The 56,488-nt window shown below is 67.5% G+C and carries 53 protein-coding genes (2 of these 53 only partly in view); 20 read left to right on the plus strand and 33 right to left on the minus strand.

All coding sequences use genetic code 11. From position 1 onward, the window contains the following. The 7 genes from CDO44_RS00695 to CDO44_RS00725 form a co-directional block, all read right to left on the minus strand. Positions 1-130, minus strand: the start of a protein-coding gene (locus CDO44_RS00695; protein ID WP_087778212.1) for a hypothetical protein. It extends 302 nt beyond the left edge of the window; only the first 130 of its 432 coding nucleotides appear in the window; its start codon is at positions 128-130; the stop codon falls past the left edge of the window. A 65-nt stretch (positions 131-195) separates the two neighbouring features. Further along, positions 196-867 (minus strand): orotate phosphoribosyltransferase, encoded by a 672-nt coding sequence (gene pyrE / locus CDO44_RS00700; RefSeq protein ID WP_087778412.1) that lies wholly within the window; start codon positions 865-867, stop codon positions 196-198. Between the two features lie 269 nt (positions 868-1,136). Beyond that, positions 1,137-1,943, minus strand: coding sequence for a CoxG family protein (locus tag CDO44_RS00705; RefSeq protein ID WP_087778213.1), 807 nt, complete (start codon positions 1,941-1,943; stop codon positions 1,137-1,139). Then, positions 1,933-2,409 (minus strand): (2Fe-2S)-binding protein, encoded by a 477-nt coding sequence (locus tag CDO44_RS00710; protein WP_087778214.1) that lies wholly within the window; start codon positions 2,407-2,409, stop codon positions 1,933-1,935. The genes CDO44_RS00705 and CDO44_RS00710 overlap by 11 nt, the downstream gene beginning before the upstream one ends. Positions 2,410-2,418: 9 nt before the next feature. Continuing rightward, the gene (locus tag CDO44_RS00715) at positions 2,419-3,285 is read right to left on the minus strand and encodes a xanthine dehydrogenase family protein subunit M (protein WP_087778215.1); all 867 of its coding nucleotides are present in this window, start codon (positions 3,283-3,285) and stop codon (positions 2,419-2,421) included. Next, positions 3,278-5,587 carry a xanthine dehydrogenase family protein molybdopterin-binding subunit gene (locus tag CDO44_RS00720; protein ID WP_233145980.1) on the minus strand — a complete coding sequence of 770 codons (2,310 nt, stop codon included), beginning with the start codon at positions 5,585-5,587 and terminating at the stop codon, positions 3,278-3,280. The genes CDO44_RS00715 and CDO44_RS00720 overlap by 8 nt, the downstream gene beginning before the upstream one ends. Positions 5,588-5,621: 34 nt before the next feature. Next, complete coding sequence (locus CDO44_RS00725) at positions 5,622-6,608, minus strand: tripartite tricarboxylate transporter substrate binding protein (protein WP_087778217.1); 987 nt, start codon at positions 6,606-6,608, stop codon at positions 5,622-5,624. 283 nt (positions 6,609-6,891) lie between these two features. On the opposite strand from CDO44_RS00725, the gene CDO44_RS00730 reads away from it, so the two are divergent. The 4 genes from CDO44_RS00730 (at position 6,892) to CDO44_RS00750 (ending at position 9,627) form a co-directional block, all read left to right on the plus strand. Beyond that, positions 6,892-7,428, plus strand: coding sequence for a MarR family winged helix-turn-helix transcriptional regulator (locus CDO44_RS00730; protein WP_087778218.1), 537 nt, complete (start codon positions 6,892-6,894; stop codon positions 7,426-7,428). A 69-nt stretch (positions 7,429-7,497) separates the two neighbouring features. Beyond that, positions 7,498-8,295: an exodeoxyribonuclease III gene (locus CDO44_RS00735; RefSeq protein ID WP_087778219.1), complete on the plus strand. Its 798-nt coding sequence runs from the start codon at positions 7,498-7,500 to the stop codon at positions 8,293-8,295. A gap of 19 nt (positions 8,296-8,314) precedes the next feature. Continuing rightward, positions 8,315-8,893, plus strand: coding sequence for a LysR family transcriptional regulator (locus CDO44_RS27325; RefSeq protein ID WP_144389443.1), 579 nt, complete (start codon positions 8,315-8,317; stop codon positions 8,891-8,893). After that, positions 8,866-9,627 (plus strand): LysR substrate-binding domain-containing protein, encoded by a 762-nt coding sequence (locus CDO44_RS00750; protein ID WP_158213179.1) that lies wholly within the window; start codon positions 8,866-8,868, stop codon positions 9,625-9,627. The genes CDO44_RS27325 and CDO44_RS00750 overlap by 28 nt, the downstream gene beginning before the upstream one ends. A 23-nt stretch (positions 9,628-9,650) precedes the next feature. On the opposite strand, the gene CDO44_RS00755 is transcribed toward CDO44_RS00750, so the two are convergent. The 4 genes from CDO44_RS00755 to CDO44_RS00770 form a co-directional block, all read right to left on the minus strand. Next, positions 9,651-10,931 carry a hydantoinase/carbamoylase family amidase gene (locus tag CDO44_RS00755; RefSeq protein ID WP_087778221.1) on the minus strand — a complete coding sequence of 427 codons (1,281 nt, stop codon included), beginning with the start codon at positions 10,929-10,931 and terminating at the stop codon, positions 9,651-9,653. 7 nt (positions 10,932-10,938) lie between these two features. Continuing rightward, positions 10,939-11,874 carry a dihydroorotate dehydrogenase gene (locus CDO44_RS00760; RefSeq protein ID WP_087778222.1) on the minus strand — a complete coding sequence of 312 codons (936 nt, stop codon included), beginning with the start codon at positions 11,872-11,874 and terminating at the stop codon, positions 10,939-10,941. Then, a complete protein-coding gene (locus CDO44_RS00765; RefSeq protein WP_087778223.1) occupies positions 11,874-12,710 on the minus strand; it encodes a dihydroorotate dehydrogenase electron transfer subunit in 837 nt (278 codons plus the stop codon). The genes CDO44_RS00760 and CDO44_RS00765 overlap by 1 nt, the downstream gene beginning before the upstream one ends. Positions 12,711-12,889: 179 nt before the next feature. Continuing rightward, positions 12,890-14,140, minus strand: coding sequence for an MFS transporter (locus CDO44_RS00770; protein WP_087778224.1), 1,251 nt, complete (start codon positions 14,138-14,140; stop codon positions 12,890-12,892). Between the two features lie 393 nt (positions 14,141-14,533). Between CDO44_RS00770 and CDO44_RS00775 the strand changes: the two genes are divergently transcribed. The 4 genes from CDO44_RS00775 (at position 14,534) to CDO44_RS00790 (ending at position 17,919) form a co-directional block, all read left to right on the plus strand. Continuing rightward, complete coding sequence (locus CDO44_RS00775; protein ID WP_087778225.1) at positions 14,534-15,418, plus strand: helix-turn-helix domain-containing protein; 885 nt, start codon at positions 14,534-14,536, stop codon at positions 15,416-15,418. A 218-nt stretch (positions 15,419-15,636) separates the two neighbouring features. After that, on the plus strand, positions 15,637-16,311 hold the full coding sequence (locus CDO44_RS00780) for an orotate phosphoribosyltransferase (RefSeq protein WP_087778226.1): 675 nt from the start codon (positions 15,637-15,639) through the stop codon (positions 16,309-16,311). A gap of 22 nt (positions 16,312-16,333) precedes the next feature. Continuing rightward, positions 16,334-16,663, plus strand: a complete 330-nt coding sequence (locus tag CDO44_RS00785) for a hypothetical protein (RefSeq protein ID WP_087778227.1) — start codon at positions 16,334-16,336, stop codon at positions 16,661-16,663. Beyond that, a complete protein-coding gene (locus tag CDO44_RS00790) occupies positions 16,660-17,919 on the plus strand; it encodes a muropeptide transporter (protein ID WP_198951262.1) in 1,260 nt (419 codons plus the stop codon). The genes CDO44_RS00785 and CDO44_RS00790 overlap by 4 nt, the downstream gene beginning before the upstream one ends. A 43-nt stretch (positions 17,920-17,962) precedes the next feature. Here the strand turns inward: CDO44_RS00790 and CDO44_RS00795 are convergent, their stop codons facing one another. Together CDO44_RS00795 and CDO44_RS00800 are read right to left on the minus strand one after the other, a co-directional pair. Beyond that, positions 17,963-18,664 carry a DUF2076 domain-containing protein gene (locus CDO44_RS00795; protein ID WP_158213180.1) on the minus strand — a complete coding sequence of 234 codons (702 nt, stop codon included), beginning with the start codon at positions 18,662-18,664 and terminating at the stop codon, positions 17,963-17,965. A gap of 97 nt (positions 18,665-18,761) precedes the next feature. Next, complete coding sequence (locus CDO44_RS00800) at positions 18,762-19,199, minus strand: multidrug/biocide efflux PACE transporter (RefSeq protein WP_233145981.1); 438 nt, start codon at positions 19,197-19,199, stop codon at positions 18,762-18,764. A gap of 103 nt (positions 19,200-19,302) precedes the next feature. On the opposite strand from CDO44_RS00800, the gene CDO44_RS00805 reads away from it, so the two are divergent. Beyond that, entirely contained in the window at positions 19,303-20,163 is an 861-nt protein-coding gene (locus CDO44_RS00805; RefSeq protein WP_087778230.1) for a LysR family transcriptional regulator, read from the plus strand. 116 nt (positions 20,164-20,279) lie between these two features. Here the strand turns inward: CDO44_RS00805 and CDO44_RS00810 are convergent, their stop codons facing one another. Beyond that, entirely contained in the window at positions 20,280-21,956 is a 1,677-nt protein-coding gene (locus CDO44_RS00810) for a SulP family inorganic anion transporter (protein WP_087778231.1), read from the minus strand. 31 nt (positions 21,957-21,987) lie between these two features. After that, positions 21,988-22,740, minus strand: coding sequence for an SDR family oxidoreductase (locus CDO44_RS00815; protein ID WP_087778232.1), 753 nt, complete (start codon positions 22,738-22,740; stop codon positions 21,988-21,990). A gap of 142 nt (positions 22,741-22,882) precedes the next feature. Between CDO44_RS00815 and CDO44_RS00820 the strand changes: the two genes are divergently transcribed. Continuing rightward, positions 22,883-24,322 carry an FAD-binding oxidoreductase gene (locus tag CDO44_RS00820; protein WP_233145982.1) on the plus strand — a complete coding sequence of 480 codons (1,440 nt, stop codon included), beginning with the start codon at positions 22,883-22,885 and terminating at the stop codon, positions 24,320-24,322. A 121-nt stretch (positions 24,323-24,443) separates the two neighbouring features. On the opposite strand, the gene CDO44_RS00825 is transcribed toward CDO44_RS00820, so the two are convergent. The 5 genes from CDO44_RS00825 to CDO44_RS00845 form a co-directional block, all read right to left on the minus strand. Beyond that, entirely contained in the window at positions 24,444-25,103 is a 660-nt protein-coding gene (locus CDO44_RS00825) for a thiol:disulfide interchange protein DsbA/DsbL (RefSeq protein WP_087778233.1), read from the minus strand. 91 nt (positions 25,104-25,194) lie between these two features. Next, a complete protein-coding gene (locus CDO44_RS00830; RefSeq protein ID WP_087778234.1) occupies positions 25,195-25,773 on the minus strand; it encodes an SPOR domain-containing protein in 579 nt (192 codons plus the stop codon). A gap of 105 nt (positions 25,774-25,878) precedes the next feature. Next, positions 25,879-27,564, minus strand: a complete 1,686-nt coding sequence (gene argS, locus CDO44_RS00835) for an arginine--tRNA ligase (protein WP_087778235.1) — start codon at positions 27,562-27,564, stop codon at positions 25,879-25,881. 109 nt (positions 27,565-27,673) lie between these two features. After that, complete coding sequence (locus tag CDO44_RS00840) at positions 27,674-28,429, minus strand: hypothetical protein (RefSeq protein ID WP_087778236.1); 756 nt, start codon at positions 28,427-28,429, stop codon at positions 27,674-27,676. A gap of 184 nt (positions 28,430-28,613) precedes the next feature. Beyond that, positions 28,614-29,366, minus strand: a complete 753-nt coding sequence (locus CDO44_RS00845) for a hypothetical protein (RefSeq protein WP_144389444.1) — start codon at positions 29,364-29,366, stop codon at positions 28,614-28,616. A gap of 189 nt (positions 29,367-29,555) precedes the next feature. Here CDO44_RS00845 and CDO44_RS00850 point away from each other — a divergent pair, with 189 nt between their 5' ends. Together CDO44_RS00850 and CDO44_RS00855 are read left to right on the plus strand one after the other, a co-directional pair. Beyond that, entirely contained in the window at positions 29,556-29,879 is a 324-nt protein-coding gene (locus tag CDO44_RS00850; protein WP_087778238.1) for a DUF1840 domain-containing protein, read from the plus strand. Between the two features lie 11 nt (positions 29,880-29,890). Then, positions 29,891-30,475 (plus strand): DUF924 family protein, encoded by a 585-nt coding sequence (locus tag CDO44_RS00855; RefSeq protein ID WP_087778239.1) that lies wholly within the window; start codon positions 29,891-29,893, stop codon positions 30,473-30,475. A gap of 30 nt (positions 30,476-30,505) precedes the next feature. On the opposite strand, the gene leuA is transcribed toward CDO44_RS00855, so the two are convergent. After that, positions 30,506-32,206 (minus strand): 2-isopropylmalate synthase, encoded by a 1,701-nt coding sequence (gene leuA, locus CDO44_RS00860; RefSeq protein ID WP_087778240.1) that lies wholly within the window; start codon positions 32,204-32,206, stop codon positions 30,506-30,508. A gap of 85 nt (positions 32,207-32,291) precedes the next feature. Then, positions 32,292-32,414, minus strand: coding sequence for a hypothetical protein (locus CDO44_RS28225; protein WP_255407746.1), 123 nt, complete (start codon positions 32,412-32,414; stop codon positions 32,292-32,294). Between the two features lie 194 nt (positions 32,415-32,608). Between CDO44_RS28225 and prpE the strand changes: the two genes are divergently transcribed. Then, positions 32,609-34,528 (plus strand): propionate--CoA ligase, encoded by a 1,920-nt coding sequence (gene prpE / locus CDO44_RS00865; RefSeq protein WP_087778416.1) that lies wholly within the window; start codon positions 32,609-32,611, stop codon positions 34,526-34,528. Between the two features lie 25 nt (positions 34,529-34,553). Here prpE and CDO44_RS00870 read toward each other — a convergent pair whose 3' ends face one another. Beyond that, entirely contained in the window at positions 34,554-35,252 is a 699-nt protein-coding gene (locus CDO44_RS00870) for a glutathione S-transferase family protein (RefSeq protein WP_087778241.1), read from the minus strand. A gap of 118 nt (positions 35,253-35,370) precedes the next feature. Here CDO44_RS00870 and CDO44_RS00875 point away from each other — a divergent pair, with 118 nt between their 5' ends. After that, complete coding sequence (locus tag CDO44_RS00875; RefSeq protein WP_087778242.1) at positions 35,371-36,252, plus strand: LysR family transcriptional regulator; 882 nt, start codon at positions 35,371-35,373, stop codon at positions 36,250-36,252. A gap of 38 nt (positions 36,253-36,290) precedes the next feature. Here CDO44_RS00875 and CDO44_RS00880 read toward each other — a convergent pair whose 3' ends face one another. Further along, a complete protein-coding gene (locus tag CDO44_RS00880) occupies positions 36,291-37,193 on the minus strand; it encodes a LysR family transcriptional regulator (protein WP_087778243.1) in 903 nt (300 codons plus the stop codon). Positions 37,194-37,332: 139 nt separating this feature from the next. Between CDO44_RS00880 and CDO44_RS00885 the strand changes: the two genes are divergently transcribed. Both CDO44_RS00885 and CDO44_RS00890 read left to right on the plus strand, forming a co-directional pair. Then, positions 37,333-38,583, plus strand: a complete 1,251-nt coding sequence (locus CDO44_RS00885) for an MFS transporter (RefSeq protein WP_087778417.1) — start codon at positions 37,333-37,335, stop codon at positions 38,581-38,583. An 89-nt stretch (positions 38,584-38,672) separates the two neighbouring features. After that, positions 38,673-39,143, plus strand: coding sequence for an Hsp20 family protein (locus CDO44_RS00890; RefSeq protein ID WP_087778244.1), 471 nt, complete (start codon positions 38,673-38,675; stop codon positions 39,141-39,143). A gap of 154 nt (positions 39,144-39,297) precedes the next feature. Here CDO44_RS00890 and CDO44_RS00895 read toward each other — a convergent pair whose 3' ends face one another. Continuing rightward, positions 39,298-39,933 carry a flavodoxin family protein gene (locus tag CDO44_RS00895; protein WP_087778245.1) on the minus strand — a complete coding sequence of 212 codons (636 nt, stop codon included), beginning with the start codon at positions 39,931-39,933 and terminating at the stop codon, positions 39,298-39,300. Between the two features lie 128 nt (positions 39,934-40,061). Between CDO44_RS00895 and CDO44_RS00900 the strand changes: the two genes are divergently transcribed. Further along, positions 40,062-40,997 carry a LysR substrate-binding domain-containing protein gene (locus CDO44_RS00900; RefSeq protein ID WP_087778246.1) on the plus strand — a complete coding sequence of 312 codons (936 nt, stop codon included), beginning with the start codon at positions 40,062-40,064 and terminating at the stop codon, positions 40,995-40,997. Here CDO44_RS00900 and CDO44_RS00905 read toward each other — a convergent pair. After that, positions 40,954-41,277 carry a multidrug efflux SMR transporter gene (locus tag CDO44_RS00905; protein ID WP_087778247.1) on the minus strand — a complete coding sequence of 108 codons (324 nt, stop codon included), beginning with the start codon at positions 41,275-41,277 and terminating at the stop codon, positions 40,954-40,956. The genes CDO44_RS00900 and CDO44_RS00905 overlap by 44 nt on opposite strands. Positions 41,278-41,281: 4 nt before the next feature. Continuing rightward, positions 41,282-41,953 carry a glutathione S-transferase family protein gene (locus CDO44_RS00910; RefSeq protein WP_087778248.1) on the minus strand — a complete coding sequence of 224 codons (672 nt, stop codon included), beginning with the start codon at positions 41,951-41,953 and terminating at the stop codon, positions 41,282-41,284. 66 nt (positions 41,954-42,019) lie between these two features. On the opposite strand from CDO44_RS00910, the gene CDO44_RS00915 reads away from it, so the two are divergent. Further along, positions 42,020-43,159 (plus strand): pyruvate dehydrogenase, encoded by a 1,140-nt coding sequence (locus tag CDO44_RS00915; RefSeq protein WP_087778249.1) that lies wholly within the window; start codon positions 42,020-42,022, stop codon positions 43,157-43,159. Positions 43,160-43,169: 10 nt separating this feature from the next. Here CDO44_RS00915 and CDO44_RS00920 read toward each other — a convergent pair whose 3' ends face one another. Then, positions 43,170-43,616 (minus strand): MarR family winged helix-turn-helix transcriptional regulator, encoded by a 447-nt coding sequence (locus tag CDO44_RS00920; protein WP_087778250.1) that lies wholly within the window; start codon positions 43,614-43,616, stop codon positions 43,170-43,172. Between the two features lie 156 nt (positions 43,617-43,772). Between CDO44_RS00920 and aceE the strand changes: the two genes are divergently transcribed. Both aceE and CDO44_RS00930 read left to right on the plus strand, forming a co-directional pair. Then, complete coding sequence (gene aceE, locus CDO44_RS00925) at positions 43,773-46,442, plus strand: pyruvate dehydrogenase (acetyl-transferring), homodimeric type (protein WP_087778418.1); 2,670 nt, start codon at positions 43,773-43,775, stop codon at positions 46,440-46,442. Positions 46,443-46,534: 92 nt separating this feature from the next. Next, a complete protein-coding gene (locus tag CDO44_RS00930; protein ID WP_087778251.1) occupies positions 46,535-46,852 on the plus strand; it encodes a YnfA family protein in 318 nt (105 codons plus the stop codon). Between the two features lie 129 nt (positions 46,853-46,981). Here the strand turns inward: CDO44_RS00930 and metH are convergent, their stop codons facing one another. The 5 genes from metH to purB form a co-directional block, all read right to left on the minus strand. Next, entirely contained in the window at positions 46,982-50,752 is a 3,771-nt protein-coding gene (metH, locus tag CDO44_RS00935) for a methionine synthase (RefSeq protein ID WP_087778252.1), read from the minus strand. Positions 50,753-50,877: 125 nt separating this feature from the next. Beyond that, a complete protein-coding gene (locus tag CDO44_RS00940) occupies positions 50,878-53,202 on the minus strand; it encodes a molybdopterin-dependent oxidoreductase (protein WP_087778253.1) in 2,325 nt (774 codons plus the stop codon). Between the two features lie 8 nt (positions 53,203-53,210). Further along, entirely contained in the window at positions 53,211-54,074 is an 864-nt protein-coding gene (locus CDO44_RS00945; RefSeq protein WP_087778254.1) for a sulfurtransferase, read from the minus strand. A 25-nt stretch (positions 54,075-54,099) separates the two neighbouring features. Then, positions 54,100-55,098, minus strand: coding sequence for a tripartite tricarboxylate transporter substrate binding protein (locus CDO44_RS00950; RefSeq protein ID WP_087778255.1), 999 nt, complete (start codon positions 55,096-55,098; stop codon positions 54,100-54,102). 102 nt (positions 55,099-55,200) lie between these two features. Further along, a protein-coding gene (gene purB / locus CDO44_RS00955; protein ID WP_087778256.1) for an adenylosuccinate lyase crosses the window boundary here: on the minus strand, positions 55,201-56,488 show its 3' portion. Its footprint extends 77 nt past the window's final position; only the last 1,288 of its 1,365 coding nucleotides appear in the window; its start codon lies beyond the right edge, outside the window; it ends in the stop codon at positions 55,201-55,203.

Raw genomic sequence — 56,488 nt, forward strand, 5'->3', positions numbered from 1 at the left:
CCGCGGGCGAAGCGGCGATGAACTCCCCGGCATAAAACGATGCAGCTTCGTCCATGTCGGCCTCGTCACCGAGGGCCTGGCGGAAAAAACGCTCGTATCTCTCGAAGAATTTTCTTACGGTGGTTTCCATCACTTCCCCAGAGCACATTGACGTCCTTCGACGCGCAGCGTCCTGGCGGAAGCCGCGCGGACGGCTCAGGTCACCCCGTATCGCGCCCGGTAGGCCAGCACCGCCTCTCGGTGCTGTTCGAACTCGCCGTCACCGCCGCCCTGCTGGATCATGTCGAGGATGTCGTCCAGCGACGCGATGCTGACCACCGGACAACCGTTCGTGTTCTCCACGTCCTGCACGGCGGAATGTTCCGACAGGGCATCGTCCGGGCCGACCCGCTCCATGCGGTCCAGCGCGATCAGGACGGCTGCCGGCCGGGCCTTGGCGGCCTGGATGAGGCGTACCGATTCGCGCACCGAGGTGCCGGCCGAGATCACGTCGTCGATGATGACCACGCGTCCCTGCAGCGGCGCGCCGACCAGCGAGCCGCCCTCGCCGTGGTCCTTCGCTTCCTTGCGGTTGAATGCGAAGGGCACGTCGCGGCCGCGCGCCGCCAGCGCCACCGCGGTGGCGGTGACCAGCGGAATGCCCTTGTAGGCGGGGCCGTACAGCATGTCGAACTCCACGCCCGAGGCCAGCAGGGCCTGGGCGTAGAACTCGGCCAGCCGGCCCACGGCCGCGCCGCTGTTGAACAGCCCGGCATTGAAGAAGTAGGGGCTCAGCCGGCCCGCCTTGGTGGTGAACGCGCCGAATCGCAGCACGCCCAGTTCGGTGGCGAAGCGGACGAAATCGGTCCGGAAACGGCCCTCGTCGATCGAGGGGTCGGTATCGGCGGGGCGGGGGGCGGTAGCGGTCTGGGGCACGGCGGTCACGGTACGAAGTCACAACGGCACGAAGGAAGGCCTTCCTCCGGCGGCGCGATGGGCCGGTGTGATTGTAAAACGGGTGGGGCCCGGGTTGCGAACGGAACCTGGGCCGAGGGCAGGCCCGCTTACAAATTCGCCGGACGGGACGTGCTCCGTGCCTGTCGGTGACGCCGTGTGTCGCCCGGCGCGGCCGTGGCGGGCTTCCCGCGAAACGCGCCCTACTTCAGGACCTCCCGCATCCAGGCCGCGCATTCGCTCGCGCCCTCGACCGGCCAGTCCACGGTCAGCACCGTATCGCCCCGGCGCAGCTCGATGTGGATATTCCGGCCTGGCGACGCCGCGCGGCCGCCGAACAGGCGCGACCACCAGCCGCGGTCGGACACCGACACGCGCGTCGCTTCCGTGCCGTTCACGGTGACGCGTTCAGGCAATGGCGCCGTGGAGGCTGCGGTCGGTTGTCCCGATGGCGCGGATGCCGGCGTGGGCGCCGCAGGGCGGGACGAGGCGGTGCCGGCTGCGGGAACGGCCGCCGGCGCGCCGGCCCTGGTCACGGTGACGCCCGCTGCGCCCGGCACCTCGCCCCCGGCCAGCCGCGTGGCCAGGTTCTGGCTGAACTCCTCCCACATCCGGTCGGCCTTGGTCTTCATGACGCTCAGGCCGAACGTGCCCAGGCGGCCCAGCACGTCGACCCTGACCTTGGTGCGCAGCTCGGTCTGCCCGCCGGGCAGCTCAGTCAGGAAGATCTCGCTCTGTTGCTTGAGCGAGCTGGCCACCGAGGCGTCCTCGCCCGTGCCCTCGGCGCGCAGGTACTCCGGCGCACGCTGCTCGACGATCCGGGTCTTGAGTTTGAACTTGGCGCTGATGAAGCTGATCTTGACGTGGATGACGGCGTTGTACTCGACGTCGCTGATCACTTCGATGGACTTCATGCCCGGCACGCAACTGGCCATGACCGTCGGGTCCAGCAGCATGTCCCAGACCCTGGCGGCCGGCGCGGCCACCGTCAAGACTTTTTCAATTTCCACGCATTTTCTCCGAAGCGTCGAGGATGGACTCGACGATCTGGGCATAGCCCGTGCAGCGGCACAGGTTGCCGTTCAGTCCTTCGCGCACCTCGTCGGCCGTGGGCCGGGGGTTGCGCTCGAGCAGATGGCAGGCCGTCATCAGCATGCCCGGCGTGCAGTAGCCGCATTGCAGGCCGCCGCATTCCATGAAGCTCTGCTGCAGGGGATGCAGTTCGTCGCCCTTGGCCAGGCCCTCCACCGTCGTGATGCTGCGCCCGTCGGCCTGGACCGCCAGCGACAGGCAGGACTTGACCACCTCGCCGTCCACCAGCACCGAGCAGGCGCCGCAGATGCCGGTCTCGCAACCGCGCTTGGTGCCGGTCAGGTTCAGGTCGTCCCGCAGGAAATCCGACAGCATGCGGCGCGCGGGCACTTCGACGCTGTGCCGTTCGCCGTTGACGGTGACTTCGATCAGGTGCTTGCTCATGATTCTTCCTCAGTCCGTGGCCAGCCCATACAGCGCGGCGATGGTGCGCCTGGCGACCACCCGCACCATGTCGCGGCGGAATTCGTCCGAACCCCGCGCGTCGGAAACGGGCTGGATGTCGGCCGCGACGATGTCCGCGGCCTCGGCGGCCACTTCGGGCGTGATGGTCTTGCCGGCCAGGAAATGCTCGGCGCGCGGCACGCGGCAGGGAATGGGCGTGGACGCGCCCACCGCCAGGACGGCCTCGCGGCAGGTGCCGCCGCTGCGGCGCGTGGCCAGCGACAGGCCGATCAGCGGCCGATGCTCGGCGGCGGTGCGCAGGAAGCGGGTGTACCGGCCGGAGAAGTCGGCCGGCGGCGCCGGCACGCGGATCTCGACCACGATCTCGTCGGGTTCGATGGCGGTCACGTAGTAATCCACCAGGAATTCCTCGATGGACAGCTCCCGCTGGCCGCGCACGCTGCCCAGGACAACGCGCGCACCCAGCGACATCAGGCAGGTGGGCGGATCGGTGGACGGATCGGCATAGCAGAGGTTGCCGCCCACCGTGCCCTGGTTGCGCACCTGGGGATTGGCGACCTGGGCCGCCATGGCCGCCAGCATGGGATAGTGCTGCTTCACGACGGCCGAATCGGCCACGTCCGTGTGGCGCGCCAGCGCGCCTATGCGCAGGCCGTCGACGGGATCGAAGCGGATCCCGCGCAAGGCCTCGATGCGCGCGACCGAGACGATGTGCGAGGGCACCAGCATGCGCTGGCGCATGGCCAGCATCAGCGCCGTGCCCCCGGCCATGACCCGGCAGTCCTCGCCCAGGTCCGCCAGCATGCGGCTGGCCTCGGCCACCGATGCCGGCTCGAGGAAATCGAAATCACGCATGGCGGATACCTCCTTGTTCCTGTTCCTGCGCCTGCCGCTGGGCGCGCAGACCCGCCAGCACCTTCTCGGGCGTGATGGGCAGGTCCGTGATGCGCACGCCGATGGCGTCGTAGACCGCGTTGGCGATGGCCGGCGCGCCGGGCAGGATCGCCGTCTCGCTCGCACCCTTGGCGCCGTAGGGGCCGTTGGGATCGTTCGATTCCACGATGCCCGAGCGCAGCAGCGGAATGGAATCGGCGGTGGGCATGGTGTAGTCGGCGAAGTTGCCGTTGGCCAGCCGGCCGTTCTCCAGCTGCAATTGCTCGTACAGCGCCCAGCCCATGGCCTGCGCGGCGGCGCCGTTGCTCTGGCCGTGGACGGCCAGCGGGTTGAAGGCCTTGCCGCAGTCGTCCGACACGTAGGAATCCAGCACCGTGACCTGGCCGGTCTCGGTGTCGACCTCGACCTCGACCGCCTGGGCCGCATACGAATGCGCGGGAGCGATGTTGCCGTGGACGTTGCCGTGCATGACGGTCTTGGCGTCCCAGGTGGCGCTGACCTGGATGCCCTCGCCGTCATGGCGCCAGATGTGCAGCTTGGCGATCTCGGCAAGCGTGACGCGCCGGTCCGGCGCGCTCCGGACGCGGATGAAGCCGTCCGCGATCTCGAGCTCGCCGGCGCTGGCCTCCAGCTTCGGGGCGGCCACGTCGAACAGTGCCTGGCGCGCCTTGCGGCCCGCCAGGATGGCGGCATTGCCGGCGGCGATGGTCACGCGCGAGGCCAGCGTGCCGATGGCGTAGGGCGACACGTCGGTGTCGGGCGGCGACACGTGCACGTGGTCCAGCGGAATGTTCAATTCGTGGGCAACGACCTGGGCCAGCATGGTCATGGCGCCCTGCCCCATGTCGCATTCGCCGCTGTGGACCACCACCCGGCCGTCTTCGTTGATCTTGACGACCACCGTCGAGCCGTCCCAGTTGCCGATGGTGCGGTTGCCGCTCACGTGCATGGCGGCCGCCATGCCGACGCCGCGGCGCCTGGTCCCCTGGCCCCGCGCCTTGCCGGCGCGCCTGGCGCGCCACTGGATGGCCTCGACGCACTGGTCTATGCATTCGCGCAGGCCGGTGCTGCCTATCTTCCATCCGTGGACGGAGGTCTCGCCCGCCTCGTGCGCGTTGCGCTTGTGGACGTCCACGGGGTCCAGGCCGAGCTTCTCGGCCATCATGTGGATGTGGCTGTTCAAGGCGAACTGCATCTGCGCGCCGCCGAAGCCCCGGAAAGCGCCGTGCGGCGGATTGTTGGTGTAGACCAGCGTCGCGTGCGAGCGCACGTTCTTCAGGCGATGCATGTTGTCGCTGCGCATCGCGGTCACGTGCATGACCTCGGCCGACAGCCCGCTGTAGGCGCCGCATTCCGCGATGATGCGCACGTCCTTGGCGACGATGATGCCGTCCCTGGTCATGCCCAGCTTCAGCGTGACCCGTTCGGGGACGCTGGAGCAGCAGGCCAGGAAATCCTCCAGCCGGTTGTTGACCAGCCGCACGGGCTTGCCGGTCTTGACCGCCAGCAGGCCGGCGATCAGGCTGTTCGCGTCTTCGACGATCTTGCCGCCGAAACCGCCCCCGGTGGTCGCCTGCATCACGCGGACGCGCGACACCGGCATCTCCAGCGCCGCCGCCAGGCGCAGGCGCGCCTGGTACACGGACTGGGTGGACGTCCAGACCTGCAGGCGGCCCTCGGGATCGATGGTCGCCACGGTGGCCATGGGCTCCAGGTAGCCGGGATACTGCGAATGGCAGCCGTACGTGGCCTCGTAGACGAGATCGGCCTGCGCGAAGCCGGCGTCCACGTTGCCGATATGGAACTGGATCTCGTGCGAGATGTTGTTGCGCCCCGGATGCACGCCGGGGGCTTCCTCGTCCAGCGCTTCCTCGGTCGTCAGGATGGCCGGCAGTTCCTCGTACTCGACCTCGATGAGATCCAGCGCGTCGCGCGCGATCTCTTCCGTGACCGCCGCCACGGCGGCGACCTCCTCGCCCGCGAAACGCACCACGCCCTCGGCCAGGATGCGGCGTTCCTTGTGATGCACGCCCCACATCGTGCGGGGCGCATCGGCCCCCGTCAGCACCGCCTTGACGCCTGGCAGCGCGCGCGCCGCCGAAACATCGATGCGGACGATGCGCGCATGCGGATAGGGGCTGCGCAGCACCTTGCCGTGCAGCATGCCGGCGATCTTGACGTCGCCGGCGTACTGCGCGCGTCCGAGCACCTTGGCGCGCGCATTGACCTGGGGCGTGTCCTTGCCCAGCGTGGATGCGTTCATCCCGACCTCCTGTTTCCGGCCCTGCATGCCCGGCTTACTGCGCCTTGATGCCCAGGGACTTGATGATGCCGCCGACCACCTCGTATTCGCGCGCGTTGGTGCGGCCCAGTTCGGCCGGTTCGCCGCCGTGCGGGAACGCGCCGTAGGTGGCCAGCTTCTGGATCACGTCCTGCTGCTTCAGAATCTCGTTCAGGTGGCCGTTCAGCAGCTTGACGACGTCGGCGGGCGTGCCCTTGGGCGCGAAGAAGCCGTTCCACGCCCCGACCACGATGTCCTTGTAGCCGGACTCGACCAGCGTCGGGATGCCGGGCGCGAGCGGCGAGCGCTTGGCGTCGCCGATGGCCAGCGGGACCAGGCGGCCGGCGGCGAAGTACTGCGTCACGGGTCCCAGCGTGACCCACGCGGTGTCGACGTGGCCGGCGACCACGTCGGTCACCGACGGGCCCACGCCGCGATAGGGCACGTGCTGGATGGAGACCTTGGCCTCGCGGTTCAGCCATTCGGCGATCACGTGCATGGGCGAGCCCGCGCCCGGGCTGGCGTAGGACACCGTCCTGCCGGACCTCGCGGCGTCGATCATGTCCTTCACGCTCTTGAAGCCGGTCCTGGGGTTGGCCACGAGCACCAGCGGTTGCACGGCGGTCTGGTTGATGGGTTCGAAACCGTTCAGCACGTCGTAGCTCTGGGCGGGCGACAGGCCCAGCACCATGGGCGCCGTGGTGAAGGGATTGGGAGTGAACAACAGGGTATAGCCGTCGGGCGCGGCGCGGCCCACGTAGCCGTTGCCCACGGTGCCTCCCGCGCCGCCCTTGTTCTCGACGATGACCGACTGCTTCAGGCGCTCGCCCAGCTTTTCGGCGAACAGGCGGGCGATGGCGTCGGTGTCGCCGCCCGGCGGATACGACACGACGACGGTGATCGGCTTGGAGGGGTAGTTGGCCGCGGCATGCGCCACGCCCACCCCGGCACAACAAGTCAGCGCCGTGGCGACGGCAAGGATCTGGCGGCGATTGAATTTCATCACTGGCTCCCAAGAGGACGACCACTCGCCCGGGCGACGTTCCCGCGGGGCGAGGGCTTGATACGGTTCCGGCAAAACCATCCCACAGGTGAAACATCTATTCACCATGGAAACGCGATCTTCCTCTTTTATTGTTGATGCATCAACAATCAGATTGTACCGATTGACAAACCGAGGTCGAGTTTTCCAGGATTTTCGAAATATTCCTTCATGCATAACGATTCGGGCACTATGGAATAATCCTTCGTCCCGCGTCCCGGAATCACTCTCGCCGAAGCTCACCATGCCCCTGAAGAAGAAGGCCTCTTTCAACCCGGCGTCCGCCGACGATTGCCCCTGGGTGGATCTCGACGAGCAGGGCACCGGACTGTCCGTGGACGATTTCATCACCACCCTCGTCGTGCGTACCGGCAATTCCCTGCGGCGCGTCGTGACGCTGCCCTACTCCGACCAGTTCGGATTGACCATGGCCGAATGGCGCATGCTGTCGGTGGTGGCCGAGGCGCAATCGCTGCCTTTTTCCGAACTGGTCAAGCGTTCGGAAACCGACAAGTCGCTGGTGAGCCGCGCCCTGCGGCTGCTCGAGACACGCGGGCTGGTGATCCTGGAGCCGGTGGATGGCTCGCCCCGGCGAGGCCTGACCTGCCGCCTGTCGCAGGAAGGCCAGGCGCTCTATACGCGCGCCATGCCCGTGGCGCAGCGGGCGCAGGCAGCCATGATCCGCGTATTGAACGATGAAGAGCGCCGCGTGCTCTACAAGACCCTCCACAAGCTGCGCCGCGCCTGCCGCGACGAGGAAGGCGGCCCGGACGACGAATAGGCCCTTGCGGCGCCCGCCAGACGCACCGCGTAGAATTCGGCCAGTCATTCCGTCTTCCAGGAGCCGATTTTGCTGCGTATCGTATCCATCAACCTGAACGGCATCCGTTCGGCCGCCCGCAAGGGCTTCTATCCCTGGCTGGCCACGACCGGCGCAGACGTCGTCTGCCTGCAGGAACTCAAGGCCCAGGACGCCGACATTACCGACGAGATGCGCCACCCGCCCGGTTATGAAGGCCACTTCTTCCCCGCGGAGAAAAAGGGGTACAGCGGCGTCGGCGCCTACGTGAAACGCGCCTGCGAATCGGTCATCTGGGGATTCGACAAGGAAGAATTCGACGCCGAGGGCCGCATCCTGCGCATCGACTGGCCCGGCCTGACCGTGGTCAGCGCCTACCTGCCCTCGGGGAGCAGCGGCGACGAGCGCCAGCAGGCCAAGTACCGCTTCCTCGATCGTTTCGCGCCCTGGCTCACAGGCCTGATGGACGAACATCGCCGCACCGGACGCGAGTTCGTGATCTGCGGCGACTGGAACATCGCGCACAAGGAAATCGATCTGAAGAACTGGAAGAGCAACCAGAAGAACAGCGGCTTCCTGCCCGAGGAACGCGCCTGGCTGAGCAAGGTGTTCGACGAGATCGGCTGGGTGGACGTCTACCGCCGGCTGCACCCGGAGACGACCGGAGAGGCCTACACCTGGTGGAGCAACCGGGGCCAGGCCTGGGCCAAGAACGTGGGGTGGCGCATCGACTACCAGATCGCCACGCCGGGCATCGCCGGCAAGGCCAAGGCGGCGGCCATCTACAAGGAGGAACGGTTCTCGGACCACGCGCCGCTGACGGTGGACTACGACTGGAAGCTGGACTGAACGGCGGCGAGCGGCGCGCATGGACATCCGCCACCTGCGCTATTTCATGGCCATGGTCGAAGGCGGCAGCCTGTCCGAGGCTTCGCGCCGGCTGCACGTGGCCCAGCCGGCGCTGAGCCAGCGCCTGGCCGATCTGGAAGAAGAGCTGGGCGTGCAACTGTTCGTGCGCGGCCCCGGCGGCATCGCGGTCACCGAGGCCGGCACGGAACTCTACGCGCGGGCCGCGGCCATCGTGAAGCAGATGGAGTCGGCCCGCGCGGCGGTGCGCGAAAAGGCGGGCCATGCCCAAGGCCCGGTCGCCATCGGCATCCTCAAATCCGTGGCGCCCATCGTCGCGGCGCCGCTGTACCTGGCCATCAAGCGGGAGCTTCCCGCAGTCACGCCGGAAATCGTCGTCGGCTACTCCGACGAGCTGCGGCAGCGGCTGCGCGCCTCGCAGCTGGACATCGCGATGCAGGTCCACGCCGCCCACGAAAAATACGCGCCCGCGACGGTGCTCTATCGCGAGCGCCTGTGCCTCATCGGCCCCGCGCCCCTGGTCGGCGACCGCGCCGCGCCGCTGAAGTGCTGGTGGAACGCGGCCGCACGATACGCCTGACCGCCGCGGGCAAGACCTTGTGCGAGACGGCCAATCGCGTGCTGGCCGATATCCACCGTACCCTTGCCGGCCTGCGCAGCGGCGGCCAACTGCAGGGCGGGCGCATCCGGGTGGCCGTGGGGCCGCTGACTGCGGCCACTTTTTTCCCACGGGCGCTGGCGCTGTTCCGCGCGCGGCATCCGCTGGTCGCGGTTGAGGTGCTGGACGTACCGGTCGAACAGGCTTCGCAGCGGCTGGCCGCCGACGAGGTGGACGTTGCCATCGGCTCGCCCGGCACCAGTCCGGCCGTGGCTACGGTGCTGCGCACCGAACTGCTGCTGCGCGACCGGCTCTATGCGGTCTATGCGCGCGGCAAGGCGCCGCCCGCGCCGGCCGGCGGCCGCAAGATGAAATGGGAGGCATTGCAGCACGCCGAAGTGATACTGACCGACCGCGTCAGCGGACAGTGGCGCGAGGTCTTTCTTCAGTTGTCGCGGGCGGGCGTGGTGCTGAATGCCGTGCAGGAGGTCAAGCTCTATTCGACCGCGCTCGAAATGGTCCGCTGCGGCCTGGGCATGACCTTGCTGCCAGCGTTCGCAGCCCGCCACCTGGACTCCGCGCACTACGACGTGCGCGGCATCTCGCACGGCGACACGCGCTGGGAAGTGCACTGGATGACGCGCGCCGCTGCGGCGCCGACGGCCGCCGTGCAGGCGCTGCGCGCGGCCACCGCCGAAGCGCTGGTTTCGGTTTGAAGCGCCGCGGGGCGCGGTGCCGGCTATCCCAGCCTGGGCAGCGAACGGTACAGCACGTCCACGCCCGCCATGAAGTCGTCGATGTCCATGGCTTCGGCCGGATTGTGCGATCCGTTCTCGTTGCGGATGAAAATCATGGCCGACGGGATCCCGGCATTGGCGAACAAGGCGGCATCGTGGCCGGCGCCGCTGGGAATGCGCTCGGCGGGCAGGCCCAGTTCGGCGGAAGTGTCCAACAGCACCTGGACCAGTTTCGGATCCATGGTCGCCGGCGCCGATTCGATGCGCCGGTCGAACTCGAAGCGCACGCCGCGCTGGCGGGCCACCGCGTCGCATTCGGCGCGCATCACGCGGTAGAACTCCTCCAGCGTTTCCGTGCTTTCGCTGCGGACTTCGAAACTGAAGTCCACGCGACCGGGGATGCGCGATACCGCATGTTCGGCAGGATCGGTGCCCATCACGCCCGAGGTCACGACCAGGTCGTTTCCGCGCTCGAGCAGCACGCGCCAGTGCTCGTCCAGGCGCATCAGCAGGTCGGACACGGCAAATACCGCATCGCTGCGCAGCCAGCGCGGCACGGCGCCCGAATGACCCGGCTCGCCGACGCAGCGCACCAGGTTGTGGCGGATGTTGCCGCGTATGCCCGACACGACGGCAGTGGGCCATTTGCGGGCCACCATTAACGGCCCCTGCTCGATGTGCAGTTCCAGATAGGCTTTCACGCCCGACACCCAGGGCACGGGCTTGCCGGCGGCGATACGATCCACGTCGGCGCCCACGCTGGCCATGGCTTCGGCCAGCGTGCGCCCGCTGCGCTTGTTGCGCAAGGCAAGGTCGTCAGGCTTGAGCTTGCCGAGGATGGCGCTCGAACCCATGTAGGCCTTGCCGAACCACGCGCTTTCCTCGCCGCGCATGCCGGCCACCCACAGCGGATGCGGCAGCCGCACGCCTTCGTCCTTCAACCGCTTCAGGCACAGCAGGCCGGCGATCACGCCCGCCAGCCCGTCGTAGTTGCCGCCCTGGGGCACGGAATCGACGTGCGATCCGCACACCACCGGCGCCTCCTCGCCGCCACCGGGCAGCGAGAACACGACGTTGGCCGCGGGATCGGTCCGGGCATCGATGCCATGCTGCCGCGCCCATTCGACCAGCGCCTCCAGGCATGCGCTCTCGGTCGGTCCGTAGCTCTCGCGCGAGACGCCGACGCCATCGGAACTGAGGGCGCGGATGCGCTCGAACAGGTCGATCGCTTCCTGTCGTCCGGGAATGGCCTTGCCGCCGGCCGCCGTGGTTGCTGCTGTCATGTCGCCCTCAAGCCATGGCCTCGAAAGGCACGAAGCCGGTATCTTCCACGGCGCCCACCAGCCCCTGCAGGTTGGGCATGCCCTTGCGCCGGCAATACTGGACCAGGCCGTCGATGACCTCGATCATCGCGGTGGGATGCACGAAGGTCGCGGTACCCACTTGCACGGCGGCCGCGCCGGCCAGCATGTATTCGATGGCGTCATCGGCGGTGGAGATGCCGCCGCAGCCGATGATGGGAATCGACACGGCGCGATGGCATTGGTAGACCATGCGCACGACAATGGGCTTGATCGCGGGACCGGACATGCCGCCCATGACGTTGCCCAGCTTGGGCCGGCGCGTGTCGATGTCGATCGCCATGCCCAGGATGGTGTTGGCGACCACGATGGCGTCCGCGCCTTCCTCTTGCGCCGCGCGCGCCACGTTGGCGATCTCGCCGGTATTGGGCGTGAGCTTGACCCACAGCGGCAGCGAGGTCGAGGCGCGCAGCGCCTTCACCACCGCGGCGGTGGAACGGGCATGCATCGCGAAGGCCTTGCCGTCTTCCTCGATGTTGGGACACGAGATGTTGGCCTCGATGGCGGCCACGCCCTCGACCCGCGACAGCTCGGCCGCCAGCCGCGCGAAGCCGTCGTTGGACGGCGCCGAGATGCTGACCACCAGCGGCGGCGAGAACTTCCGGTAGAACGGAATGCTCTCGCGGATGAAGTAGTCGGAGCCCTTGCTGGGAATGCCGATGGCATTGAGCATGCCGCTGTGCACTTCCGCCACGCGCGGCACCGGGTTGCCGGTGCGCTTCTCGTGCGTGATGGTCTTGGTGACGAAGGCGCCCAGCCGGTTGAAGTCGATGGTGTTGGCCAGGCCGTCGGCGAACGTGCCCGAGGCCGGCATCACGGGATTGGAGAGACGCAGTCCGCCTACGTCTACGGACAAGTCGATCATCACGCCACCTCCGCCAGGGGAAACACGGGACCGTCCCAGCAGACGCGCTTGCTGACCAGCTTGTCGCCTTCGCGGAAGGCGCGCACGCAGCAATAGCACATGCCGATGCCGCAGGCCATCTGCTGCTCCATCGCCACTTCGCCAGGCACGGACAATTCGGCGCCCAGCCGCTGCATCAGCAGGGTCAGGCGCGACGAACCACAGGTATAGAACGCATCGGCGCGGCCGGCGGCATGCAGCTCGCGCAGCAGCCGCTCGACGTTCTCGACGGAACTCGTGCCCGCCTCGTCGGTAACTTCGATGAGGGTAGCGCCGATGGCCGCGAAGCGGTCCTGCGACATCAGGCTGGCCGCATCGCGCGCGCTGAGGATGGCCGTCACGCCCACGCCCGCGGCAGCCGCCAGCTCGGCCAGGGGCGCCAGCGTCGCGAGCCCGACGCCGCGACCCAGCACGACGATGTTGCGTGCGCCCGCCGGCAGCGTGAACCCCACGCCCAGCGGCCCCAGCATGGGCAGCTTGTCGCCGGGCTCGAGCGTGGCCAGCCCGCGCGTGCCCGCGCCGGTGACCTTGTACAGGAACTCCACCCGCCCCGTGGCCGGATCGGCCCGGTACGTGCTCATGGGCCGGCGAAAGAACGGCGAATCCTGCTCGGTGGAAGGACACAGCAGATGAAAGAACTGCCCCGCCTTCGCCCCGGCCGCCGGCAACCCGGCATCGAGCACGAGATGCTTGTAGTCCCGGTTGACCCACTCATTGCTGATGACCACGCCGTGCGTATCCGGCGCAGGCAGTCCGGCGCAGCTGACAACGCGCGATTCGGACGATACGACTTTCATTCTGCTTCCTCTGCCCCGGGGCAAACCACCCCAGCGCTCGACACTTCTCAATCAAGGCACCGAGGATCGGGCAGGCCGATCCGCGGTGCCTCCCCAGAGACCCAGGATGCGGTGGATCCGGCTCCGCCGGTCCACTCGCATCGCCCCCTGGGGGGCGCCCGTCAGGGCGTAGGGGGGACCTACTCCAACGCCGCGCCCTTGCGCTCCGGGATCAGGAACAGCGTGGCGATGATGTCCAGCACGTAGATCGACGCCAGCAGCGCGATCGCATAGCTGAACGAATACTTCGCTGCCACCGCCCCGACCGCCAGCGGCCCGAATCCGCCTACCGCCCGGCCGATGTTGAACAGCACGTTCTGTGCCGTGGCGCGCGCCTGGGTCGGGTAGAGCTCCGAGATCAACGCGCCATAGCCGCCCAGCATGCCGTTCACGAACATGCCCATGATGGCGCCGCCGATCAGCAGCGCGTATTGCGAGCTCAGCTGCGAATAGGCGAGCACCGAGATGACCGCGCCGACCTGGTAGAGCAGGAAGATGGGGCGGCGGCCGACGCGATCGGCCAGTTGGCCGAACAGCCAGATGCCGAACGCCATGCCGATGATGGTGATGGCGGTCCAGCCGGCCGACTTGGTCAGCGAATAGCCGAACTGGTTGCTCAGGTACGAAGGCATCCAGATCATCACGCCGTAGTAGCCGAAGTTCTGCACCGAGGTCAGGATCACCACGCCCAGGCTGGCGCGGGTCGTCTTGGCGTCCGCCACCAGGAGCTTGAAGGAGTTCTCCTTCGGCGCCGTGGACTTCTGGCTCTCGATGAAGATCTTGGGTTCGCCGATGAAGTGGCGGATGACGAAAGCCACGACCGCGGGCAGCACGCCGATGGCGAACATGCCGCGCCAGCCGACGATAGGCAGCAGGATGGGCGTGACCAGGGCCGCGGCCAGCACACCGGCCTGCCAGCCGAGGCCGACGTACGAGCTCATGCGCGCCCGCTGCTCGGGGCGACACGCTTCGGCGGCCAGGGCCATGCCGATGCCGAATTCACCGCCCAGCCCCAGGCCGGCGATGGTACGGTAGGCCAGCAGGTCCCAATAGCCTTGCGCCAGGGCGCACAAGCCGGTGAAGATGGCGAACAGCAGGATGGTCCAGTTGAGCACGCGGACACGGCCGTACTTGTCGCTCAGCCAGCCGAACACGATGCCGCCCACGACGGCGCCGACCAGCGTCCAGGTCACGAGCGATCCGGCCTGGGTGCTGGTCAGCCCGAGGTCGGACGAGATCGCGGCCAGGATGAAGCCCAGTATCAAGAGGTCGAAACCGTCGAGCGCATAGCCCACGGTCGAGGCGATGACCGCCTTGCGGGCGTAGTCTTCGCCCTCGTTCGCCTTGCCGACGGGAATGTCCCCGGGACTCGCGGCGTACTTGTCTGCCATTTCCTATCTCCGAAAGGAAGATGTGTATATCGATGAAAAAATGCCCACGCTTGCCGCTACGCGGCGACGCTGCCCCCGACGGGCGTTTTCATCTTGGGGCGGCCCGGTGATGAAAAATGCCTACGCTTTCCTTCGCGCGCCGGACATGCTCGTGACACGGGGGCGCGCGAAGCCATTTACGCCGAAAGTCTTTTTTTTTAGACTAAGACACTTTTTCTTACCTTTCAAGGAAAATTTCACTAAGCTGATAAGGTAAATCCCGATGTTGCCCCGCACGCACAATATTAGTGCAAACCCGCACTAACGCTGGGCAATAAACGATTCAGCCGCCCCGCTCAGGGGCAGCACCAGGCATGGCCCAGCAAACCGGTATTCTCATTTTTTAGACTTTCGATGAACACGAACCCATCCAAGCCGCGCGCCGTCGATTTCCACGCCATAGGAGAAAGGCTGCGCGCCTACCGGATGGGCGCCTCGCTGCGGGCCGAGGAAGTGGCGGCGCAGCTGGGCGTGTCGCGCGCCGCGGTATACCGCATGGAAAAGGGCGACATCGTCAAGATCGAGACGCTGGAGCGGCTGGCCCACATACTGGATACCACGCTGGCCTCGCTGCTGGGCGTGGGGGCCGAGTACTACACCTCGCCCGTGGCCTACATCGAACGCATGCGCCAGCTCGAGACCGACGCCACGCGCATCATGGCGCACTTCGAGCCCATCTCGTTCCTGCTGACATCCGACGAGTACGGCGGCTACCTGGAACAGATGCTGCGTGAGGCGCACCCCGATCTCGATCCGGAACGGACGCAGTCCCTGATGAAAATCCTGGGTGAGCGCAAGCGCGCCTTCGCCCGGCGCCGTCCTCCGATCATCAGCCTGATCGGACTGCGCGAAATCGAACGCTTCGTGCACTTCGGGCTGGTGGGCCGCATCGACCTGCCGCCGTCGGTGCGGATGGAGCGCTCCCTCGCCGCACGGCGCGAGGTCGAGCGCATCATCCGGCTGCTGCGCGAACATCCCATGGACATGCAGATCGGCATCGTGGACGACAGCATGCCCAACGCCACGTTCCAGGTGTTCGAACGTCCGAGCGCGTCGTTCGTGGCAGTGAGTCCATTCCGGTTCGGCGAGCTGCCCAACGTGGCGACCGGCATCGCCCAGGTCACCTCGGCGCCGGAAGCGGTCCAGCTTTATACGAAAATGGTGGAGAACCTCTGGCAGCGGGCCTACAAGGGCCAGCAGGCGGCGGAACTTCTGAGTAGCATGCTGAAAGTAGTATGACCCCCCCTACGCGCTTGCGCGCGCCCCCCAGGGGGCACTGGCGGACCGGCGGAGCCGGATCCGCTGTGCCCTGGGGGACCAATGGGCTGGCGGGAGAAGGGCGTTCTTTACGGTATCCGATCAAGTTGGATGGACCGCAAGAAGGCTGGGAACCTTGGAAATTTCAGAGGGATGCGCGTGAGCGCATGGGGAAATCGACGGGAAGGGATATCGGAAAAATGGAAGAAAGTTCTATCGGGCCGACGGTGGCGCGGCTGTTGCTGGAATCGGGGGCGGTGCATGTGACGGCGGGCAAGCCGTTCATCTTGCGGTCGGGCTGGGCGAGTCCCGTGTACGTGGACGTGCGGCGGCTGATTTCGTCGGTGGCGGGTCGCAATGTGCTGGTGGAAGCGGCGCTGTCGGTGGTGCGCAATCGCATCGGCGTGCAGAACATCGACGCGATCGCCGGAGCCGAGACCGCGGGGGTGCCGTACGCGGCATGGCTGGCCGACCGGTTGTCGCTGCCGCTGCTGATCGTGCGCAAGAAACCGCTGGGTTTTGGCCGCAACGCCCAGATCGAAGGCGCCGCCGAACCCGGGTCGCGCGTGCTGCTGGTGGACGACCTCACCACGGACGGCCAGAGCAAGCGCAACTTCTGCAAGGCGGTGCGTGACTCGGGGCTCGAACTGGAACACGTGCTGAGCATCTTCTATTACGATACGTTTGTCGAAAGCCGGCGTACCATGGAGGAAATCGGCGTTGCGATGCATGCGCTGGCCACCTGGCAGGACATCATCGCGCAGGCCAGAACGGGCACCGCCCTGTCCGCCGCCGATATAGAAAAAGTAGAAGGGTTCCTGCTCCACACATCCGAATGGTCCAAGGCCCATGGCGGCATTGCCCGCCTCCCCTGACTTTTATCGTTACCCTTGTGTTATGAACTTCACCGATCTGATCCAACGTTTCGCCGCCCAGGCTCCCGGTACCGACAGTTTCCTCAAGGTCAAGGAAGGCTCGCTGGCGCTGGTTTCCAGCGATTCGGAACACGCCGCCGCGTATTTCCTGATCTACGGCTTCGCCCGCTCGTACGTGCTGCTCTATGAAGACCAGGGCATCGACCCGGCCTTCGCCGAAACCGCCAAGACCCAGTTGCTTTCCTACATGAAGCGCCTGGACGAGGCTTTCAAATCCGGGGCTGCCGGCGATCTGGTCGCCGCGATGAACTGGATCGTGCTCGACTACGGCCGCAGCGGAAAGATATTTTGAACGCGCGCCCGCAGGCGCCGGCCGCCGCTTCGTCGCTGTACACGAACCGGCGCGTGGCGCCGCTGCTGGCGCTCGGCTTTGCCAGCGGCCTGCCGCTGGCGTTGACCACCGGCACCCTGCAGGCCTGGGCCACCGTCGACGGCGTGTCGCTGCAAGCCATCGGCTTCCTGACCCTGGTGGGATCCGCCTACACGCTCAAGTTCCTGTGGGCGCCGCTGATGGACCGCTACACCCCGCCCCTGCTGGGCCGGCGGCGCGGCTGGATGGTGGTGACGCAATTGCTGCTCGCGCTGTCCATCATGGCGATGGGCCTGCTTTCGCCCAGTGCGGCGCTGCTGCCGCTGGCACTGATCGCGGTCTTCGTGGCCTTCTGCTCCGCCTCGCAGGACATCGCTTTCGACGCCTACCGGACCGACGTGCTGCGCAAAGAGGAACGAGGCGCGGGCGCGGCGGTGTCGGTACTGGGATACCGCCTGGCGATGCTGGTGTCCGGAGGGCTCGCGCTCGTCATCGCCGACAGCTGGCTGGGCTGGGGCAACATGTACGTGCTCATGGGCGCACTGATGGGCCTGGCGATCCTCGCCACGCTCTGGGCGCCCGAACCGGAGACCCCGGCAACCGCTCCGCGCACGCTGGCCGAAGCGGTAGCCGGACCGCTGCTGGAATTTTTCCGCCGTCCCGGCGCCATCGTGCTGCTGGTGCTGATCGTGCTGTACAAGCTGGGCGACGCTTTCGCGGGCAGCCTGTCGACCGCCTTCCTGATACGAGGCGCGGGTTTTTCCGCGACCGAAGTCGGCACCATCAACAAGGTACTCGGCCTGGGAGCCACCATCATCGGCGCGCTGGCGGGCGGCTCGCTGCTCGCGCGGCTGGGGCTGTTTCGTTCGCTGATGCTGTTCGGGCTGCTGCAGGCCGTCTCCAACCTGGGGTTCTGGCTGATCGCCATCAGCCCCAAGAGCATCCTGCTGATGGCCGCCGCCGTGGGCATCGAGAACCTGTGCGGCGGCATGGGTACGGCGGCCTTCGTGGCGCTGCTGATGGGCCTGTGCGACCACCGCTTCTCGGCCACCCAGTTCGCGCTGCTGTCGGCCCTGTCGGCCGTGGGGCGCACCTACCTGGCGGGGCCGCTGGCGCCTCCCATGGTGGAGACCTACGGCTGGCCGGCCTTCTTCCTGATGACGGCCATCATCGCCCTGCCCGGCATGGCGCTGCTGTGGTGGCGACGGGCCGACGTGCGGGCGCTGGACCAGGCCTGAGGCGGCTCGCGCGGCGGCGCTCGCCGCGCGAGCCGCGCCGGCTTCAGACGAAATCGTCGTCGCCGAAGGAGTCCCCCTCGTCCAGCCAGCCGTCGCCGTCCTGCGACGCATCCGCCTGCAGGTCCCCGGTCCCATCCTGGCCGGCGTCGGTGCCGTAGTTGTTGGTGATGTTTTCGGTGATCGTTTCGGACACGGGCGCATTCCCCGCCGCCTGGGCCGCCGCGTTCGCCCCGCCGCCCAGCAGATGCTCGATGCCGTTGAAGAGGAACATGCCGCCCGCCACACCGGCCGCGGTGGCGGCGGCGTTGCCCAGGAAGCTGCCCATGCCGCCCGCCGCCGGGGACTGCGCATAGGACTGCGGGGCTCCGGGATTGCCGACGGGCAAGCCGGCGCGCTGGCCGAGCCTGCTGCCGATCAGCGGGCCGGAAGACGCCTCCTCGCGCCTGGACGACCGGCCCCAGGCATCCCCGCCCAGCAGGCCTCCCAGGAAACTGCCCGAAGACTTGGCGGGCGGACGGGCCTCGAGATCGTCGATCTTCTGCTGCAGCTCCGCGATGCGGGCCTTTGCGTCTGCCAGCGCATGCTCGAGCAGCAGCGCGCGCTGGATGGTGAGGTACAGCGCATCCGGCTGACGCGCGGCTTGCTGGCGGATCAGCGCGTCGGCTTCGGCATCCTTGTCTACGCCCTGGACGCCGGCGAGCTTGTTCAGGAAGTCCTCGAGCAGGGTTCGTTCATGCGGTGTCATGGCATCCTCCGCGAATGTCGGCCATGGATTGGGCTGCCGCATGGTGGCAGCCGGTTCTTAAACCAATCTTAAGACCGGCGTGCCGGCGGGACATTCCCTAGCAGGTTTGTCCGTTTGTTCCCGCCCAATGATCCCGCGCCCGGTCGTACACGAGGTTGTACAGGTAGGTATAAGGCAGAAAGAACAGCAACAGCCCGATATCCAGGACCAGCGCCTCCCACAGCGAGATGCCCAGCCACCAGGCGGCCAGGGGCACCACGATCACGATCAGCCCGCCCTCGAAGCCCAGTGCGTGGCCCACGCGCACGCGGGTGTCGCGCACCCATCCCAGGCGCCGTTCCACGCGTTCGAAGCCGGCGTTGTAGACCATGTTCCATAGCATGGCGACCAGGGAAATCGCGGCCGTGAGCGCGCCCATGTGCAGCAGCGGCTTGCCCATGATCCATGCCAGGGCCGGCGCGCACAGCGCCACAGCGATGATTTCGAAGAGCAGGGCATGGGCCAGCCGTTCGCCCAGGGTTTTCTTGGGTACCACGTCAAACCTCTCGTTCAACACTTCTTGCTTGCCATTTTCTTCGACAAACCCGTTTAATAAAATGTGATAACTATCGGATTTTCCGATTGATTGGAGCCCCGCCATGGCCTATTCCCTCGACGCCCTCGCCGCCTTCACGCAGGCCGCGGCGCTGGGCTCGTTCTCGGCCGCCGCCCGCAAGCTGGGCAAGCGGCAATCGAGCATCAGCGAGAGCATTGCCAACCTGGAGATCGACCTGGGCGTGCGATTGTTCGACCGGGCCACGCGCCAGCCGACCCTGACGCCAGCCGGCCAGGCGCTGCTGGTGGAAGCCGCCCAGGTACTCGCCAGCGCCGAGCGCCTGGGCCGGGCCGCCGGCCGGTTCGCGGCGGGACACGAGGCCCGGTTGACGCTGGCGCTGTCGGATACCTATCAGTCCGAACGCTTCGAAACCATCCTGGGCGCGCTCGACCGCCAATATCCCGAGCTGGAATTCGAATGCATGATCTCGGAAGACTGGGACACCGTCGCCACCGTACAGCGCGGCCGCGCCGACCTGGGCCTGGTGCGCGCCCAGGAGAGCTATCCACCCGACATCGAACACAGGACCTTGCCCGAACAGTCGGAGATGGTGCTGGTGGCTGGCAAGGGGCATCCCCTGGCGAAGCGCCAATGCGTGAACGAGGCCGACCTGCGGGGCGAGCGCGAGCTGCGCATCGCGCCCTATGAAGAAGACGGCCGCCGCGTCGCGCGGGGACGCACCTGGTCGGCACCCTATTACCTGCTGTTGCTGGAAATGGCGATCATGAATTTCGGCTGGGCCCGCCTGCCGCGCTGGCTGGTGTCCCGCTTCGCCCCGGGCGAACTGGTGGAACTGCACGTGCCCGGACAGGAACGCCTGCTGCCGGTGGACGTCTTGTGGTCCAACCAGCGCCCGCTGGGGCCGGCCGGGGCCTGGATGCTGGCTGAATTGCTGAAAGCCTGAGCCCTTCGGGCGGCCGCGCGGGCGCGCGCACTGGACTACCCTCCTGTCGCTGCGCGACATCCTCCCCGAGGGAGGGAGCGCGCCCTTCGGGCGGCCGGGCGGGCGCGCGGGCGCGCTCAGGCCGCCGCCAGCCGGTCTATCGCCTCGCGCTCGGTGCGGAAGACATGCTCGGGGGGCAGGAGCCGGGTGACGCCGGCGGTTTCCAGCACGTCTTCCACCTGTTTTTTCACGCCCGCCAGATAGACCTCTACGCCCTGGTCGCGCAGGGTACCGATGAGATAGGTGAGCGTGTCGACACCGGTCACGTCGATGCTGTTGATGGGGCCCGCATAGATCAGCACCCGCCGGATGCCGGGGTCGGCCCGGCAGCGCTCGGTAATGAAATGCTCGAGCGGGTTGGCGGTGACGAAGCTCAGGGCTGCGTCCATCCGCACCGCCAGGAGGTCGGGCGCCAGCGGCGGCAAGCCGAAACGCTGGCGGTCGCGCAGCGTGCCGTCGGCGTGCACGCCGACTTCGACGATGCGCGGATGCGAGCGCTGGTACAGGAAATAACCCAGCGACAGGATGAAACCCGCGAGTATCCCCCACTGCAATTGCGGCGCGGCGATCAGGGTGGCGACCGCGGTGGCCGCGGCAATGCACGCTTCCGCGCGCGACGTGTGCCACAGCCTGGCGAAGAAGCGCGGCGAGATCAGGTTCGTGACGGGCACGATGATGACCGCTGCCAGGAACGCGCGTGGCAAATGCGCGATGGCGGGCGTCAGGAACAGCAGGCTTGCCAGCACGCAGACGAAAGCGAACAGCGCCGACCAGCCGGTGCGGGCGCCGACGAACAGGTTCAGCGCCGACCGCGAGAATGAAGCGCTGACGGGGAATGCGCCGCTCAGGCCGCTGGCCACCTTGGCCAACCCCTGGCCGATGAACTCCTGGTCTTCGTTCCAGCGCTGGCGTGTGCTGCGCGAGATGGTCTTGGCGCTGGACAGGGCTTCGACGAAGCTCACGAGCGCGATCACCGCCGCCGCGGGCAGAAGGCTCCGGTAGTCTTCCCAGTCCAACGGCTTGGGAATGGAAAACGCCGGCAGGCCGGCGGGCAAGGCCCCCACGACCGCGCCGCCGCGCGCGCCATAGTCGATGGCCCAGCTGATTACGCCGGTGACGAGCGCCGCCGCCAGCACGGTGGGCAGCCGCTTGCTGTGCTTCTTCAAGGCGAAGAGGAACACCAGCGTTCCCATGCCGAAAGCAAAGGCCGTCCAGTCGACGCCGCCGACCAGACCGGCGGCATCGCCGGCGGCGAGGGCGGCGCGCGATGCGCTCCAGTGCAGCCCCAGCATCGCGGGCAATTGCGACAGCATGATCAGCAGCGCCGCGGCCTGGGTGAAGGCGCCTACCACCGATCCGGGCAGGAAGTTCACCACCATGCCGAGCCGGGTCGCGCCGATCAGGATCTGGATGGCACCCGCCATCAACGCCAGCCAGATCGCCAGCTCCACCCAGCGTGCCGATTCCGCCGCGGCCATGCCCGCCAGCGAACCGGCCACCAGCATGCTGGTGAGCGCCACCGGACCGGCGCCGAGCAGTTGGCACGATCCCCAAAGCACACTGATCACCGGCGGCACCAGGGCGGCGTACAGGCCGGTGATGGGAGGCATGCCTGCCAGCATCGCATAGGCCACGGCCTGCGGAACCAGGATCAGGCCCAGCGTGAAGCCGGCCCGGGCATCGGATGCGAGATCGGCGGCCGTGGGGCGAGGCCAGTTCAGGAAAGGGAAGTAGCGGCGGAGCGGAGCGGGCATGGAACGGCGTGGCCTCGTGGAAAGCGGGCGGTCAGCGGTGTCTGGGTTTGCGGGGAGCCCGCACGGCCAGGCGGTCGTAGACCGCGTCCGGCAGCAGGCGCAGCAGCTTGGCGACGATGGCCATCTGCCACGGAATGACGGCATAGCGCACACCCCGGTCGAGAGCGCGCGCCGCCTTGGCGGCGAACACGTCCGCGTCCATCAGGAACGGCATGGGATAGGGATTGCGGGCGGTCATGGGTGTGCGAATATAGCCCGGCGCAATGGTCGACACACGGATACCGTAAGGGGACAGCTCGTTGCGCAGGCTTTCGCAATAGGCGATGACCGCCGCCTTGGACGCGCTGTACGCCCCCGCGCCAGGCAGCCCGCGTATGCCGGCCACGCTCGCGATGCCGGCCAGCTGGCCGCGGCCGGCCTGCTTCATGGCCGCGACGAAGGGCTCGAAGGTGGCCACCATGGCCACGAGATTGGTATCGACCACGGCGCGAAAGGCATCGAAATCATCCATTTCCTCGGTCAGCGTACCGGTGCTGATGCCGGCGTTGGCGATTACCAGGTCGACCGCGCCGCCGGCCAGGAAATCGCGCGCCGCCGCATGCAGCGCGGCCCGGTCGCGCACGTCGAGCGGATAGCAGCGGTGGCTGCCCGGCAGCGAGCCCGCAAGCTCGCGCAACGCCGGTTCGCGCCGGCCGACGAGGCCGAGACTGGCGCCGCGCGCGGCGTAATGGGCGGCCAGGGCCCTGCCGATTCCGCTGCTTGCGCCGGTAATGAAGATTCTCATACCCCCCTTTCGGGTCGAGGCGTTGTGCCATGGGTGATTCAAGGTCATGAAGGCGGATCCACCTCATCGGGATCGTGAGATAGTATCTTGGCTTGGAATACTGTGCCGGTTCATCGGGGCGCGGCGCATCACAGAGACTGCGATGACTTCTTCTTCCATTTCCGATTTGCACGGCGCGCTCGCCGCCCTGGTGGGCGAGGCCAACGTCTACATCGACCCGGCCGACAAGGCCCGCTATGAGACGGGCGCCCGCTACGGCAACGGCAAGGCCGCGCTGGTCGTGCGTCCCGGCTCGACCGGCGAGGTCGCCGCCGTGGTCCGCCATTGCGTGGAGACGGGCACGCCGCTGATCGCGCAGGGCGCCAATACCGGCCTCGTGGCCGCGAGCACGCCGGACGAAAGCGGCAACCAGGTGGTGTTGAGCCTGGAGCGACTGCGCGGCGAGATCCTCGTGGACCGCGCCAACCGCACCGCCACCGTGGGCGCGGGCGTGACCTTGCAGGAACTGAACGACAAGCTGGCCGAACACGGCCTGTGCTTTCCGATCGACCTGGGCGCCAATCCATCGCTGGGCGGCATGATCGCCACCAATACCGGCGGCTCGCGCCTGATCCGCTATGGCGACGTGCGCCACAACCTGCTGGGCATCGAGGTCGTGCTGGCCGATCCGCCCGGCCAGGTGCTCGACCTGATGAGCGGCCTGCGCAAGAACAACACCGGCTACGACCTGAAGCAGCTGTTCGTGGGCGTGAGCGGCGCGGGCGGCGTGATCACCCGCGCCGTGGTGCAGGTCCATCCCTTGCCCCGCCAGACCGCCACCGCCCTGATCGTGCCGACGAGCCAGGAGGCGGTGCTGGAGCTGCTGATCGCGCTGGAGGGTGAATTCGGCGATTTCCTGACGGCCTATGAAGGCATGTCGAGCTCGACCGTGCAGTCGGTCATCGATCACGTGCCGGGGGTGGCCAATCCGTTCGCGCCGGAACCCATTCCCGACTACTGCCTGCTGGTGGAACTGGCCGCCACCTCGTCGCGGGAAGTGCTGGGCGTGGACCTGCAGTCGGCGTTGAATGACTTCCTGGAACGCCAATTCGACGTGCTGGTGGCCAATGCGGTGCTCGATGGCGGACCGGATCTCTGGAAAATCCGCCATTCGATCAGCGAATCCATTCGCCACCAGGGCAAGCTGATCGCGTTCGATATCGCGGTGCCGCGGTCGTCGATGGTGGAATTCCAGACGACGGCGCGACAATTGCTGGAGCGCGATTTTCCGTGGCTGCGGCTGTTCGATTTCGGCCATTGGGCCGACGGCGGAACGCACTTCAACATCGTCTGGCCGCACGATGCCACGCCGGCGTACGACGCGGATACGGTGGAACGACTGCGGATCGCGATCTACGACCTGGTCGTGCGCCGGTTCGGTGGCAGCTTCAGCGCCGAGCACGGGGTAGGGCCGTACAACGAGCGCTTCTATCACCGGTATGCGGCGGCCGAAGCGCAGGCCCTGGCGGGCCGGGTGCAAAAAGCCGTGGATCCGGCGGGAGCGCTAGGCCAGGTCGATTTCGGCTCTTCTGGCCGGACTTAGCGACCTGGGAACTGCCCCGGGATCGCCCCAGGGCGCCGCGGATCCGGCTTTGCCGGTCCGCCAGCGCCGCCCCTTGAGGGGTGCGGCGTAAGCCGCGCGGGGTGGGCTTACCTTGCGCGCGTCAGCGCGTAGGGGGGGTCCTTTCTTTCCCGATCAGGAAGTCGGCGACCTGCAAGGCGCCGACGTTGCTGCCCGTCAGCGACGGCGAGGTCAGGTAGCGGCCGTTGATGGCCAGAGTGGGAACGCCGTCGATCTTGTAGGCCTCGGCGAGCCGGGTGGCGCGCTGGACCTTGGATTGCACGCCGAACGAGTTGTAGGCGTCCATGAACTGCTTGCGGTCCAGGCCGGCCTTCTCGGCCCAGTCGAAGATGCGGTTGGCGGTGTTGAGAGGCTGGCGCTGCTCGTGGATGGCAGTGAACACGAGGCGGTGGAATTGTTCGACCTTGCCCAGGGCTTCGAGCGTGTAGTAGAGGCGCTGCTGCGGCTCCATGCCGGCATTGAAGCGGACGGGCACGCGACGCACCACGACGTCGGCCGGCAGCTTCTTGACCCAGGCCTCCAGGCTCGGCTCGAGCGCGTTGCAGTGCGGGCAGCTGTACCAGAAGAACTCGGTGACTTCGATCTTGCCCGGTGCGTCGGTGGCCTGGGGTTGCTGCAGGCGGATGTAGTCGGTGCCTTCGCGCGGCTGTTGCGCCTGGGCGATGCCGGGCAAGGCGGCGACGAGGCCGGCGGCGAGCGCCAGGCCGGTGAACATGCGGCGAAGGTGGAAGCGACCGATCATAGGATTCCTCTAGTAACGAGGCCCGGGGCCGCCTGGGCGCCGGGCACGGTGCAAACTCGGACCGCGGATAACTCGGCGAAGTTCCGCCGGCTCATTTCTTCACGACGGCGGCCTCGATGCCGTTTTCGGCCAGGCGCGCGCGCGTGCGGTTCATGTCGTCGAGCCGGGTGAACGGCCCCACGCGTACACGATGGACGGTGCCCGCCGCCACGTCGGCGGTCTCCAGGCGCGCCTCGAAGCCCATGAAAGCAAGCTTGGCCTTGAGCGCTTCGGCGTCTTCGATGACCCGGTAGGCGCCGACCTGCAGGAAATACGTCCCGCTACCGCCGGGGGCGGCCGGAGCGCCTGGCGCGGAAGCCGGCGGTTGCGCGTTCTTGTTCACGCCCTGGCTGGCGAGGAATTCGCCGAGCGGGTCGCGGGTAGCCTGCGGCACCGGCGCGGGGGCTGGCTGGGTGGCCGACGGCGCCGAACCGGAGGGGGGGCCGGCCGGACCGTCCTTGCCGTATAGGCTGCGATTGGGATCGGGCGCGTTGGCAGGGTCGGGCGGCTGGGCCGGCGCGGCGGGGCGCGTGCCGCGGCTGACGAAGGGCACCGGCGCCTTGGTGATGTAGAAGGCCACGAGCACGGCCACCAGCAGGCCGACGAGCAGTCCGGCCATCAGGCCGAACATCGTGCCGCCCCGTTGCGCCCCGGGTGCCGCGATAGGGCCATGCGGGGCGTTTACCTGTCTGCCTTCCCCGGAGGGAATCGTCTTCGCTGTGGGCACCATGAATCGTTACATCCGTTGCGGAGCGGAAACGCCCAGCAACGCCAGTCCGTTGGCCAGTACCTGGCGGGTTGCGGCGAGCAGCGCCAAGCGCGCCAGCTTCAATTCGGCATCGTCCACCAGCACGCGCTCGGCATTGTAGTAGGCGTGGAAATCGGCGGCGCAGTCCTTCAGCCAGAAAGCGACATGGTGGGGCGACAAATCGTTCGCGGCGAGTCCGACCATTGAAGGGAATTCGGCCAGCCGCTGCAGCAGCAGGAACTCGCGTTCGGCCGTGAGCAGCGAGGTATTGGCGCGAGCGAGCTCGGCCTCGTCGCCGCCCCATTGCGCCAGCACCGAGCAGATGCGCGCGTGCGCGTACTGGATGTAGTAGACCGGGTTCTCGTCGGTCTGCTTGAGCGCCAGGTCGACGTCGAACACGAATTCGGTATCGGCGCGCCGCTGTATCAGGAAGTAGCGCACGGCATCGCGCCCCACCCAGTCGATGAGGTCGCGCATGGTCACGTAGCTGCCCGCGCGCTTGGAGATCTTGACCTCTTCGCCGCCGCGCATGACCTTGACCATCTTGTGCAGCACGTAGTCGGGATAGCCCTTGGGGATGCCGACGTCCAGCGCCTGCAGGCCCGAGCGCACGCGCGCCACGGTGCCGTGGTGGTCCGAGCCCTGGATGTTGATGGCCTTGGTGTAGCCGCGCTCCCACTTGGTGACGTGATAGGCGACATCCGGCACGAAGTACGTGTAGCCGCCGTCGGACTTGCGCATCACGCGGTCCTTGTCGTCGCCTTCGCCCAGCTCGGTAGTGCGCAGCCACAGCGCGCCTTCCTGCTCGTAAGTGTGGCCGCTGGCGATGAGGCGCTGCACGGTCTGGTCGACCCGTCCCGAGGTATAGAGCGAGCTTTCGAGGTAGTAGTTGTCGAACTTCAGGTCGAAGGCCTGCAGGTCGAGATCCTGTTCCCGGCGCAGGTAGGCGACGGCGAACTTGCGGATGTCTTCGAGGTTCTCGGGGTCGCCCGCGGCGGTGACCGGCTCGGCGTCGGCCGCCTGCACCGTCTTCCCGGCGAGATAGTCGGCCGCGATGTCGGAGATGTATTCGCCGCGATAGCCGTCGGCAGGAAAATCGGGATGCTCGGGACCGTAGCCGCGCGCGCGCGCCTGCACACTGATAGCGAGGTTGTTGATCTGGTTGCCCGCGTCGTTGTAGTAGAACTCGCGCGTGACGTTCCAGCCGCTGGCGTCGAACAGACGGCAGATGGCATCGCCCAGCGCGGCCTGGCGGGCGTGGCCCACGTGCAGCGGCCCGGTGGGGTTGGCCGATACGAATTCGACCATCACCTTGCGGCCGTTGGACGGCGCGCGGCCGAACTCGGCGCCGCGCACGCGGATGGCGTCGATCACGGCCTGCTTGGCCGCGGGCGCGATGCGCAGGTTGATGAAACCCGGCCCGGCCACCTCGGCGCTCTGCAGGAGCTCGGCGGCGCCCGGCTGCGCCAGCAGGGCATCGACGATGGCCTGCGCCAGCTCGCGCGGATTGCGTTTCAAGGGCTTGGCGATCTGCATCGCCACGTTGGTGGCGGCATCGCCGTGGGACGCCACCTTGGGCCGCTCCAGCAGCAAAGTGGGCGTGGCCTCGGGGGCTACGGCCTTGACGGCGGCGCCCAGGAGGCCGAGAAGTTGTTCCTGTTGCTCGGGGAGCATGGCTGGGAATATTGCGGTAAATGAAAGGCCAAGAGCGGAATGTTAACAGCCGCCGGCCCTGGGGAGGGAAAAGCGCCGGTTGCCCCGACCCGGCGCTTTCCGTGGCGCCTCAACCGCCGCTGCTGCGCACTCCGGCCAGCGGGAACAGGAACGAGCCATTCTCCGAAACCGAGGCCCCCAGCATGGCTGCCGGTTGGCCGGCGCTCGCCGGCGTGATGAGCGCGATGCCCGAGGTGGATGTGCCGGCGTAGGGCGACGCGCAGTTGTTGGCGAACTTGACGGTGATACGGAAATAGTTCTTGCTGGCGTGCGGCGCCACCGAACCGGAGAAATCGCATCGCCCGCCGCTGGCGGCGACATGGCCGGTCAATGCCCCCGATTCGGAAATCGTCGTGGAATATGCCGCCCCGCCCGACTCGGCGCTCCAGTTGCCCTTCACGTCGTCCAGGCTGGCCTTCTGCTCATAGACGGCGTCATAAGTGGTCTTGAAGCTGAACGCCTGGCTGCCGGACACATTGCCCTGCAGCGTTTTCTTTTCTTCCACCGTGGCACTGAGCGAAATGGCGTTGCCCGCCCCCACCGACGAGAAGGCCTTGCCGCTGGCGGTATAGTTTTTCCCCTGGCTGGACCCGCTGCCCTGCAAGATGGAAAGACCGTTGCGGGAAGACAAATGGAATCCCCACAGCTTGCCGTCGTCGGTCACCATGAGAGCCAGCGGATCGCCCGCCCCGGTCTCGCCTTCCCAGAAGCCTTCCGCATTGGCATTGTCGACCGGCGGGCCGTCGTTGTTGCCCGAGTCTCCCCCACCGCAGGCGGCGACCAGGCTCAATGCGGCGATGGCCGCGGCGGTTTTCGTTGTCATCATTGCCATTCCCCTTTGTTGGAATTCATTGTTGCGAAACGGCATCCATCCGCCCGTTGCATGAAGCAGGACGGGATCAGGCAGGCCCGGCCTGCCGTTGCGGCGATGTCCCCCCGGACGCTGTTCTGTCGCAAAAGGTAACACAAAGTTCACGAAGAACCGCCCGGCGCCTTCCGCGCTTGCGGCCTCAGGTGAAACGGCGCATCCCCACCGCGATGAGCGCCCGCGACTTGTCCGCGGTCAGGAGCGCCCCGACCAGCAAGCCCTGGCCATTGACCAGTTCGTGGATGGCCACGCCCTGGATGGCCTGGTTGCGCAGCAGGCATTCCGGGCTGTCGGCGAACTTGATCGTGATGTTGAAGTAATGGCGGCCCGGCTGCGGCGCGACGCTGCCGGTCAACGCGCAGGTACCGCCCTGGAGGCCGGCTGCCGAACCCGTGACCGAGCCATCGGCGGCCACCGAGATGACAGACGATCCGCCCGAATTGTCGGCCAGCAGCCAGGGATCGCCCTTCAGGTCGTCCAGCTTGGCGGGCTGTTCGTACGAGCTGTCGTAGTCGGCCGCGAAACCGATTTCGCCGCCCGAGGCGATCTTGCCCTTCAAGCGCTTCTTCTCGGCGACCTCCGCCGTGAGCGAACCCTCGGCCACCTGGCCGTTGCTGCGGTAGTCCCTTCCCTTGGCGGTGAGCGTGGTGCCCCGGACCGAACTGGTGCCGTGGATGAGGCCGTAGTCCTGCGGCGCGCGATCGCTGCCCGCATCGGTATAGAAGCCCCAGACCTCGCCGTTTTCGGCCACCAGCATGGCGAGCAGCGTGTCGCTACCCGCGCTGCCGTTCCAGAAGCCGGCGGCACTGGCGTCGGGCGTGGAATCGGAGCCATCGCCGCCTCCGCAAGCGGCGAGCAGCGCCAGCGCGGCGCCGGCGATCATGGTACGTATCAAGTTTTCCCCCTGGTCATCATTGTGGTGGCGTGCGTCGGGTCGACACATTCCGTTACATGACTTTAACAAACGTATCGCATCATCGACAAATGAAGGGCGTTCCGGCCGAGGGGAGAAGTCCTCGCACGGAGCAAGCCGCCGCTTCCGCCATAATGTGGTGAACGTCATCGACACGGAGCGCGGAGAACCATGATCGTCACCTTCAGATCCAAGGCCGCCGGCGAAGTCATCATGCTTGGCGAACATGCCAAGCCGTTGCTGGAACTGGCCGGCAAGATGCCGGAAATCGCCGCCGGCACCCAGGGGGTCTTCACGCCCGAACAGTTGCCCGAGGCCATCCGCCGCATCGAGGCGGCGATAGGCGGCGAACGCGAGCCCCGCTTCGACGAAGACAATCCGGAGGAGAAAGAAAAGGCCGCCCGCTACGTGGGCTTGCGGCAGCGCGCTTTCCCGCTGCTGGACATGCTGCGCAAGGCCCAGGCCAAGAACGTCAACGTCACCTGGGAAAGCTGAGGAGGCGCCGCATGACGCGACACCCATGGCAAGACGTGCTGGACTTCTGGTTCCTGCCCGTTGACGATCCCGGTTACCTGAAGCCGCGCCACGTCTGGTTCCAGAAGAATCCGGAGTTCGATGCCGAGATACGCGCGCGCTTCCTGCCGCGGGTCGAACAGGCCGTGGGCGGCGGCCTGCGGGAGTGGAAACGCGAACTGGGCGGCGCCTTGGCGCGCATCGTGCTGCTGGACCAGTTCACCCGCAATATCTGGCGTGACACGCCGCGGGCCTTTGCGGGCGATCCCGAGGCGCTGGGCGATGCCCTGGAGCTGATCGACAGCGGCCGCTACCTGCGGCTGCCGCCGGTGCAGCGCGAGTTCGTCTATCTTCCGCTGATGCACAGCGAGAGTGCCGGCATTCAGGAACGGTGCGTGGCGTTGTACACCACGCTGGCGCAAGAGCATCCGGCATCCCAGGGTTCGCTGGACTATGCCATCCGCCATCGCGACATCGTTGCGCGGTTCGGGCGGTTTCCTCACCGCAACGCCATTCTCGGCCGAGCCAGCACGGCTCAGGAGCTGGAGTTCCTGAAACAGCCCGGATCCGGATTCTAGGAAAGCCCGCCACCAGGGGCGGGCTCGGCCTCAAACGCTGACTTCGGCCAGCTTGGTGCCCGCCGTGGCGGCGGGCTGGCCGCTGTCGCGGATGTGGCGGTTGACGGCACTCAGCACGGCCTTGAAGGAGGCCGTGACGATGTCGCTGTCCACGCCCACGCCGAAGCCGGTGGGCGCGTCGCCCACGCGCACTTCCACGTAGCAGGCGGCCGAAGCGTCGGCGCCCACCCCGATGGAGTGCTCGTGGTAATCCATCATCCGCATCGGCAACTCCAGCGCCTGCACGAAGGCGTCGATCGGACCGTTGCCGGTGCCGACCAGCGTACGTGCCTGACCGTCGACCAGCACATCGACCTCGACCCGCACGCCCTGGTCGATGCTGGCCATGCGATGCCGGACGAAGCGATAGGGCTCATGCTGTTCGAGGTACTCGCGGCTGAAGATCGAGTAGACGTCGGACGCCGTCACTTCGCGGCCGGTTTCGTCGGTCACGCGCTGGATGGCGCGGCTGAACTCGATCTGGAGGCGGCGCGGCAGGTCGAGCCCGTACTCCTGCTGCAACAGGTAGGAGACCCCGCCCTTGCCCGACTGGCTGTTGACGCGGATGACGGCGTCGTAGCTGCGGCCTACGTCGGCCGGGTCGATGGGCAGGTAGGGCACGTCCCAGATGGTATCCGGCTGGCGCTGCGCGAAGCCCTTCTTGATCGCGTCCTGGTGCGAACCGGAGAAGGCGGTGAAGACGAGGTCGCCCACATACGGATGGCGCGGGTGCACCGGCAATTGCGTGCAGTATTCGACGCAGCGGCGCACCTCGTCGATGTCGGAGAAATCCAGCCCGGGCGAGACGCCCTGGCTGTACAGGTTCAGCGCGAGCGTGACGAGGTCCACGTTGCCGGTGCGCTCGCCATGGCCGAACAGGCAGCCCTCGATGCGCTCGGCGCCGGCCAGCACGGCCAACTCGGCGGCCGCCACGGCGGTGCCGCGGTCATTGTGCGGGTGGACGCTGAGGATGATGCTGTCGCGGTTGGCCAGGTTGCGGTGCATCCATTCGATCTGGTCGGCATAGACGTTGGGCATCGCGCATTCGACCGTGGCCGGGAGGTTCAGGATGATCTTGCGGTTGGGCGTCGCGCCCCAGGCCTCGACCACCGCGTCGCAGACTTCCTTCGCGAAATCGAGCTCCGACGAACTGAACACCTCGGGCGAGTACTGGTAGACCCATTCGGTGTCGGGACGCGCGTCGGTCAACTCCTTGATGAGGCGAGTGCCGTCGAGCGCGATCTGCTTGACCTCTTCGCGCGACATGCCGAACACGATGCGGCGGAAGGCCGGTGCGATGGCGTTGTACATGTGCACGATCACGCGGCGTCCGCCCTCGACCGACTCGATCGTGCGGCGGATGAGGTCTTCGCGCGACTGCGTCAACACTTCGATGGTGACGTCCTCGGGCACCCGGTTCTGGTCGATCAGCCCGCGGATGAAGTCGAAGTCCGTCTGCGAGGCGGCGGGGAAGCCGACCTCAATTTCCTTGAAGCCGATCTCGACGAGCTTCTCGAACAGGCGGGTCTTGCGCTCGCCGTTCATGGGCTCGATCAGCGCCTGGTTGCCGTCGCGCAGGTCGGTGCTCATCCAGATCGGCGGCTTGGTCATGCGGCGATTGGGCCAGGTACGCTCGGAAAAATCGTACGCGGGGAAGGGGCGGTATTTCGCCTCGGGATTCTTCAACATCATGGAATGCTCCTGCTACTGCTGACTCGGAAATGACGGATGGACCGTGTGAGTGGCCGAGTGAGGCTGCCGAACTGCCACGAGGACGCTAGGCCCGGCAACCGATCGGTAGTAGTAGCGAGGAGGCGATGATGGCGACGATCGCGCGCACGTCGGCACCCAGCGCGGCTTGGCGCTGAATGGCGATGGTGCGGATGGCGGTAGGGGCCATGGTTGCGATCGTGCGGTCTGAAGGGACGCGGAATGTGCGTGAAGCGTTAGTCAACCATAAATCGGGTCGGCTGGCAAGTCGCCTTGGGAACAGCCTTTTCTTGGCAGGCTTCGATCCGCACACCGCCCGAGAGGGCGAACCACCGCGTTTCAGGGGTAAACCCGGGATACCGCGGCGCTTGCCGCCGGTTCACCATCCTTCAAAAAGAGAAGGAGACAGCCGTGGCAAGCTACCAGGCCTTCTATGCGCGTTCGGTCGACGAGCCGGAGCAGTTCTGGAACGAACAGGCGCAGCTCGTCGCCTGGCACACGCCGTCCTTCGAGACGCTGGATCTCTCCAACCCGCCCTTCTCGCGCTGGTTCGTCGGCGGGCTGACCAATCTGTGCCATAACGCGGTGGACCGACACCTGGCCCAACGGGGCGACCAGCCGGCGCTGGTCCATGTCTCCACGGAAACCGGCAGCGAATCGACCTACACCTATGCGCAGTTGCACGACGAGGTCAACCGCATGGCCGCCGTCATGCAGTCCCTGGGCGTGCGGCGCGGCGATCGCGTGCTGATCTACATGCCCATGATTCCCGAGGCGGCCTTCGCCATGCTCGCCTGCGTGCGCATCGGCGCGATCCACTCCGTGGTGTTCGGCGGCTTTGCCTCGGCCAGCCTGGCCACGCGCATCGACGATGCCCGGCCGGCGCTGGTGGTGTCGGCCGACGCCGGTTCGCGGGCCGGCAAGGTGATCCCGTACAAGCCGCTGCTGGACGAGGCGCTGCGCCTGGCTTCCCATGCCCCCGCCAACGTGCTGCTGGTGGACCGGGGCCTGGCGCCCATGCCGCTGCAGGAAGGAAGGGACCATGCCTATGCCCCGCTGCGCGAGCGCCATGCCCATGCGCGCATTCCCTGCGTGTGGCTGGAATCGAACGAGCCGTCGTACATCCTCTACACCTCCGGCACCACCGGCAAGCCCAAGGGCGTGCAGCGCGACACCGGCGGCTACGCAGTCGCGCTGGCGGCGTCGATGCGCCACATCTTCTGCGCCCGGCCGGGTGACGTGATGTTCACCACCTCCGACGTCGGCTGGGTGGTGGGCCACAGCTACATCGTCTACGGGCCGCTGATCGCCGGCATGACCACGCTCATGTACGAAGGCACGCCGGTGCGGCCCGACGGCGCCATCTGGTGGAAGCTGGTGGAGCAGTACCGCGTCACCCACATGTTCAGCGCGCCCACGGCGATACGCGTCTTGAAGAAGCAGGATCCCGAGACCTTGAGCCGGCATGACCTTTCCACGCTGCGCACACTGTTCCTGGCCGGCGAGCCGCTGGACGAGCCGACCGCCCGCTGGATACACGACGCCATCGGCAAGCCGGTCATCGACAACTACTGGCAGACCGAGACCGGCTGGCCCATGCTGGCGCTGCCGCGCGGCGTGGAAGGGCTGCCCACCAAGTTCGGCTCGCCCGGACTGCCGGTCTACGGCTACAAGCTGAAGATCGTCGACGAATCGACCGGCGAGCCATGCGCCCCGGGCCGCAAGGGCGTGGTGGCCTTGGAAGCGCCGCTGCCGCCCGGCTGCATGAGCACGGTGTGGGGCGACGACGAACGCTACGTCTCGACCTACTGGTCGGGATTTCCCGGCAAGCTGCTGTACTCGAGCTTCGACTGGGGCATCCAGGACGAAGACGGCTACGTGACCATCCTCGGCCGCACCGACGACGTCATCAACGTCGCCGGCCACCGGTTGGGCACGCGGGAAATCGAAGAAGCCGTTTCCAGCCACCCGGACATCGCCGAGGTCGCCGTAGTGGGCGTGCAAGACGCGCTCAAGGGCCAGGTGGCGATGGCCTTCGCCATCGCTCGCAATGCCGAACGCGCCGCCAGCGCCGAAGGGCGCATGCAGCTGGAAGGCGAAGTCATGCAGACGGTCGAGCGCAGGCTGGGGGCCGTGGCCCGGCCCGCGCGGGTGTTCTTCGTCGGCGCCCTGCCCAAGACGCGATCGGGCAAATTGCTGCGCCGGGCCATCCAGGCGATGGCCGAAGGACGGGACCCGGGCGACCTGACGACCATCGAGGATGCCGGCGCGCTGCAGCAGTTGAAGGAGGCGATGGCCGCTTAGGCGCCCTGGCTGAGTCGCGAGAAGACTACCCCAGCAGCGCCAGCGCCTCGCCCAGCCCGATCTCGCCCTTGAAGCCACCCGCGCTCGAGGCCGGCTCGCCGGCCTCCACCGCGTGCGCGAACCGCACCGCGGGATCCGCCTCGAGTTTCTCGTACAGCCGCTGCAGTCCGGGATAGTCGCGCCGGTCGACCACGGCGTGATAGTCGGTCCAGCGGGCAATGCCGATGAAATAGGCATCGGCCAGCGTGCGGTGTTCGCCCAGCAGCCAATCCTGCCCGCCCAGCTGCGCTTCCAGCTCGGCATGCGCGCGGCGCACTTTCTCCCGGCCGTAATCCACCAGCGCTGCCTTGCCCGGACCATCGTCCCCGTGCTCCAAGGCGTGCCAGAGCGGGCTGAAGGCGTTGAAAAAGCTGGTGTTGAGATAGGCCAGCATCTGATTGAGACGGTCGAAGTCCCGGCTGCCCTGGCGGAAGGCGAGCCGGTGTGCGACGCCATGCGGCGCGAGGTGGTTCAGGATGGCCAGGCTCTCGCTGATGAGATCCCCTTCGGCGGTCATGAGGGCGGGCGTCTCTCCGACCGGGTTGATGCGCCGATACGCCTCCGTAAGCGTGACTTCGGGCATCTCGATGCGGCAAAGGCGGTACGGCACGCCCAGCCATTCGAGCGCGACGATGGAGCCGAACGAGCAGCCCGAAGGCACGCCGTAGAAAAGAATGGGTTCCATGAATGTTCTCCTGTTCGATGATCGATGCCGCCAGGGCTCAGAGGGAACTGTAGATTCATGGACTTTGGATGAGTAGTCGGCAAAAATCGAACTTATCGTCTACACATATGGACTTTGCATGCTCAATCTCAATGACGTGCGGCTCTTCGTGGCGGCGGTGGAGCACGGAGGGTTCGCGGCCGCCGCCAGGGCGCTTCGCGCGCCGAAGTCGACGCTGAGCAAGCGCGTGGCCGAATTGGAAGCCGCCTTGGGTGCGCGCCTGGTCCACCGCACTTCGCGCAGCTTCACCCTGACCGATGCGGGGCGCGCGTTCCACGAGCACGCCCGCGCGGCGCTGATCGAGGCCGAGGCGGCCGAGGACGCGGTGCGCAAGCGCGCGGCCGAGCCGTCCGGCACGGTGCGGATGACTGCCTCGATACCGGCGTCGCAGCTTTTCCTGGCCCGTGTATTGCCCGATTTCGCGCGGGCATTTCCGAAGGTGCACGTGGTCGTGGACGTGTCGGACCGCTTCGTCGACGTCGTGCAGGAAGGCTTCGACATCGCGCTGCGCAGCCATTTCTCGCCGCTCCCCGATTCGGGCCTGGTGCAGCGCCCGCTGCGCGCGGAAGACATCCTCCTGGTCGCCGCGCCGGCCTACCTGAAAAAACACAGGGTGCCGCGCACGCCTGAGGACCTGCGAAACCACCATGGCTTGCTTGCCGATCCATCGGTGCAGACATGGCGCCTGAACGGTCCGCAGCACCGGTCGGTCGAGGTCGCGCCAGTGCCTCGCATGGCGGCGAACGAATCGATGGTGCTGCTGCACGCGGCGGTGGCGGGCCTCGGCGTGGTCTGCCTGCCCGCGGGGATGTGCGCCGAGGCCCTGGCGTCCGGCAGCCTCAAGCGAGTCTTGCCGGACTGGACCGCCGGCAAGGTGATGGAAACGCTCGTCATGCCGCATCGGCGCGGCCAACTGCCCGCGGTGCGCGCGCTGGTCGAGTTCCTGGTCGAACGCGCCTGACCCATCACGAGCGGCCGCGCCCGCTCCTGGCCGCAGCCTCAGCCGCGCACGAGCCCGGCCAGCGCCCGGCAGAAGGCCCGGGCGGCGGGGCCCGGCGGCGCGTCCATGCGATGGGCCAGATAGGCTTCGGAGGCCGCCTGGCTGTCCCGGCCCAGCGAAGGCGTATCGAGCCGGGCCAGCCGGCCCTCCGCCAGATCGCGTTCCACCTGCCATGCCGGCAGGCGGCCCCACCCCACGCCCGCGAGAATGAGCTGGTGCTTGGTGTCCTGCGTACTGACGCGGCAAGTCTGCGGGGACAGCACGCCGAAATCCCGCCCCACCGTCATGGTGCTCGGATCGGAAAGGACGATTTGCAGATGACCGGCCAGCTCCGCCGCGCCGAGCGGCCGGCCGGCTCCGGCCAGGGGATGGGCCGGGCTGGCCACCGCGACGACGTCGACCGTGCACAGCGCTTCCATGGCGATCTGCGGACTGCGGAAATGCTCGCCCACGGTAATGCCGAGGCCGTGGCGCCGTTCCAGCAAGCCCGCCAGCGGCCCGCCGAGCGGTTCGACGGCCAGCCGGATGGCGACCGTCGGATAGCCGGCCCGCATGGCATTCAAGGCCTCCGCCACGGCGGCGATCGGGAACAGCGTGTCGACCACCAGCGACAGTTCCAGCTCCACGCCTTCGCCCATGCCCTGCGCACGCGCCCGCATGGCGTCCACGCGCAGCAGTATGTCGCGCGCATCGGCCAGCAGAGCCCGGCCCTCATCCGTCAGCACAGGCCGATGGCCTCCCCGGTCGAACAGCGCGACGCCGAGTTCCGCTTCCATTCTCGCAATGGCGTGACTGACGGCCGATTGCGCGCGCAGCAGCCGGCCTGCGCCCGCGCGGAAACTGCCGGCGTCCGCCACGGCGACGAACACGCGCATCTGGTCGAAAGTAAGGCCATCGATCATGATCGATTAATTGGATAAAAGACATCTAAATAATGTCACTTTTGCGGGATGCCGGCCAACCCTATTCTGCAAGCGAAGGCACGACGGCGTACGAGACGCGGCAGCCCGCCGCCCGCGCCGGCAAGACAGGGACTTGGCCATGCTCGCAATCCGTTCCGTTGAATCCACCAGAGAGAGGCGCCGCTGGACGCCGGTCTGGATCGTCGTCGGCAGCGGCGTGGTCCTCGCGCTGCAAGTCGGCAAGGCATCGATCGCCGGACCGCTGCTGCGCGGCGACCTGGGACTGGACCTGGCCGCCATTGGATGGCTGACCGCAGTCATTGCCGTACTCGGCATGCTGGGTGGAATGCCGGCCGGCTCCCTGGTGGCCGCCTGGGGCGACCGGCGCGTCTTTCTCGCGGGCATCGGCGCAAGCGCGGTGGGCGCCGCCCTGGGCGCGCTGGCGCCAGGCTATGGCTGGCTGCTTGCGGCGCGCCTGGCCGAAGGGCTCGGTTTCCTCCTGGTCGTCGTGGCCGGGCCGGCGCTGTTGCAGCGCGTGGCCGTGCCGGGGCAGCGCAACCTGTCGTTTGCGCTCTGGAGCTGCTTCATGCCCACCGGCATGGCGCTGGCCATGCTGGCCGGCCCGCTGTTCTCCTCCTGGCGGGCGATGTGGTGGGCAAGCGCGGCGCTGTCGGCGATCGCCCTGGCGGCGGCCGTGTCGCTGCCGGCTTCCGCGCGCGGCACATGGACAGGATGGCGCAACACCGGCCGCGACAGCCTGGCGACGCTGCGCGGGCGCGGACCGCTGTTGCTCGCGGCCGGTTTCGGGCTGTATAGCCTGCAGTTCTTCGCCCTGTTCAGCTTCCTGCCCATCCTGCTGACCGAACGGATGAGCATGCCGTTGCAGACCGCCGGGCTGTTCGCCGCGGCCGCCACGGCGGCCAACATCGCGGGCAACCTGTGCGCCGGCTTCCTGATCGAGCGTGGCGTGGCGCGCTGGACGCTGGTGGCCGGCGCAAGCGTCGTCATGGGGCTGGCCGGCTGCGGCATTTTCCTGCCGCTGCTGCCCGATACGGGCGCGTTCCTGCTTTGCGTCCTGTTTTCGGCGGCCGGCGGCCTGGTGCCGGCCACATTGCTGGCGACCGCCCCCATGGCGGCGCCGCAGGCGCATCTCGTGCCGCTTGTCATCGGGTTGATGATGCAGGGCAACAACGTGGGCCAGGTCGCCGGACCGGCGGCGGTCGGCGGCGCCATCCAGGCCTTCGGCTGGCCCGCGGCCGCGGTCATCGTCGCGGTGGCCGGCTTGCTGGCGGTCGGCGTGGCGCTGGGACTGCGCCGACTGGGACGGCCCGGTCCCGATGCCGCGCAGCGGGGAAACGACAGCGGAAAAACCGCCGTCCGGGGGTCTTGAAAAGCGGCGGACCGTCCAGAAATTGGGCTTAGGGGATGCCGTAGTCGGGTCCCCGGTGAAACTTGCTGACTAATCAGGAGATTCGAGCCATGAACGCTGCTTTTTCTCTGGCACCCTTGTTCCGCCATTCCGTCGGTTTCGACCGCTTCAACGACTTGTTCGAATTCGCGCTGCGTAACGACACGGGCAGCACCTATCCGCCCTACAACGTCGAGAAGCGTGGCGACGACGACTACCGCATCGTGATCGCGGCGGCCGGCCTGCGCGATGAGGACCTGGACGTCCAGGTCGAGCGCGGCGTGCTGACCGTGACCGGTGGCCGGCGCGAGAAGGACGAAGACAAGGTCACCTACCTGTATCAGGGCATCGCGCAACGCGCCTTCAAGCTGTCGTTCCGCCTTGCCGACCACATCGAAGTGCGCGGCGCCCATCTCGAGAACGGCCTGCTGCACATCGACCTGGTAAGGCAAGTGCCTGAAGAAGCCAAGCCCAAGCGCATCGCGATCGGCAGCGCCGCCCCGGCGCAACGCCAGCAACCCGCGCTGGCCAACGCGGCCTGAGCGAAGCCGCAGCACCGGGCCGCGGACTCTCCCCGGCGCCGGCGGAGAACCGCCCGCGGACCGGCGAGCCGCGGCACCGCATCCAGCCCCATGGCCGGCCCGCCCGGCCATGGGGCTGTTTTACTTGTTGCAGCGGCGGTGACCCGGCGTCGCGCTACGCCGCCGGCGCCCATACCTCGTGGCTGCGCGGCGTATCGATGCGATAGTCGCTATAGGGCCATTGCAGCAGGCGGGCACCCAGCCGCCGGGCCGCCGTCAGCGGATCGCGAGGATCGTGCGCGACCTCGCCCCGGCGGTTGCCCGCTCCATGCACGTAGCCGACGAAGGCCGAGTGGGTGTAGCGCGCGAATTCCTGCATTTGCTGCACGATGCCGAGTCCCGCGCCGGGATAGGTTTCCTCCGACGCCAGCGTCAATGCAAGCCGCTTGCCTTGCATCCTCGTCAGCACGTCGGCGTGGCCGGGGTAGGAGTTCGAGTAATAGGTGAACGAGCGGTCGAAGAAGGCCTTGGTCTGCGCCGACATGCCGTACCAATAGATGGGCGTGCAGAACACGACGCCGGCGGCGGGCAGGAATTCCTCGAGGAAAAGCTCGGCGTACCGGTCCGTGGCCGGATCCGAATAATGGGTGCGGTCTCCCAGGAATCCGCCGAGGTAGTCGTCCAGGAAACGCACGCGGGTCTCGGCGCCCGCTTCACGCGCGCCGTCTTCGACGGCCCGGGCCAGCAGGGCGCTGTTGCCGTCCCGGCGCGGGCTGCCGACGAGAATCAGTATCGAAGAAGGTGAATCCATATCATCCGTTACGTTTAGGTGGGTTGCTGTCCAGCCCGGGCAGATATGAATTTACGCGCTTGGATCGGCATTGGCGAATGAGCATCTTTCAAATAAGATGAAATGAATTCATCTTCAGTATTCCTGCCATGTTCGCCGGATTGCCCCTGAACGCCTTGCGCACTTTCGAAGCGGCGGCCAGGCTGCGCAGCTTCAAGCAGGCCGCGGCCGAACTCAACGTTACGCCGACCGCCGTTTCGCACCAGGTCCGCTCGCTGGAACGCCACTTGGGCGTGGCATTGTTCGAGCGCGGGGCAGGCGGTGTGCGGATTACCGCGCCGGGAAACCGGTTGCTCGATGCGGTGCACGGTGCACTGCTGGACATCGGCCAGGCCATCGACGCCTTGCGGCCCCGGCGCAGCGGCGGCACGGTCACGGTCACCACCACCCATTCGTTTGCCGCGTTGTGGCTGGTGCCGCGGCTGGGGCGCTTCTACCAGGAGCACCCCGGCTACGAAGTGTGCATCGATACGACTGCGCGGGTCATCGATCTCCTCCAGGACGCCAGCGTGGACGTCGCCATCCGTTACGGCACCGGCGAATATCCCGGCTTGCTCGCGCCGGCGGCCCTGGCCGAGTCGTTCGGGGTATACGGCGCCCCCGGCCTGGTCTCGGCCGGGGTCAAGGCAAGGCCCGTGCTGATCTCGGTGCAGTGGCGCGATTCCACCTTGTATGAAGACGTTTGGCGGCTATGGTGCGAAGCCGCGGATCTGCCATGGCTGCGAGGCCGTCCGTCGATGCGGCGCTACGAAGAAGAACACTATGCCCTGCAGGCCGCCATCGCGGGCCAAGGCTTGGTGCTGGCAAGCTCGATCATCGTGTCGGACGCCGTGGCCCAGGGCCTGCTCATGCCCTTCAGGCCCCACGTGACGGTACCCGGCGCCCGCTACACCGTGCTATGCGCGCCGGGCCGCGAACGCCATCCGCCGGCGCGCGCTTTCCTTGGCTGGCTGGAGCGGGAGTTCGGCGGTTCGAGCGCCGTCACCCCGCCGCCTCGGCGAACCGCAGGCCGACGATCCCGATGACGGCAAGGGCAAGAAAGAACAACCGGACGGCATGGGCGTTCTCCTGGAAATACACCATGCCCAGCACGGTCAGCCCTATGGTTCCCAGGCCGGTCCAGATCGCATAGGCGGTCCCCAGCGGCAGCGCACGCAGTGCCAGCGCCAGCAGATAGATGCTCCCCAGGCCAGCCGCCACGGCGGCGACACTGGGCAGGGGCTTGCTCCAGCCGCCGTTCAGCTTCAATGCCGCGCCCATGGCCACTTCCAGGCAGGCCGCCGCCAGCAGATATAGCCAAGCCATGGCGCTACTCCCTGTGCGCATCCGGCGCGCCCCGCTGTTCCGAACGGCCGCGGATGCGATTGGCGATCAATGCGCGCTGCACCGCCGGCCGCGCCTCGATTGCCGCCAACCACTGGCGGACGGCGGGATAGGCGGTCATGTCGAGCGCGAGCTCGTCATGCGTGCGCAGCCAGGGAAACGCCGCCATGTCGGCGATGGAATAGTCATCCAGCGCAAGATGGCGGGAAGCTTGCAGACGCCGCTCGACCACGCCATACAGGCGATGAGACTCCTTGCGATAGCGCGCGAGGGCCTCCTCGTTGCGCGTGCCGGAGCCGTGCATGAACCACCAGAGCTGGCCGAGCATGGGCCCGATCCCCGCCACCTGGAAGTACAGCCATTGCTGTATCTGCAGGCCATCGGCGAGCGAGGCGGACGAAAAGCGGCCGTACTTGTTCGCAAGATAAGTCAGGATGGCGCCGGACTCGAATACCGACACGCCTGTGTCGGCATCCGTGATGGCGGGTATCTTGCCGTTGGGATTGATGGCCAGGTATTCGGGACGATGCTGCTCGCCCCGTCCCAGGTCGAGTCCCACCTGTGTGTAGGAAACGCCGGCCTCCTGCAGGAAGATGTTGATCTTCAGGCCGTTGGGGGTATCGGCGGTGTAGAGGGTGATGGCTGCGGTCGAGGTCATGTCGGCATCCGTTGGCACGAATTATCGATTGCAATTACAATCATCGTAATTGCAACTCTATCGCGGATGAACCGCCTGCACAAGATGGAGACCGGCACATTTCGTTTTTCCTCGCCCGGCCCGGGCGATGCGCATGCCACTCGGCGGGCGGCCATGCATTGCCTGGCGGTGCTGGAGCGCTGCAGGACGCTGGCTGGCGAGGCCCGGCTCACGCCCCTGAAGGCCATCGAGTCTTACGCCCGGGCGTTGGAAAGAGAAGCGGCGGCGGACCAGGCCTGGGTGATCAGGACCGATGCGACAGAAGGCGAAGGCACCCTGGCCAGCGCCTGGCCGCTATGGTTCGGCCGCAACGCCCGGCGTTTCGAACGGCCGCTCTTGTATCTGCTCCACGCGTGCTCGGTGACCCAGCTGCGCGTGAGGCTGGCGCAATTGCGCCAGCGCGGCGTGCTTTGCAACGATGTCGCCTGGCCGCGTCATCGCGCGGGGGATCTCCCCCTATGGCTGGCGGACAACCTGACCTGCCTGCCCTACGACCCGGCATCGGCAGGCGAGGCATGGACGATCATGGCGAACGCGCTTCGAGACCTGTATGTAGGCGGCGCCCGGCGGCTCTACTACCTATCGGCACACGATCACGCGGACGAGGCGTCCACGCTCCTGGATGCGGCCCAGGCGGCCGACGCCGTGCGCGGCATGTACCGGGTCCGGCCTCCGCGGGCCGGACAGGCGGCGGTCAGGCTGCTGGCCGCCGGCGCGACGCTGCGCACCGCCCTGCGGGCGGCCGATCGCCTGTGGCAGGACTGGCGCGTCATCGCCGAAGTATGGAGCTGTCCGAGCTATACGCGGCTTGCTCGCGAGGCCAGCGATGCAGAAGGGCTCAGGCTGCTTCGTCCTTCCGCACCTGTCCGCCGCGCCCACCTCGTTCGTTGCCTGGGCCGCGACGGGAGCCCCGTCGTGGCCTCCACGGCCTACCCCCGCCGCATCGCCGAGCAGATCGGCGCCCACGTGCAGGGCAGGTTCGTCGCGGTGGGAGGCGATTCGCCTACCTTGACGCCTCTGCCTCCTGCCTTGTCAGCCGAGGGGCTCGCCATACGCGCGATCCAGGCCCTGTGCGACGAGGGCCGGCTCCCTGCGGCCGCACTGCCCGCCGCGATACATCGGTATGCCAGCGGTCCCCTGCCGGCCGACACGCGCGCAGACGCCTAACGCTCCGCCGTCACCCCAGGGACTGCCGGGCTGCTGCAGCGGCGCGGTCCAGCGCCGCCGCGAAGCGGTCGCGCTCGGCGGGGCTGAACTGCGACAGGAACAATTCGTCCACCGCTGCCTCGTAGACCTTCCACATCTTCCGGCGCAGCGCCCGCCCTTCCTTGGTGATCGAGGCGTATGCCGCGCGTCCATCCTGCGCGGAGCGGGTGCGCGTGACCAGCCCTTCCTGCTCCAGCCTGTCCACCAGGCGCGTCAGGTTGTAGCGCTCGATCGCCATCACGTCCGCCAGTTCATGCATGCGGCGAGTGCCGTCGGGCCCGCTCTCCAGCCCCCACAGCGCGTCGTACCAGGCGTAGGACGGCAAACCGGCCGCGGCCAGGCGGCGTTCGATCTCCCGGATCATCCAGCGATGCGCGCGGACGAACGAGAACCAGGGATCGGCTTCTTTCTCTGCCATGCGGACTCCGTGATCTCCCATTGCAGTTGCAATTATATGGCGAGGCGATAGAATTGCATTTACTATGATTGCATTTGCAATTCAATGCCGGATGTCCATGGCTTGCGCCTGCCGCGATCGCCGCATCCGGTCCGCAACCTTTCGTGGAGCCGCCTCATGAATCCGCCTCTCGCCTCTCTCGACACCGATCCCCAGGAAACCCGCGAATGGCTGGACGCCATGGAGGCGGTCGTGGCGGTCGAAGGCCGCGACCGGGCGCACTACCTGATCGATCAACTGCTGGACGAAGACATGTCCCGGCATGGCGACCTGCACGGCCGGGTCACGACGCCTTACGTGAATACCATTCCGCGCGCGCGCCAGCCGGCCTATCCCGGCGACCTGGCGATCGAGCGCCGCCTGAGCGCCTATGTGCGCTGGAACGCGATGGCCATGGTGTTGCGCGCCGGCAGGCATTCCAACGTCGGCGGCCATATCGCCACCTATGCCTCGGCGGCGGTGTTGTACGACGTGGGTTTCGACCATTTCTTCCGCGGCCGCACCGCCGAGTTCGCCGGCGACCTGGTGTACATCCAGGGTCACTCGGCTCCCGGCATCTATGGCCGGGCCTACATCGAAGGCCGCATAGACGAAGCCCGGCTGGACAACTTCCGGCGCGAGGCCGGGCGCATCGGGCTTTCGTCCTACCCGCACCCCCGGCTCATGCCGGACTTCTGGCAATTCCCCACCGTGTCGATGGGCCTGGGCCCGCTGACTGCCGCCTATCAGGCCCGCTTCATGCGCTATCTCGACTATCGCGGCCTCAAGCCGCAACAGGGGCGCAAGGTGTGGGCCTTCCTCGGCGATGGCGAAATGGACCAGCCCGAGTCGCTGGCCGCCATCGCCCTGGCCGGCCGGGAAAAACTCGACAACCTGATCTTCGTCGTCAATTGCAACCTCCAGCGACTGGACGGCCCGGTGCGCGGCAACGGCAAGGTCATGCAGGAACTCGAAGGCACGTTCCGAGCCGCGGGCTGGAATGTCATCAAGGTGGTGTGGGGCGGCGGCTGGGACGCCTTGCTGGCGCGCGACCACACGGGCCTGCTGCGCCGCCGGATGATGGAGTGCGTGGACGGCGACTACCAGACCTTCAAGTCGCAGAACGGCGCCTACGTGCGCGAGCATTTCTTCGGCAAGTACCCCGAGCTGCTGGACCTCGTGGCCGACATGACGGATGACGAGATCTGGGCGCTTTCCCGCGGCGGCCACGATCATGAAAAAGTCTACGCCGCCTATGCCGCGGCCGTATCCCATTCTTGCCGGCCCACGGTGGTGCTGGCCAAGACCGTGAAAGGCTTCGGCATGGGCGAGGCCGGGGAAGGCCAGAACATCAACCACCAGTTGAAGAAGATGGCCGACGCCGCCGTGCGGGCGTTCCGCGACCGGTTCGCGCTGCCCCTGACCGACGCGCAGCTGGCCGAGATGCCTTACCTGAAGCCCGAACCGGGCAGCCCCGAAGCCCGTTACCTGGCCGACCGGCGCGCCCGCCTGGGCGGCCACGTGCCCGCGCGCAGCGGCGCGGTGGCGCCGCTGCCGGTGCCGGCGCTCGACGCCTTCGCGGCGCATCTGAAGGATACGGGCGACCGGGGCGCTTCCACCACCATGGCGTTCGTGCGCATCCTGAGCACACTGCTGAAGGACCCGCAACTCGGCCCCCTGGTCGTTCCCATCGTCCCCGACGAGTCCCGGACCTTCGGCATGGAAGGGCTGTTCCGCCAGATCGGCATCCATTCGCACCTGGGGCAGTTGTACACGCCGCAGGATGCCGGCCAGCTGAGCTACTACAAGGAAGCCCGGGACGGCCAGATCCTGCAGGAAGGCATCAACGAGGCGGGCGCGATCGCGTCGTGGATCGCCGCCGGCACCTCGTACAGCACGCACGGCCTGGCCACCATTCCCTTCTACATCTTCTATTCCATGTTCGGCCTGCAGCGTGTGGGCGACCTGGCGTGGGCGGCGGCCGACGCACGCACGCGCGGTTTCCTGCTGGGCGCCACGTCCGGCCGCACGACGCTGATGGGCGAAGGCCTGCAGCACGACGACGGGCATAGCCACGTGCTGTCGTCCGTCATTCCCAGTTGCGTCTCGTACGATCCTGCCTTCGCCTGCGAACTGGCGGTGATCATCCAGGACGGCCTGCGCAGGATGTATGTCGAACAGGAAGACATCTACTACTACGTCACGCTGCTCAACGAAAACTACCCGCACCCTGCGCTGCGCGAGGAAGACAAGGAAGGCATCCTGAAAGGCCTGTACCTCTTCCGCGCGGACGCCGGCCCCGCCGGACGACCGAGAGTACAGCTGATGGGCAGCGGCGCCATCCTGCGCGAAGTCATCGCCGCGGCGGAACTGCTGGACCGGGACTTTTCCATCGGCGCCGACATATGGAGCGCCACCAGCCTCACCGAACTGCGTCGCGACGGGCTGGCGGCCGAGCGCTGGAACCTCCTGCATCCCGGGGCCACGCCGCGCGTGTCCTACGTGCAGCAGTGCCTGCGCGAGCACGCCGGCCCCATCGTCGCCGCCACCGACTACATGAAGATCGTCGCCGACCAGATCCGCCCCTTCGTCGGCGGCCGGCGTTTCGTCGCGCTGGGCACCGACGGCTTCGGACGCAGCGATACCCGGGAATCGCTGCGGACCTTCTTCGAGGTGGACAGGCATTTCATCGCCGTGGCGGCGCTCAAGGCGCTGGCCGACGAAGGCGCCGTGCCGCCCGCGCTCGTGGCGCAGGCGATGCAGCGGTACGGCATCGATGCCGACAAGCCCGATCCCGCCATCGCATGACCGGGCGCGGGGCAAGGTCCCCGCTCGCGTCTTGCAGGCGCGGCCCGCGAGGAATCGCTGACGCGCCAGCCAGCCCGTGACAAAATCCGCCCATGCGGATATTTCTCTTGTACGTGGCCACCGCGGTGGCCGAGATCGTCGGTTGCTACCTGCCCTATCTCTGGCTGCGCCACGGCCGCTCGGCCTGGCTGCTGCTGCCGGCGGCGGCCAGCCTGGCCCTGTTCGCGTGGCTGCTGACCCTCCACCCCACCGCGGCGGGACGCGTGTATGCGGCGTATGGCGGCGTCTACATCGGCACCGCCATCCTGTGGCTATGGGCCGTGGACGGCATACGGCCCACGCCCTGGGACCTGGCCGGCACGGCGGTCGCGCTGGCGGGCATGGGCATCATCATGTTCCAGCCGCGGTAAGCCCCCCCTCCGCGCTGCGCGCGTCCCCCTCAAGGGGGCGATGCGGTGGACCGGCGGAGCCGGATCCACCGCATTCTGGTAGCAACAATGCGCAACCAAGAAAACCGTACCTGGCCGTGGGCGTAGGAGTTACAGACTCGACATCAACGCCCGCCGCAGCTCGTCCTCGCTGCGCCCGCTGCGCGCCGCGTAGTCCGCCAGCTGGTCCTCGCCGATCTTCCCGACATTGAAATACTGCGACTCCGGATGGCTGAAGTAGAAGCCGGATACGGCGGCCGCCGGGTACATGGCGAGGCTCTCGGTCAATTCCATGCCGATGTCCTGGCAGGCCATGACCTCGAACATGTCGCGCTTGACCGTGTGCTCCGGGCAGGCCGGATACCCCGGCGCGGGCCGGATGCCGCGGTACGCCTCCTTGATCAGCGCCTCGTTGTCCAGCGTCTCGTCCGGGGCGTAGCCCCAGAGGTCCTTGCGCACGCGCTCATGCATGGCTTCGGCAAAAGCCTCGGCCAGCCGGTCGGCGATGGCCTTGAGCATGATGCTGGAGTAGTCGTCGAGCTGCTTCTGGAACTCGGCTTCCCACTTCTCGATGCCCAGGCCGCCGGTGACGGCGAACATGCCGATATAGTCGGCAATCCCGCTGGACTTGGGCGCGATGAAGTCGGCCAGGCATTTGTTGTCCACGCCTTCGCGCTTGGCGGTCTGCTGGCGCAGGTTGCGCCAGGTGAACAGCACCTTCTGGCGCGACTCGTCGGCGTAGATCTCGATGTCGTCGTCGTTGACGCTGTTGGCGGGATAGAAGGCCACGACGCCGTTGGCGGTCAGCCAGCGGCCTTCGATCACGCGCTTGAGCAGGGCCTGGCCATCGGCGTAGACCTTGCGGGCGGAGTCGCCCACGACCGCGTCGTCCAGGATGGCGGGGAAGCCGCCGTGCAGGTCCCAGGTCTGGAAGAAGGGCTGCCAGTCGATATAGCGCGCGATCTCGGCCAAGTCGAAGTTCTTGAACGTGCGGCGGCCGATGAACTTGGGCCGCGGCGGCTGGTAGCCGTCCCACGCGATGGGCGGCTTGTTGGCGCGCGCCTCGGCCAGCGGGATCAGCGGCGTGGCCTTGCGGTTGGCGTATTGCTCGCGCACGCGCTCGTACTCGGTCTTGATCTCGGCGATATACTGCGCGGCCTGGTCCGACACCAGGTTCTGCGCCACGCCCACCGAGCGGCTGGCGTCGGTCACGTAGATGACCGGGCCTTCGTAGTGCGGCGCGATCTTCACCGCCGTGTGCACGCGGCTGGTGGTGGCGCCGCCGATCAAGAGCGGCAGGTTGCGTTCGCGGAAGTAGTCGTCGCGCTGCATCTCGGCGGCGACGTAGGCCATTTCCTCCAGGCTGGGCGTGATCAGGCCCGAGAGGCCGACGATGTCGGCCTTTTCTTCCTTGGCCTTGGCCAGGATTTCCGCGGCCGGCACCATGACGCCCATGTTGACGACTTCGAAGTTGTTGCACTGGAGCACGACGCTGACGATGTTCTTGCCGATGTCGTGCACGTCGCCCTTGACCGTGGCGATGACGATCTTGCCCTTGGAGCGGACGTCGCCGCCGGCGGCCTCGATCTGGCGCTTTTCTTCCTCGATGAAGGGAATGAGGTGGGCCACGGCCTGCTTCATCACGCGCGCGGACTTCACCACCTGCGGCAGGAACATCTTGCCCGAGCCGAACAGGTCGCCCACGACGTTCATGCCGTCCATCAGCGGCCCCTCGATCACCTCGATGGGGCGGCCGCCGCGTGCGTCCACGGCCTGGCGGGCTTCCTCGGTGTCCTCGACGATGTAGGTGTTGATGCCGTGCACCAGCGAGTGCGTCAGCCGCTCGCCGTAGGGCAGGCTGCGCCAGGCCAGGTCTTCTTCCTTTTTGGCGCCCGAACCCTTGATCGTGTCGGCGAACTGCACCAGCCGCTCGGTGGACGTGCGTTCGTCGTCCGGGTCCTTGCGGCCGAGCGGTTCGGCGCGGTCCAGCACCACGTCTTCCACCAGGTCGCGCAGCACCGGGTCCAGGTCGGCGTACACGCCCAGCTGGCCGGCGTTCACGATGCCCATCGTCAGCCCTTCGCGGATGGCGTGGTACAGGAAGACCGTGTGGATGGCCTCCCGCATCGGCTCGTTGCCGCGGAACGAGAAGCTGACGTTGGAGATGCCGCCCGACACCTTGGCGTGCGGCAGGTTCTGCCGGATCCAGCGCGTGCCCTCGATGAAGTCCACGGCGTAGTGGTTGTGCTCGTCGATGCCGGTGGCGATGGCGAACACGTTCGGGTCGAAGATGATGTCCTCGGGCGGGAAGCCCACCTCTTCCACCAGCAGCTTGTAGGCGCGTCCGCAGATGTCGATGCGGCGCTGGAGCGTATCGGCCTGGCCCTGCTCGTCGAAGGCCATGACCACCACCGCCGCGCCGTAGCGCCGGCACAGCCGGGCCTGCTGAAGGAAGGGCTCGATGCCTTCCTTCATCGAGATCGAATTGACGACGGCCTTGCCCTGCACGCACTTCAGGCCGGCCTCGATCACGCTCCACTTGGAGCTGTCTATCATGACCGGCACGCGCGAGATGTCGGGTTCGGAGGCGATCAGGTTCAGGAAGCGCGTCATGCTGGCCTGCGAATCCAGCATGGCCTCGTCCATGTTGACGTCGATGATCTGCGCGCCGTTCTCGACCTGCTGGCGCGCCACGGCCAGCGCCTCGTCGAATTTCTCCTCGCGGATCAGGCGCGCGAACATCTTGCTGCCGGTCACGTTGGTGCGCTCGCCCACGTTGACGAACAGGGTCTCTTCGTCGATGTTCAGCGCCTCCAGGCCCGACAGGCGCATCTTGGTGTCGATCACGGGCGGCTGGCGCAACGGCAGCCCCGCCACCTTCTCGGCGATGGCGCGGATGTGGTCCGGCGTGGTGCCGCAGCAGCCGCCCACCACGTTCACGAAGCCGGCCCGCGCGAACTCCTCCAGAAGGCCCGAGGTGTCTTCCGGCGTTTCGTCGAAGCCCGTGTCGCTGAGCGGGTTGGGCAGGCCTGCATTGGGATAGACGCAGACGAAGGTATCGCAGATCTTGGACAGCTCGGCGATGTAGGGCCGCATGAGCGCCGCGCCCAGCGCGCAGTTCAGGCCGATGGTGATGGGGCGGGCGTGGCGCACGGAGTTCCAGAAGGCCTCGACCGTCTGCCCCGACAGGATGCGGCCCGAAGCGTCGGTGACCGTGCCCGAGATCATGACCGGCAGTCGCACCCCGCGCGCCTCGAACACTTCCTCCACCGCGAAGATGGCCGCCTTGGCGTTCAGGGTATCGAAGATGGTCTCGATGAGGACGAGGTCGATGCCGCCGTCGAGCAGGCCGTTCAACTGTTCGGTATAGGCCGCGCGCAGCTCGTCGAAGGTGACGTTGCGCGCGGCGGGGTCGTTCACGTCGGGCGAGATCGAGGCGGTCTTGGGCTGCGGCCCCAGCGCGCCGGCCACGAAACGCGGCCGCGCGGCAGTGCTGAACTCGTCGCAGACCTGCCGCGCCAGCCGCGCCGAGGCGAGGTTGAGCTCGTAGGCGAGCTCGGGCAGCTCGTAATCGCCCTGGGCGATGGACGTGGCCCCGAAGGTGTTGGTCTCGATGATGTCCGCGCCCGCCGCCAGGTAGCCGCGATGGATCTCGAGTATGACATCGGGCCGGGTCAGGCTCAGCAGTTCGTTATTGCCCTTCAGGTCCTTGCCGTGGGCGGCGAAGCGCTCCCCGCGGAAAGCCGCCTCGTCCAGCTTGTAGCGCTGGATCATCGTGCCCATCGCGCCGTCCAGGATCAGGATGCGCTCGGTCAGGAGGCGAGCGAACTCGGCGCCACGCGTATAGGACGAAGGGGGAAAGGGAAGGGCAGGAAAAGACATGGACGACACGGGGCCTCGAAGGATCCCTGGCGCAGGCCCCTGGGAGGCACGGCCAGCCAGGGGGTGGACTGGCTAACCTGCCATTTTAGCAAGGGGAACCAAGGCGCCCCGTATCGGCGTCGCGTTCAGAGGGCGCCAGGAACCGGCGGCTCGAAAGCGCGGATGGCCGGCAGCGGGCCATCGTAGCGTTCGGCCTGGACCGTGGTGAGCTGTCCCGTGCAGCCCTGGGCCAGCGAGGACGTGCCCGCGTCGCGCGTCAGCACGTTGGGATTGCCGTGTACGCACAGGGGCGGGCCGTCGTCCTGCCTGTCCGCGGGGTCATACCAGGCCCCGGTGGGCAATTGCACCACGCCAGGCCGAATGTCGGTGCTCAAGGCAGCGCTTGCCAGGCAAGCCCCGCGGCCGTTGGACAGGCGCACGATGTCGCCCTCGCGAATGCCGCGCGCCGATGCGTCGTCCGGATGCATGGTGCATACCTCCCGGCCATCTCGCTTGGCTCCCGCGCTGTGGCGGCCGAAGTCCAGCTGGCTGTGCAGCTTGGTCGCCGGCTGGTTGGCGACGAGATACAGCGGATGAGCATCGGTAGGCGCGTCCTGCGGCTCCAGCCATGCGGGGTGCCCGGGGCAATCGGCATAGCCGAAGCCTGCCACCACGGGTGAACTCACTTGCACCTTGCCGCTGGGAGTGGGCAGCGGCGCGCCGGCGGGATCCTTGCGGAACGCGCGCAGGATGCCGCCATCGTCTTCGCGCTGTGGCAGTACCAGGCTTCCCTGCCGCCAGAATGTCTCGAAGTCCGGGGCCTCGCCGCCGAGTTCGCGCAGGGCGGCACGGGTCCGCTCGTACAGATGTTCCAGCCACTGGCGGCTGGTGCGTCCCTCGGTGAACGCCTCGTGCGTGCCCAGCCGCCCGGCCAGCGCGGCGAAGATGTCGTAGTCGTCGCGCGCCTGCCCGTTGGGGGGCGCAATGCGGTGCATGGCGACGACCAGCGGATCGGTGGGCGTGGCGCCGATGTCTTCGCGCTCCAGGGTCATGGTGCTGGGCAGAACGATGTCGGCATGGCGAGCCGTGGCGGTCCAGGCGATCTCATGCACGACGAAGGTATCGAGCTGGCGGAAAGCCCTCGCCAGCCGGGCCAGGTCCTGGTGATGGTGGAAGGGGTTGCCGCCCGCCCAGTACGCCAGGCGGATGCGGGGGTAAGTGCGGGTCTGGCCGTTGTAGGCATAGGACTGCCCCGGATGCAGCAGCATGTCCGCGACGCGCGCCACGGGGATGAAATCCTTCACGCCATTGGTGCCCTGGGGCAGCGCGGCCACCGGCACGGCGTTGCTGCGCTTGCCGTAGTGCGCCAGCGTCCCCAGTGCATAGGCATAGCCTCCGCCAGGCAGGCCGAGCTGGCCGAGCACCGCGGCCAGCACCGCGCCGGCCCATACCGGCTGTTCCCCATGCTCGGCGCGCTGGAGCGAATGCGACACCGTCACCAATACCCGCTTGCCGGGCAGGCTGCGTGCCAGCTCGGCGATTTCGGCGGCCGCGAGGTCGCATTTCGGCGCGGCCCAGGCTGCGGACTTGGGCTGCCCGTCGCTCCGCCCCATCAGGTAGTCCTCGAAGCGGTCCCAGCCGTCGCAATACCGGTCGAGGAAGGCGCGGTCGTGCATGCCCTCGGCCACCAGCGTATGCATCAGGCCGAGCATGAGCGCCGTATCGGCGCCCGGCCGGATCGCCAGCCAGCGGGCATCCGCCTCTGCCGGCATATCGCTGCGCAGGGGACTGATGCAGAAGAACCGGCAACCGCGGCGCGCCGCATCGTGCATGGCGCCGCGCTCGACGTGGCGGCTGATGCCGCCGCTGGCCACGCGCGAGTTCTTCAGCGCCATGCCGCCGAAAGCCAGCACCACGTCGGTATGAGCGACGATCTGTTCCCAGGTGACGTTGCGCCGGGCGACTTCGTCCATGCTGCCCAGGATGTGGGGCAGGATGACGCCCGAGGCGCCCGCGCTGTAGCTGTTGACCGAGCGGACGTAGCCGCCCAGCGAGGTATTCAGGAAACGGTGGACCTGGCTCTGGGCATGGTGGAAACGCCCGGCGCTGGACCAGCCGTACGAGCCGCCGAATATTGCCTCGGGACCATGGCTTTGCTTGACGCGGGAAAGCTCCGCGGCCAGGCGGTCGAGCACGTCGTCCCAGGACATGGCCACGAATTCGTCGCGGCCGCGCCTGGCGTCGGGCCCAGGTCCGTTTTCCAGCCAGCCCCGGCGCACCATGGGCTGCGTGACGCGCGCGGGATGGTCCAATGCCCCGGGGAAATTCTCGATGATGGGATTCGGATCGGGATCGTCCGGATGCGGCTGCACGATCAGCCCGCTCCGGTCGAGCCGCGCCTGGAAGACGCCCCAGTGCGCGCTGTGCGGCAGCATGCCCGGTGACGGAAATGCGGTGTCGATGTCGGCCATGGCGCGCCTCAGTCCTGCGGGCCAGTGGCCACGGGGGCGCCGGGCTGCGCCGACCATTCGCTCCATGAACCGGGATACAGCGCCGCGCCGGGGAGGCCCGCCACCGCCTGGGCCAGCAGGTTGTGGCAGGCCGTGACGCCGGAGCCGCATTGGTTGACCCACTGCCGCACCGGCACGCCGCCCGCCAGCGCTTCGAAGTCGCGGCGGAGTTCCTCCGCGGAACGGAACAGGCCGGCGTCGGTGAGGTTGTCGCGGAAGAAGCGATTGCGCGCGCCGGGGATGTGGCCGCCTATCGGATCCAGGGTTTCGTTCTCGCCCCGGAAGCGGTCGGCGGCACGGGCATCCATGATCAGGTATTCACCGCTCCCCAGGCTGGCCCGCAAGGTATCGAGGGAGACGGTGCGCGTCAGCGAATCGCGCAGCGAGAACGTGCCGCTGGCCGCGGGCGCCGGTTCGTCGGTCTCGACGGGAAGGCCGGCGGCGCGCCAGGCGGCCATGCCGCCATCGAGCACGGCCGCCGCGCGATGGCCCGCCCAGCGCAGCAGCCACCACAAGCGGGCCGCGAACATGCCGCCGGCGTTGTCATACGCCACGACCTGGGTGTCGTCGTGGGCGCCGAGCGCGCGCATGGCCCGGGCGAAAGATTCCCGCTCGGGCAGCGGATGGCGGCCATTGGTGCCGGTCTTGGCGCCGCTCAGCACCTCTTCCAGGTCGGCATGGCGGGCGCCGGGAAGGTGGCCGCCCTCGTAGAGGCGCCGGCCGGCCCGGCGGTCGGCAAGGTCGAAACTGCAATCGACCACCAGCACCTTGGAGCGATCCGCGGACAGTGCCTGCGCCAGTTCGTCGACATCTACCAGGGTTTCGTACTGCATGCTTGCTTCCTTTGTCGGACGGGGATCACAACCCCATCATCTTCATCAGCTCGGGCGTGACCGCTTCGCGGTATTGCTCGATGTCACGGAGCACGTACTCGCGGAACTTGTCCATGGGCACGTCCTTTTCGACTGCCGCATCCTTCCGGATGGCCTCCCGCACGGCAGGATCCTTCAAGGCCATGCCGAGATGATGCGACAACTTTTCCACCACGGCCTTGGGCGTGCCGGCAGGCGCCGCCAGTCCGTACCATTGCGTCATCGTCATGTTCACGCCCAGCTCCTTGAAGGTGGGCACGTCGGGCAGCGCCGGGCTGCGTTCTTCGCCGGTCAGGGCCAGCACGCGCAGTTGCCCCTGCCTCACCTGGCCGATCAGGGGCGAAGCCGTCGCGAAGAACAGGTCCACCTGCCCGCCGATGAGATCGGCGATGGCGGGCCCCGAGCCCTTGTACGGCACGTGCAGCAGATTGAGCCCGGCCAGCGACTTGATGCGTTCCATGCCGATGTGGGCCGCGCCGCCGGTACCGGTGGACGCGAAGGTCAGCTCCTTCTGCCTGGCGGTCTTCAACACCTCGGCCGCGCTCTTGTATGACGAGTTGTGGGACACGAACATGCCGTGCGGCGCTTCCAGGATGAGGCCGATCATGGCGAAGTCGTCCGGGACCTTGTAACGCAGTTGTTGCGGCTTGAAGGCCGGCGACGCCGCGAAGTTGCCGCTCATGGCGAGGATCAGGGTGTATCCGTCGGGATTGGCGCGCGCCACCTGCTCGGCGGCAATGTTGCCGCCGGCGCCGGGACGGTTTTCCACCACCACGGTCTGGCCCAGCGTCTTGCTCAGGGCCGAAGCGATCAACCGGCCGTACAGGTCGCCCCCGCCGCCAGGGGGAAATCCGACCAGCAGCGTGATCGGCCGTTCGGGATAGGCAGCCTGCGCCGCCTGCGGCATGGCGAGCGCGGCGCAGGCGCATGCGAAAGCGCCCGCCGCCAAGGCGGCGCGGCGCGAAACAGTTTTGGTAAACGCCATCGATGATCTCCTTTGGTTCTTTTGTATTCAGTCGGCGCGGACGGCTCTTCCTCCTCCGGCCGGTCCGCGCCGTCTCTCGCGCCCGTCCCTATCCGGCCGCCATCAGGACAGCCGGCCGATCGCCTGGTCGGACTGCTCCACCACGCGATCCACGGAGGCGGCGCATTGGCCCAGGTAGCCGGCGGGGTCGGTCAATCTGGCGATCTCCTCGTCGCCGAGCAGCCCCGACAGGCCCACGTGCTGGCGCAGCGCCTGCGCGAAGTCGAGCTTGTGCGTGATGCCGTGCATGGACGCTTCATAGATCCATTCGTGCGCCGTCGCCTTGCCTACCCGTTCGCTCAGCGCCAGCATCACGCGTTCGGACAGCAGATAGCCGCGCATCATGTCGAGGTTGCGCGCCATGCCATCGGCGTCCACGCGCAGCCCGGCCAGAAGGTTCTTGCCTTGCAACAGCATCGCGCCCGCGATCAGGAAACACTCGGGAAGCGCCTTCCACTCGACCTTCCAGGCGATACCGTCGCGTTCGCCCTCGCTGACCATCCCCTCGATCATGAGCGCGGCGTTGTAGCGCAGCGGCCGCGCCAGTCCCGCCAGGTTCTCGGCCGAAGTGGGGTTGCGCTTGTGGGGCATGGTCGAGGACCCGAGCTTGCCGTCGGAGAATGCCTCCTCCACTTCGGCAAATTCGTTGCGCTGCATGTTGAACAACTCGTTGCCGATCTTCGACAGCGTGGCGCCGATCATGGCGAGCAGGCAGGCGTATTCGGCGAAGCGATCGCGTGCCGGGGCCCAGCTGATCGCGGGCGCGCCCAGCCCGAGCCGGTCCAGCACACGGCGCTCCAGTTCGGGCGCCTGCTCCCCGAGCGACGCCTGACTGCCCACCGCGCCGGCCAGCATGCCGACCATCACGCGCGGCTCGCACGCCTTGAGGCGCTCGAAATGGCGCGTCATCTCGTCCAGCCAGATCGCGCATTTGTGGCCGAAGGTGATGGGCAACGCCTGCACTCCATGGGTGCGCGCGACCATGATGGTGTCCCTGTGCTCGACAGCCAGGCGTTTCAACTCGCCGATCACGGCCAGCACGTCGCGCAGGATCACGGCGTGAGCCTGCTTGACCTGCAGCGCCATGCCGGTGTCCAGCACGTCCTGCGTGGTGGCGCCATAGTGCAGCCATTCCCCGTGCTCCTTGCAGCGCGCCTGGACCTGCTTGAGCGCCGGGACCAGCGAATGCTTGATGCGGCGGATCTCCGCGGACATGGCCGGCAGGTCCAGGCCCGACACCTGGGCATGGCGGGCAATCTCCTCGGCGGCCGCGGCGGGAATAATGCCCAGTTCGGCCTGCGACCGGGCCAGGGCAACCTCGAAATCCAGCCATTTCTGCACGCGATTCTCT

Source organism: Pigmentiphaga sp. NML080357 (assembly GCF_002188465.1).
Classification (GTDB): Bacteria; Pseudomonadota; Gammaproteobacteria; order Burkholderiales; family Burkholderiaceae_B; genus Pigmentiphaga.

Bases quoted from the DNA above. Each gene is read 5' to 3' on its own strand.
- CDO44_RS00910 (WP_087778248.1), bottom strand. From the start codon at position 41,953: ATGACCTCGACCGCAGCCATCACCCTCTACACCGCCGATACCCCCAAC.
- CDO44_RS00900 (WP_087778246.1), top strand. From the start codon at position 40,062: ATGTTCGCCGGATTGCCCCTGAACGCCTTGCGCACTTTCGAAGCGGCG.
- CDO44_RS00885 (WP_087778417.1), top strand. From the start codon at position 37,333: ATGCTCGCAATCCGTTCCGTTGAATCCACCAGAGAGAGGCGCCGCTGG.
- CDO44_RS00870 (WP_087778241.1), bottom strand. From the start codon at position 35,252: ATGGAACCCATTCTTTTCTACGGCGTGCCTTCGGGCTGCTCGTTCGGC.
- CDO44_RS00725 (WP_087778217.1), bottom strand. From the start codon at position 6,608: ATGAAATTCAATCGCCGCCAGATCCTTGCCGTCGCCACGGCGCTGACT.
- CDO44_RS00920 (WP_087778250.1), bottom strand. From the start codon at position 43,616: ATGGCAGAGAAAGAAGCCGATCCCTGGTTCTCGTTCGTCCGCGCGCAT.
- CDO44_RS00780 (WP_087778226.1), top strand. From the start codon at position 15,637: ATGGAAGAAAGTTCTATCGGGCCGACGGTGGCGCGGCTGTTGCTGGAA.
- CDO44_RS00795 (WP_158213180.1), bottom strand. From the start codon at position 18,664: ATGACACCGCATGAACGAACCCTGCTCGAGGACTTCCTGAACAAGCTC.
- CDO44_RS00785 (WP_087778227.1), top strand. From the start codon at position 16,334: ATGAACTTCACCGATCTGATCCAACGTTTCGCCGCCCAGGCTCCCGGT.
- CDO44_RS00765 (WP_087778223.1), bottom strand. From the start codon at position 12,710: ATGAAAGTCGTATCGTCCGAATCGCGCGTTGTCAGCTGCGCCGGACTG.
- CDO44_RS00930 (WP_087778251.1), top strand. From the start codon at position 46,535: ATGCGGATATTTCTCTTGTACGTGGCCACCGCGGTGGCCGAGATCGTC.
- aceE (WP_087778418.1), top strand. From the start codon at position 43,773: ATGAATCCGCCTCTCGCCTCTCTCGACACCGATCCCCAGGAAACCCGC.
- leuA (WP_087778240.1), bottom strand. From the start codon at position 32,206: ATGATGTTGAAGAATCCCGAGGCGAAATACCGCCCCTTCCCCGCGTAC.
- CDO44_RS00825 (WP_087778233.1), bottom strand. From the start codon at position 25,103: ATGATCGGTCGCTTCCACCTTCGCCGCATGTTCACCGGCCTGGCGCTC.
- CDO44_RS00905 (WP_087778247.1), bottom strand. From the start codon at position 41,277: ATGGCTTGGCTATATCTGCTGGCGGCGGCCTGCCTGGAAGTGGCCATG.
- CDO44_RS00945 (WP_087778254.1), bottom strand. From the start codon at position 54,074: ATGCAGTACGAAACCCTGGTAGATGTCGACGAACTGGCGCAGGCACTG.
- CDO44_RS00950 (WP_087778255.1), bottom strand. From the start codon at position 55,098: ATGGCGTTTACCAAAACTGTTTCGCGCCGCGCCGCCTTGGCGGCGGGC.
- CDO44_RS00850 (WP_087778238.1), top strand. From the start codon at position 29,556: ATGATCGTCACCTTCAGATCCAAGGCCGCCGGCGAAGTCATCATGCTT.
- CDO44_RS00915 (WP_087778249.1), top strand. From the start codon at position 42,020: ATGAACCGCCTGCACAAGATGGAGACCGGCACATTTCGTTTTTCCTCG.
- CDO44_RS00805 (WP_087778230.1), top strand. From the start codon at position 19,303: ATGGCCTATTCCCTCGACGCCCTCGCCGCCTTCACGCAGGCCGCGGCG.
- CDO44_RS00880 (WP_087778243.1), bottom strand. From the start codon at position 37,193: ATGATCGATGGCCTTACTTTCGACCAGATGCGCGTGTTCGTCGCCGTG.
- CDO44_RS00820 (WP_233145982.1), top strand. From the start codon at position 22,883: ATGACTTCTTCTTCCATTTCCGATTTGCACGGCGCGCTCGCCGCCCTG.
- CDO44_RS00720 (WP_233145980.1), bottom strand. From the start codon at position 5,587: ATGAACGCATCCACGCTGGGCAAGGACACGCCCCAGGTCAATGCGCGC.
- argS (WP_087778235.1), bottom strand. From the start codon at position 27,564: ATGCTCCCCGAGCAACAGGAACAACTTCTCGGCCTCCTGGGCGCCGCC.
- CDO44_RS00710 (WP_087778214.1), bottom strand. From the start codon at position 2,409: ATGAGCAAGCACCTGATCGAAGTCACCGTCAACGGCGAACGGCACAGC.
- CDO44_RS00815 (WP_087778232.1), bottom strand. From the start codon at position 22,740: ATGAGAATCTTCATTACCGGCGCAAGCAGCGGAATCGGCAGGGCCCTG.
- CDO44_RS28225 (WP_255407746.1), bottom strand. From the start codon at position 32,414: ATGGCCCCTACCGCCATCCGCACCATCGCCATTCAGCGCCAAGCCGCG.
- CDO44_RS00715 (WP_087778215.1), bottom strand. From the start codon at position 3,285: ATGCGTGATTTCGATTTCCTCGAGCCGGCATCGGTGGCCGAGGCCAGC.
- CDO44_RS00875 (WP_087778242.1), top strand. From the start codon at position 35,371: ATGCTCAATCTCAATGACGTGCGGCTCTTCGTGGCGGCGGTGGAGCAC.
- metH (WP_087778252.1), bottom strand. From the start codon at position 50,752: ATGTCTTTTCCTGCCCTTCCCTTTCCCCCTTCGTCCTATACGCGTGGC.
- CDO44_RS00890 (WP_087778244.1), top strand. From the start codon at position 38,673: ATGAACGCTGCTTTTTCTCTGGCACCCTTGTTCCGCCATTCCGTCGGT.
- CDO44_RS00760 (WP_087778222.1), bottom strand. From the start codon at position 11,874: ATGATCGACTTGTCCGTAGACGTAGGCGGACTGCGTCTCTCCAATCCC.
- CDO44_RS00940 (WP_087778253.1), bottom strand. From the start codon at position 53,202: ATGGCCGACATCGACACCGCATTTCCGTCACCGGGCATGCTGCCGCAC.
- CDO44_RS00730 (WP_087778218.1), top strand. From the start codon at position 6,892: ATGCCCCTGAAGAAGAAGGCCTCTTTCAACCCGGCGTCCGCCGACGAT.
- CDO44_RS00840 (WP_087778236.1), bottom strand. From the start codon at position 28,429: ATGATGACAACGAAAACCGCCGCGGCCATCGCCGCATTGAGCCTGGTC.
- CDO44_RS27325 (WP_144389443.1), top strand. From the start codon at position 8,315: ATGGACATCCGCCACCTGCGCTATTTCATGGCCATGGTCGAAGGCGGC.
- CDO44_RS00895 (WP_087778245.1), bottom strand. From the start codon at position 39,933: ATGGATTCACCTTCTTCGATACTGATTCTCGTCGGCAGCCCGCGCCGG.
- CDO44_RS00855 (WP_087778239.1), top strand. From the start codon at position 29,891: ATGACGCGACACCCATGGCAAGACGTGCTGGACTTCTGGTTCCTGCCC.
- CDO44_RS00755 (WP_087778221.1), bottom strand. From the start codon at position 10,931: ATGACAGCAGCAACCACGGCGGCCGGCGGCAAGGCCATTCCCGGACGA.
- CDO44_RS00770 (WP_087778224.1), bottom strand. From the start codon at position 14,140: ATGGCAGACAAGTACGCCGCGAGTCCCGGGGACATTCCCGTCGGCAAG.
- CDO44_RS00830 (WP_087778234.1), bottom strand. From the start codon at position 25,773: ATGTTCGGCCTGATGGCCGGACTGCTCGTCGGCCTGCTGGTGGCCGTG.
- CDO44_RS00810 (WP_087778231.1), bottom strand. From the start codon at position 21,956: ATGCCCGCTCCGCTCCGCCGCTACTTCCCTTTCCTGAACTGGCCTCGC.
- CDO44_RS00775 (WP_087778225.1), top strand. From the start codon at position 14,534: ATGAACACGAACCCATCCAAGCCGCGCGCCGTCGATTTCCACGCCATA.